This window comes from Burkholderia aenigmatica (genome assembly GCF_902499175.1).
In the GTDB taxonomy this organism is placed as follows: domain Bacteria; phylum Pseudomonadota; class Gammaproteobacteria; order Burkholderiales; family Burkholderiaceae; genus Burkholderia; species Burkholderia aenigmatica.
In genome coordinates this window covers 1-49,857 of the sequence record NZ_CABVQC010000069.1, presented here as the reverse complement: position 1 = coordinate 49,857, position 49,857 = coordinate 1, and the positions used below count along the sequence as shown (strand labels likewise).

The window sequence follows — 49,857 nt, the reverse complement described above, 5'->3', positions numbered from 1 at the left end:
GCTCCAATGCAAACCAAAGTAGACGTTGGAGGCAGGCGATTCATTTACGTTCAATCAAGAATCGAACGCTACACTAGAGAGTGCGAGGTTCAGATGAAAACCGCCTATCCGACCGATGATGCCCGCTGGGGCGCCGTCACCGAGCGCGATCCGCATGCGGACGGCGCGTTCTTCTACGCCGTGAGCACGACCGGCGTGTTCTGCCGCCCGACCTGTGCGTCGCGGCTGCCGCGTCGCGAAAATGTGTCCTTCTTCGCCGATACGGCCGCCGCGCGTGCGGCCGGCTTCCGGCCCTGCAAGCGTTGCCAGCCGGAAGGGCTGCCGCGCGAGCTCGAGATCGTCAACCGCGCATGCGCGGTGCTCGACGCGCATGCGGAACGGCTCACGCTGCAGCAACTGAGCGACGCCGTGCACGTGAGCCCGTTTCACCTTCAACGCCTCTTCAAGCGCGTGGTCGGCGTGTCGCCGCGGCAGTACCAGGCCGCGCAGCGCGGCGCCGCGCTGCGTCAGGCGCTGCAAAGCGGGCAGCCGGTCACGCAGGCGGCCGTCGACGCGGGCTTCAACTCGCCGTCGCGGCTCTATGCGTCGGTACCGCGCGAACTCGGGATGGCGCCGTCGGCATTCCGCCGCCAGGGCGCCGGCCTGCGGATCGACTATGCAACCGCATCGACATCGCTCGGCACGGTGCTCGTCGCCGCGACCGAACAGGGCATTTGCCGGATCGCGTTCGGCGACGAACCGGCAGCGCTCGCCGGCGAGCTGAAAGACGCATTCGCGCGCGCCGAACTGGTCGAAGCGCCGGCCCGGCTCGCGCCGTTCATCGCGCAGATCCGCGCGTACCTGGACGGCACGCGGCACGCCTTCGACCTGCCGCTCGACATCGCGCCGACCGCGTTCCAGCAGCGCGTGTGGGAAGCGCTGACGCATATTCCGTACGGCGAAACGCGGAGCTACTCGGAGATCGCGGAGGCGCTCGGTTCGCCGCGCGCGGTGCGGGCGGTCGCATCCGCGTGCGCGTCGAACCCGGTCGCACTCGCTATCCCGTGCCACCGCGTCGTACAGAAGGGCGGCGCGCTTTCCGGGTATCGTTGGGGCGTGCGCCGCAAGGCGACGTTGCTGGCGTCCGAGGCGCGTCATGTGCACGACGATCAAACCGAATCCGTTGCGGAGGGCAGCGCAGCTTGAGCATCGCAAAAACAACGATCACATCCATCGTGAACGGCGGCCAGGTGCCGCCGTCCGCGCAAATGGAACTGCGCTTCAATGCGCCCTACGACTGGGCGCGCGTGCTGCGTTTCTTCAGCGGGCGCGCGATTCCGGGCGTCGAGCAGGTGGCGGACGGCGTGTATCGCCGTATCGTCGACCTGCACGGCGACGCCGGCCGGCTCACGGTCGCGAAACATCCGCGCAAGCATTGCCTGGTCGCGACGGTCGAAGGCGCGGTCGCGCGTCATGTCGATGACGCGTTCGCCGCGCGCGTCGCGACGATGTTCGACCTCGGTGCCGATCCGGCCGCCATCGGCAGCGGGCTGGCACGCGATCCGTGGTTCGCGCCGCTCGTCGAGGCCGCGCCGGGGCTGCGCGTGCCGGGCGCATGGTCGGGGTTCGAGCTGGCCGTGCGCGCGATCGTGGGCCAGCAGGTGAGCGTGAAGGCTGCGACGACGATCGTCGGGCGGCTCGTCGAGCGTGCCGGGGAGCGTGTGGTGCATGAAGACGACGGCGCGCCCGCGTGGCGCTTCCCGACGCCCGACGCGCTGGCCGCCTGCGATCTCGACAAGATCGGGATGCCCGGCAAGCGGGTGGCGGCACTGACGGGCGTGGCGCGCGCGGTGGCGGCCGGCGACGTGCCGGTCGATCGCGAGCACGCCGATCTCGCGACGCTGCGCAGTGCGTGGCTCGATCTGCCCGGCATTGGCCCGTGGACCGTCGAATACATCGCGATGCGCGCATGGCGCGATCCGGATGCATGGCCGGCCTCCGATCTCGTGCTGATGCAGTCGATCGCCGCGCGCGATCCGGCGCTCGACCGGCTTGCAACCCAGAAGCGCCGCACCGAAGGCTGGCGGCCGTGGCGCGCGTACGCGGCGCTGCATTTGTGGAACGAAGTGGCCGACCGGGCGGGCGGCGCGCGCGGCGGGTGAGGGCGGCCGCGATCGTGGCCGCACGCGGCCGGGTGCGACCTGGCGAGGCTGCGATGCAACCCGTTGCGCAGGTCGTGCCGACATGCGCACGCGACCTGCCGGACACCGGCCGTCACGGCCATACCGCGCCTCCGTCGCCCGCAGGGTGCCGGGCGCGCGAAGCACATTTACCCCGCTTTCCGCGGCCGGTCCGGCCACACGGTTGCACCTGCCGCCACCCGTTCGCACATCACGTTCCTTCGGACGAATTCGCGTGACCGGCGTGCCCGTTGCCGCCGCCTGGAACCGGTGACACATGCGGCGACCGCCGCGACCGGCCCGTCCGGCGGCCCGCTTCGGCCCGCGCACGCTGCCCGGGGCCACCTCAAGCGCGTGTTTCGGCGAGATGTTAAAGTGCCCGCTACCAACGAAGCGACCAACAATCCAGCCGGCCGCGCGCGGCGTTCTGCGCGCGGCCGTCACGCACTTGCGTCTCCATGTCGAACACCATGACTCACCGCCAGTCCGAACTGCTGCTGAATCGCCTCGACGCGCTGAGCTCGGGCCCGACGCGGCAGCATCTGCCCGACGGCCTGCGCGGCATCGAAAAGGAAAGCCTGCGCGTGACGCGCGACGGGATGATCGCGTTCACGCCGCATCCGCGCGCGCTCGGTTCGGCGCTCACGCATCCGTCGCTGACGACCGACTATTCCGAAGCGCTGATCGAGCTGATCACGCCTGCGGAAGGCGACGCCGCGATCACGCTCGAACGTCTCGACGATCTGCATCGCTACGTGTATGCGTCGCTCGGCGACGAGATGCTGTGGAACGACTCGATGCCCGGCCTGCTGCCGGCCGACGACCAGATTCCGATCGCCGACTACGGCACGTCGAACATCGGCCGCCTGAAGACGGTGTACCGGCGCGGCCTCGCGTATCGCTACGGCCGCACGATGCAGTGCATCGCCGGCATCCACTACAACTACTCGCTGCACGAAGAGGTGTGGCGGCGCCTGCATGCGGAAGAAGGCTCGACGGCCACGCTCGTCGATTATCAGTCGGAGCGCTATCTCGCGCAGATCCGCAACTTCCGCCGCCGCAGCTGGCTGCTGATGTACCTGTTCGGCGCGTCGCCCGCGCTCGATACGAAGTTCCTGCGTGGCAAGCCGCACAAGCTCGACACGTTCGATGCCGATACGCTGTACCTGCCGCATGCGACGAGCCTGCGGATGAGCGATCTCGGCTACTCGAACACGACCGCCCAGGCGGCGCTGCATGTCGACTACAACACGCTGCCCGGCTATCTCGACGCGCTGTCGAAGGCCGTGAGCGAGCCGTATCCGGCCTACGAGGCCATCGGCACGCATCGCGACGGCGAGTGGATCCAGATCAACACGAACGTGCTGCAGATCGAGAACGAGTTCTACTCGACGATCCGGCCGAAGCGCGTCACGTATTCGGGCGAGCGGCCGCTGCATGCGCTCGCATCGCGCGGCGTGCAGTACATCGAGGTGCGCTGTCTGGACATCGATCCGTTCGAGCCGACCGGTATCGCACTGGAAACCGCGCGCTTCATCGACGCGTTCCTGCTCGCGTGCGCGCTCGACGAGAGCCCGGCGCTCGACTGCCCCGCGTACCAGGAAGCGAACGCGAACTTCGGCAGCGTGACGATGGAAGGGCGCAAGCCGGGGCTCACGCTGCAGCGCGACGGCGAGTCGGTCACGTTGCAGGCGTGGGCAGACGATCTGATGGCCGATATCGAAACCGTCGGCCGCCGTCTCGACGAAATCCGCGGCGGCGACGAGCATGCGCGCGCGATCGCCGCACAACGCGAGAAGCTCGCCGATCCGGAGCGCACGCCGTCCGCGCACGTGCTGCGCACGATGCGCGAGCGCGGGCAGTCGTTCCTTGGGTTTGCGCTGGCGCAGAGCGAAGCGCATGCCGCGCATTTCCGTGCGAATCCGCCGTCGGCGGACACCCTGCGCACCGGGCAGGCGCTCGCCGCGAAGTCGCTGGCCGAGCAGGCCGAGCTCGAAACGAAGGAGGCCGGATCGTTCGACGCATTCGTCGCGGCCTATCGCGCGTATACGCTGAACCGCTTCAGCGTTTGATGCTTGCGCACGTGCATCGCGTCGATCGGCGCGGTGCGCGAGGCGCCTCTCCATCGCCGGTCGGCGCGCACCGTTCACCGTGGTGCGCTCGATCCGGTTCGATCAGCCGTCAGTGATGCGCGTACGTGCCGCGATCGATCGCAGGCGGCAGCGCCGGCTTGCCCGATTCCACGTTTGCCCCGCCGTCGCTGCCGTAGCCGGCGCTCTCGCCGCGCGCCTGCGCGGCACGGCGCATGATCGCCTGCATGTCGTCCGGAAAGTCGGGACTGCTCGCGAGACTCGTCCGGTAACCGGCGGCCTGCAGCTCCACGAGTTCCTGGCGGACCTGGGCGCGCGTCAGCGTCGATGCGGCCTGTGCGTGGGCGGCAAAGGCCGCGCCGATCAGCACGCATGCGCATGCCGCCTGTTTCATCGTCTTCATCGTTTCACTCCGTGAGGTTCCGGTGCCGTGCCTGCCGTGGCCGGCGCGGGCGGAATCGATGCGACCAGTCTAGGCTTCGGACGCCAAACGAAACATCCCGCCCGCCGTCAGGCACCTTTGCCGCACGTGCAACATTGCGCGGGGGCGGCGTCGCGCTGCGCCGGCGAACCGCTCGCGACGGGCTTCCTGTCGGATGCGACAGCGGGCCGCCTGCTGCCGGTCAGCGGGCGGCGGGTGGTTCGTATCGGGTCGCTACGCATCGGGCTTGTCCCCCTTGTACAAGCGCTGCGCGCCTCCTAACCTCTTTTAAGCGACTGATCGGTTGGCCGCGCGACGTCGTTGCGTGCGCAAGCGCCTGAGCGTTGTCGCGACTGCAGAACGTTGAGGTGAATTGAGTCCGGGAAGGCTGAAGCGCCAACCTGGGTTGCTCGAACGAGGCATCGGACCCGAGTAGGCGCTAAAGCGCCAACTCCGATCGACCGCCGTGGGGGTGAAGTAAGCGCTGAAGCGCTAACTCCAACCAGCCACGCCATGGGATCCGGGTAGGCGCTAAAGCGCCAAGCCGGATCGACAGGAGACACGATGAACCCCACCGACGCCCTACCGCCCGGCATCGTCTTCGCGCAGCCATTGACGCCGGTCGCCAACTCGCTGCTGCTGTCCTTCCTAGTCGCCGCGATCCCGATTGCGGTCGCGCTGATCGCACTCGGCGTGCTGCGCCGCCCTGCGTGGCAGGCCTCGCTCGCCGGGCTCGTCGCCGGTCTCGCGGTCGCGATCGGCGCGTGGGGGATGCCCGCCGGGCTCGCGTTCAACGCGGTCGGCGCCGGCATGGCGCTCGCGGTCGTGCCCGTGATGTGGATCGTCTTCAACGCATTGCTGCTGTACAACATCGCGGTGAAGTCGGGCCGCTTCGACCAGTTCCGGCAATGGATGCTCGACAACCTGCCAGACGATCGCCGTCTCGTGCTGCTCGTCGTCGCGTTCTCGTTCGGCTGTCTGCTCGAAGGGATCTCGGGATTCGGTACGCCGGTCGCAATCACGAGCGCACTGCTGATCGCGCTCGGCTTCCCGGCGCTCGAAGCGCTCACCTATACGCTGTTGTTCAACACGGCACCGGTCGCGTTCGGCGCGCTCGGCGTGCCGATCACCGTGCTCGGCGCGGTGACGTCGCTGCCGCCCGCGACGCTCGCGCAGATGGTCGGCCGCCAGTTGCCGTTCTTCGCGTTGCTGCTGCCGTTCTACGTGGTCGGCGCGTACGGCGGGCTGCGCTCGATCTCGAAGCTGTGGCCCGCGCTGCTCGTGTCGGGCGGCAGCTTCGCGATCGCGCAGTTCGTCACGTCGAACTTCCTCGGCTACCAGCTCACCGACGTGCTGTCGTCGCTCACGTCGCTGATCGTCACGATCGGCTTCCTGCAGGTATGGAAGCCGCAGCCCGATCCGCAATACGCGCTCGCGCGCGGCGTGCCCGCAACGGCCGGCGCCGCGCGCGCGGGCTTCGGCGGCTGGCTGCCGTGGCTCGTCGTGTCGGTGGTCGTGATCGTCTGGGTGCACGCGAACATCGCGGCGATCGGCGACGTGAAGATCAAGTGGCCGGGCCTGCACAACGCGGTGTTCGTGTCGCTGTACCACAAGCCCTATGCGGCGATCTGGGACTTCCAGCCGCTCGGCACCGGCACCGCGATCCTGGTCTCGGCGATCGTCACGGCGGCGCTGACGCGCACCGGCGTCGGCGCGTTCTTCGAATGCGTGGTCAAGACCTGGCGGCAGACGTGGATCGCGATCGTCACGGTGATGATGATCGTCGGGCTTGCGTACCTGCTGAACTACTCGGGGATCAGCTACACGCTCGGCACCGGCGTCGCGTCGACCGGCGCGCTGTTCCCGCTGGTGTCCGCGTCGCTCGGCTGGATCGCGGTGTTCCTGTCGGGCAGCGACACGTCGGGCAACGCGCTGTTCGGCAACCTGCAGGTGGTCGCCGCGCGGCAGCTCGGCCTCGATCCCGTGCTGATGGCCGCGACCAATTCGTCGGGCGGCGTGATGGGCAAGATGATCTCGCCGCAGAACATCGCGACGGGCGTGTCGACCACCGATCTGAAGGGGCAGGAGGGCGTGGTGTTCGCGCGCACCTTCTGGCACAGCGTGATCCTCACGCTGCTGCTCGGCGTGCTGGTGTTCCTGCAGCAGCACGTGCTGACGTGGATGATTCCGGCGCTGCCGAAATGATGTGAGCGCAACGACAGAGGGAAGGCGCGGAAACAGCGCCACGTAAAGTGCGGAACCGGTGAGCGCGCGGCAATTCAGCGCGCGTTCGCCCGCCGCGCCGTTCGTCCCGCTTCATCCGCCCCGGCCGCGTCACTGCCGGCCGGCAGGATGCACGCGAGGAACGCGTCGATCGCGGGGCTCTGGCGGCGCGCCTTCAGGTAGTACACGTATTCGTCGATCGTCGTGTCGACGCCGCGCAGCGCGATCACGCGCAGGTCCGGATGACGTTCGGCCTCGCCGAGCGGAAACAGGCTGCCGCCCACCTCATGCAGGATCGCCTCGCGGATCGCTTCGCGGCTGCCGATCTCGGCAACCGAGACGGCCGCGACACCGGCCGCCTCGAGAATCGTCTCCGTGCAGCGGCGCGTGACCGAGCCTTCCTCGCGAATCAGCAGCCGCACGTCGGCGAGCCGCGCCGGATCGATCGCGTCGAAGCGCGCGAGCGGATGGTTGCGATGCACGACGAGCACGAGCGGGTCGGTCGAGATCACCTTGCGTTCGAGGCCGTCGGCATCGTTGCGCTGCGACGAGACGGCGAGATCGATGCGGAATTCCTGCAGCGCCTGCAGGATCTCCTCGGAGTTGCCGATCCGGCACGTGAGCGCGATCGACGGATGCGCGTTCGAGAAGCGGCCGACCGCCTCCATGATGTAGTAAGGCCCCGTCGCACCGATCCGCAGCTGGCCTTCGAACAGGCCGCCGACGTTGCGCAGCATGATGTCGGCCTGCGCTTCGAGCGCGATCATCTTCTCGACGAGCGGCAACAGCTCGATCCCCGTCTCGGTGACCTCGAGCTTGCGGCCGCTGCGGTAGAACAGCTCGACGCCATACACCTGCTCGACCTGCCGGATCTGCGCGGCGATCGTCGGCTGGCTCACGCCCAGGTGACGCGCGGCGCGCGTGATGCTGCCCTGCCGGACGGTCGCGTGGAACGCCTTCAGCTGATCGAACACGACTCGGCTTCCCCCTCTGTATCGCGCGTCAGCGTAGCGCATGCGTATGTCGGCGGGATGAAAGGCGCGTCGTGTGCCACTTCGAAAAAATTCTTGTGGGTAACCCAAAGAAACCTGCGGTAACCGGTCACGGCCGGGACATGCCGATGCGGGGTAATAGCGGCGACGCAAACCGCCGGCCCCGCTCGACTGGCGCCCCCACTCCTACCGACAACAGGGTTCTCTTCATGTCCTCGAACAATCGACGCGATTTCCTGCGCCTCGCCGCGCAGTCGGCCGGCGCGATGGCCGCCTACGCGGGCTTCCCGCCCGCGATCCGCAATGCGCTGGCGATGCCGGCCGCCTATCGCACGGGCACGATCCGCGACGTCGAACACGTCGTGATCTTCATGCAGGAAAACCGTTCGTTCGACCATTACTTCGGCGGGCTGCGCGGCGTGCGCGGCTTCAACGACCCGCGCCCGCACCTGCTGCCGAGCGGCGCACCGGTGTGGCAGCAGCCGCCGGCGTCGGTGTTCACGAAGAACTACCATTCGCGCGGCCTCGATCCGTCGGCGCCGTACGTGCTGCCGTTCTACCTCGATCCGAAGCAGACGACCGAATTCCAGCCGGGCACCAACCACGGCTGGAGCAGCGGCCACCTGTCCTGGAACAACGGCCAGTGGGACCAGTGGGTGAACCAGAAGCAGGACGTGCTGACGATGGGCTACCTGAAGCGCCAGGATCTCACGTACCACTACGCATTGGCCGACGCGTTTACGATCTGCGATTCGTACTTCTGTTCCGCACACGCCGACACCGCGCCGAACCGCATCTACCTGTGGACCGGCACGGTCGACCCGCGCAACATCTACGGCAACCCGCCGAACGGCCCGGGCATTGGCGAGCGCGACGACGTGAACGGCTACACGTGGACCACCTACGCGGAACGCCTCGAGAACGCAAAGATCAGCTGGAAGGTGTATCAGGGCGGCACGGGCATCCCGGGCGACCCGACCGACAACTACACCGACAATTCGCTGATGTTCTTCAAGCGCTTCCAGGTGAAGGAAGGCGCGAGCGGCCCGCTGGTCGACAAGGGCGCGTCGGACCACACGCTCGCCGAGCTGAAGGCCGACGTGCAGGCGAACCGGCTGCCGCAGGTGTCGTGGATCGTGTCACCGTACAAGTACAGCGAGCACCCGCAGGCATCGCCGACCGACGGCGCGTTCTACATCAACATGGTGCTCGAGGCGCTCACGTCGAACCCGGAGGTGTGGGCGAAGACGGTGTTCATCCTCAACTACGACGAGAACGACGGGCTGTTCGACCACGTCGTGCCGCCGGTGCCGCCGGTGACGAGCGGCGTGGGCGGCCAGGGCATCGTGTCGTCGAACCTGCTGTCGAATCTCGGCGACGAGCTGCTCGACCTGAACAAGTACCCGGGCGAAATGAGCCCGCTCGTGCCGGGCGCCGACCCGGGCGGCATCCAGCCGATCGGCCTCGGGCCGCGCGTGCCGCTGATCATCATCTCGCCGTGGACGAAGGGCGGCTGGGTCTGCTCGGAGACGTTCGACCATACGTCGGTGCTGCGTTTCCTCGAAGCGCGCTTCGGCGTGAAGGAGCCGAACATCAGCGCATGGCGCCGCTCGATCTGCGGCGACCTCACGTCGGCGTTCGACTTCTCCGCACGCCCCGATACGCGCACGGTGAGCTTCACGGTGCCGCAGCACATCGCGACGGCCGGCCAGGCGTACCAGGTGCCCGCGCAGCAGTCGATGCCGGCGCAAGAGCCCGGCACGCGGCCGGCACGCGCGCTGCCGTACGAGCTGTTCGTGCACAGCCGGGTGAGCGCGCACGACGACAGCGTGTCGCTCGACTTCGCGAACACCGGTGACGCAGGCGCGGCGTTCTACGTGTACGACCGCCGCAACCCGACGACGCCGCCGCGTCGCTACGCGGTGTCCGCGCATGACCGCTTCGTCGATACGTGGAACACGTCGGCCGCGCGCGGCGATTACCATCTCGCGGCATACGGCCCGAACGGTTATCTGTGCGAGTTCCAGGGCAACACGCGGCTCGCGGCGGACGGCCGCCACGCGAACCCCGAAGCGCGGATCGGCTACGACGTGCGCAACCGCCACGTGTATCTGCAACTGCGCAACAGCGGGCGCGCGACGTGCCGCGTGACGGTCGACAACGCGTACAGCCATGCGCATGCGCGCACCTACACGCTGGAGCCGGGCGAGCGCGTCGAGGATCACTTCGAGCTGTCGTCGAGCCACGGCTGGTACGATCTGACGATCACCGCGACGACGCTGCGCGGCGGCGACGACAAGGTCGTGCGCCGCTTCGCGGGCCACGTCGAGACGGGCCGGTCGAGCCACAGCGATCCGGGGCCGGTGAAGCACACGACGGCCTGACGGCCGGCACGCGTCGCGCGATACGGGCGAGGTCGGCCCGTCGCGCGACTGCCGCCTGCCGGGTGCGTTTCGGTTGCATCCCGGCAGGCGGGATTGGCTTTTGGAAACTGAAAACTGTTGACAATGTGCCGGGCTGAGGGTATATAAGGATCATTCGCCGATATGGCGCCCTCGATTTCTACCGCAGCCTTGCTGCCTGCCCGACCATGACAGCCCCGAACGCGCTCAGCGCCATCGAACTCCTGCAAAGCCAGTCGCTCGCGATGATCGTCCAGGACATGCTCGAGCGCGCGATCGTCTCCGGCGAATACGCGCCGGGCGAGAAGCTCAACGAAGTCGAGATCGCGACCAAGCTGAACGTGTCGCGCGGCCCCGTGCGCGAAGCGTTCCGCGCGCTCGAACAGGCCGGCCTGCTGCGTAACGAGAAGAACCGCGGCGTGACGGTGCGCGTCGTGCCGCTGCGCGAGGCCGAGGAGATCTACGAAGTGCGCGCGATGCTCGACGAATCGGTCGCGCGCGCGCTCGCCAAGCGCATCTCGCCCGACACGCTGAAGGTGCTGAAGGGCATCATCCAGTCGATGAAGGACGCCGCGAAGACGCACGACGTCACGCGCTATACCGAGCTGAACGTGCAGTTCCACGACGCGATGGTCGTCGGCGTCGGCAATACGCACCTCACCGATACCTACCGCCGGCTCGTGCGCCAGCTCGGCCTGCTGCGCCAGGCCGCGATCGAGGCCGAGGAGGATGCGATCGCCGTGTCCGCCGCCGAGCACGACAAGATCGTCCAGGCGCTCGCGGGCGGCGACGAGCAGCAGGCGGTGGCACTCGTGCGCGAGCACGTCACGCACGGTCTCGCGCGCATGCGCCGCACGCACGAGCAGGGGCTGCCCGCGACGGGCAAGGCGGCGCGGGAGAAGACCGTGCGCGCGTAAGCGCCCGGCGACGCCCGCACGGGTTGCCGCGCAAAAGCAAAGGGACGCTTCGCAGCGTCCCTTTTTCATTGCGTCTTCAGGTCATGCGGGTCCTGCAGGTCGACGCATCGTCACGCCTTGTCGGCTTTCCCCGCCGCGCTCGCGAATTTCGCGAGCCACGTGTCGACAGCCGCCGGCGGCCGGCTCTCGTCCTCCGCGCGCTCCTTGCGGCGGATCGCATTGCGCACGACGTGCGCGCCGACATAGCGGATCGGTTCCGGCGGGAACGCCCCAAGCGGGCCGCGCACGATCGGGCTGCGCGTCCACGCGTTGTCGAGGCCGAGCACGAGCGACGACAGGATCTGCCCGCCCATGTAGGTCGGCCCCACGCCGTTACCCGAGTAGCCGAAGCCGTAGAACACGTTCGGCGCATCGTCGAGGCGGCCGAAGAACGGGAAGCCGGTGACGGATCGATCCGACGGCCCGTTCCAGCTTGCCGTGACTGGCACGCCAGCGAGCGACGGAAAGAATTCGCGCAGGCTTTGCGTGAGTTGCGCCTCGTACGGCGAGCGCCGGTCGAACACGGGTGCGATACGGCTGCGCCACGAGAACGTGTTGCCGCCCTTGCCGAGCATCAGCCGCCCGTCGGCGGTGGTGCGGTAGTAGTAGACGAAGATCCGCGAATCGAGCACCGACACGCCGTCCACGAGCCCGGTCTGCTCCAGCAGCTCGGGGCATTTCTCGGTGATGACCATGTCGCTCGACACGACCGCGATCGTGCGCTCGAACTGCGGGAAGCGGCTCGCCATCCACGCGTTGATCGCGAACACGAGCTTGCCCGCGCTCACGCTGCCGGACGGCGTGCGAACAACGGCCGGTTGCCCGGGCGTGAAGTCGAGCATCGGTGTGCGTTCGTAGATCCGGATGCCCATCGCGAGCGCGACGCGGCGCAGCCCGCGCACGAGCTTGCCGGGATGCACGGTCGCGGCGATCGGCGAGTAGACGCCGTCGAGATTGCGTGCGGAACCCGAGCGGCGCGCGACTTCGGCGGGCGGCAGCGGCTCGTAGCTGTGAATGCCGCACGCGGCGAGCGCGTCGAGCACCGGCGCGAGCGTGCCGACCTGCGCGCGCGACGTCGCGGTGTACAGCGTGCCGTCGAGCCGCAGCTCGGCATCGATGTCGTGCGCGCGGCAGAAATCGGCGATGTGCTGTACGGCCGCTTCGGATGCCTTCACGAGCCGGATCGCCTCGGCTTCGCCGAACAGGCGCCGCAGCGTCAGGAATTTCGCGGACCACGTGAGCAGGCAGCCGCCGTTGCGACCGCTCGCGCCGGCGCCGCACAGGTCGGCCTCGACGATCGCGATGTCGAGCGCGGGGTTCTGCTGCTTGGCCTGGATCGCGGTCCAGAGCCCGGTGAAGCCGCCGCCGACGATGCACACGTCGGCCTGCGTCGCGCCTTGCAGCGCGGGGGCGAGATCGCCGTCGTTGAACAGCGCTTGTTCGATCCAGAAGGGGCGCATCGGAGGGTTCTTCGAAAAGGGGCCGTGCCGCGCACGGCCCGAAACAACTGGCCGCCGCGTGCGAACGTGCACGCGGCGGGGACCATCACGTCACGTCGTCCTGCGTCACGTCAGGCGGCCGCTTCGGCCGACACGCGGCGCACGCCCATCGCGCGCAGCGTGTCGGCGATCGCGGCGACGGCGCCCGGGATGCCGGCTTCGCCGAAGTGGCCGATGCAGCCGACCCGGAACGTCTCGACCTCGGTCAGCTTGCCCGGATACAGGATGTAGCCGCGCTTCTTGACCTCCTGATAGAAGCGCTTGAAGTCGTAGTTCGGATCGTCCGGCGCATGGAACGTGACGATGATCGGTGCCTGGATCGCCGGATCGAGGAACGGCCGGAAGCCGAGCGCGAGCATCCCGTCGATCAGCGCGCGATAGTTGCGCTGGTAGCGGCCGCCGCGCGCGGCGAGCCCGCCTTCGTCAACGTATTGCCCGACGGCTGCGTCGAGCGCCGCGACTACGTGCGTCGGCGGCGTGAAGCGCCACTGCGTTGTGCGCTGCATGTAGACCCACTGGTCGTACAGGTCCATCGCGAGCGAGTGGCTGTTGCCTTCGCAGCGTTCGAGCGCGCTGCGCTTCGCGATCACGAAACCGAGCCCCGGCACGCCTTCGAGGCATTTGCCGGATGCCGCGATCACCGCGTCGAACGGCGTCGTGCGCGCGTCGATGTCGATCGCGCCGAACGAGCTCATCGCATCGACGATCAGTGCGCGGCCGTGCTTCGCGACGACCTGCGCGATGTCGTGCAACGGGTTCAGTACACCGGCGCCCGTTTCGCAGTGCACGAGTGCGACGTGCGTGATGGTCGGATCGGCGACGAGCGCGCGCTCGACGTCGGCCGGATCGACGCGGCGATCCTCGCTGTAGTCGATCGTCGTCAGCTTGCGGCCGAGCACACGGCAGATCCTCGCGATGCGCTGGCAGTACGCGCCGTTGTTCGGCACGAGCACGTGGCCGTCGCGCGGCACGAGCGTGCCGATGGCCGCTTCGACCGAGAACGTGCCACTGCCTTGCAGCGGCACGCATTCGTGCGTGCCTTCGCCGTGCACGATCTGCAGCAGGCGTTCGCGCAGCCGCGCGGTGATCGCGTTGAAGTCGCTGTCCCACGATCCCCAGTCGCGCAGCATCGCGTCGCGCGTGGTGTCGGAGGTCGTCAGGGGGCCTGGGGTGAGCAGGATGGGCTGGGCGGCGAGCGTCATGGTGTCTCCTTGATGAAGTCGGGACGTCACGTGAATGCGGTTAAAAAATCAGTGGCGATGCGGGTTGCGCCAGGCCTGCGTACGGCGCAACAGTCGATGCGAGATGCACGCGAACAGCACGCACGCGAACGACGACGTCGCGAGCACGAGCGTGGCCATCGCGGCGGCCGGGCCCATCTGGCCCGCGTCGTCGAGGTTCAGGATCGCGACCGACGCGGGCTGCGTGTCGGGCGAGTAGAGGAACGCGACGGCCGAGACCGTGGTCATCCCGTTGACGAACAGGTAGCGCGCGATCAGCAGGATCGCGGGCAGGCACACGGGCACGGTCACGCGCAGGAAGGTCTTGTAGAACGGCACCTTCAGCGATGCGGACACGGCCTCGAACTCGCTGTCGATCTGCCGGAGCGCGGTGACGGCGGTCAGGTGGCTCGACGCGTAGTAGTGCACCACCGTGACGATCGCGAGCAGCCACAACGACCCGTACAGCCCGTTCAGCGGATTGCCGGGCGCGTTGAACAGGAAGATGTAGCTGATGCCGAGCACGAGCCCCGGCACGCCCATCGGCAGGATCGCGCACAGGGCGATGAAGCCGCGCAGCCAGCGTGCGCCGCGCGTCTTCTCGATCAGGTATGCGCCGCCGAACACGACGATCGTGCCGCCGAGCGCCACCGTCGCGGCCATCCGCAGGCTGTTCTTGTACGCGTCGAAGATGCCCGCGCCGATCAGCCCCATCTTGTAGTGCTGCAGCCCGAGACTCATCTGGTACGGCCAGAACTTCACGAACGACGCGAACACCGAGATGCCGACCACCGCGATGAAGAACGCGCACACGAGGCCGCAGTACGCGAGCATCGCGGCGTCGAAGCCGCGCGACGGCTTCGGCTGATACGGCGTCGAGCGTGCGCCGAGCTGCGACTGCTGGCGGCGGCGGATGAAGAAGTCGACGCCGAACGCGACGAGGGCGGGGCACAGCAGCATCAGGCTCACGACCGCGCTGCGGTTGAAGTCCTGCAGGCCGATGATCAGCTTGTAGATGTCGGTCGACAGTACGTTGTACGAACCGCCGATCACCACCGGCACGCCGAAGTCGTTGATGCACATCGTGAACGCCACCATCGTCGCGCTGATCAGCCCGTACTTCGCGCCGGGCAGCGTGATCGTGAAGAACTTGCGCGTGCGGCTCGTGCCCATCGCGTCGGCGGCCTCGTAGAGCCGGCCGTCGGCAAGCGACAGCGCGGTGACGAGGATCATCAGCACGTGCGGGAACGACGCGTACACCATGCTCAGCACGATGCCCGGCAACCCGTAGATCGAATGGCCGTGCAGCAGCGGCTTCAGCAGCCCCGCGTTGCCGAACCAGTAGATGAACGACACCGCGGACAACAGCGTCGGCGCGAGCAGCGGCAGCAGCGCGACGGTACGCGCGGCGTTCTTGAACGGCATGCACGAGCGGGTCAGCGCATACGCGAACGTGAACGCCATCGGCACGACGATCGACGTGACGAGCGCGCCGACCGTCAGCGAATGCAGCATCGAGCGCAGCACGCCGCTGTCCTCGAGATACTCGATGAAGTTGTGCGCGCCGACGAATCGCCCGTCCGCATCGACAAAGCATTTCTGCACGACGAGCGCGAGCGGCAGCAGCAGGAACATCGACATCAGCGCGGCCATCGCGACGAGCGCGAGCTGCGCGATGCGGTCGTGCCAGTGCGTGATCTGCCGCACGTCGGCGGGGGCGGAGGCGCCGCGGCGGCGCTCGGTCAGGACGGTGCTCATTGCAGTCGCTCCTTCGCGCTCGGGAACACGCGGACATGGTCGCGATCGAGCGCGAGGTCGATACGCGCGCCGGCCTGCACGCCGGTGCGGTCGACGTCGTGATACGACAGGTCGGCGACGATCTCCTGGCCGTCGAGCCCGTCGATCCGGAAGCTCACGCGGCAGAACGCACCGAGGAATTCGAGCTTCTCGACGCGGCCGGCCAGCACGTTGTCGGCCGTTTGGCCCGGCACGCAGATGCGCAGGTCTTCAGGCCGCACGTACACCGACACCGCCGCGCCCTGCGCGGGGCGGGCCGTGCCATGGCGGCAGTCGAGGCCGACCGCGCCCGCGCGCAGCGTGCCGTCCTGCGCGACTTCGGCGGGAATCGTGTTGACGCGGCCGATGAAGTCCGCGACGAACGGCGACGCGGGCTGCCGGTAGATTTCGAGCGGCGTGCCGATCTGTTCGATCACGCCATGGTTCATCACGACGATGCGATCGGCCATCGACAGCGCTTCTTCCTGGTCGTGCGTGACCATGATCGTCGTCACGCCGAGCCGCTGTTGCAGTGCGCGGATTTCCTGGCGCAGCCGCACGCGCACCCGTGCGTCGAGTGCCGACAGCGGCTCGTCGAGCAGCAGCAGGCCGGGGGAGGTGGCGAGCGCGCGCGCCAATGCGATGCGCTGCTGCTGGCCGCCGGACAGCTGGCCCGGATGCTTGCGATGGCTGTCGGGCAGGCCGACCAGCGCGAGCAGCGTGTGCACGCGCTCGTGGATCGCGTCGCGCTTCATCTTCCGGTTCACGAGCCCGTACGCGACGTTGTCGTACACCGTGAGGTTCGGGAACAGCGCGTACGACTGGAACACGATGCCGTAGTCGCGCAGTTGCGGCGGCAGCCGCGAGATATCGCGGCCGTCCTGCATGATGTGGCCGGCGTTCTGCGTCTCGAGCCCCGCGATGATCCGCAGCAGCGTGGTTTTCCCGCAGCCGGACGGCCCCAGGAAGCAGATCATTTCGCCCTTCATCACGCTCAGGTTGATGTCGGTCAGGACCTGCGTGTCGTTGTACCGCTTCTCGATGCGTTCTACGCTCAGATAAGGTGCCATGCGCGCCTCCATGCTGGGGCGGCCCGGGGGCCGGATTCGACGACGGAAAGGGTGGCGCGGGGCGGCGCGCGGCGCGGCCCCGCTGCCGGTCGCGGCGTTACTGCTGCGTTTTCGAGCCGTAGCGCTTCTGCCACGTGTCGAGAATCGACTGGCGGTTCTTCGCCGACCACACGAAGTCGTTCTTCACGAGCAGCTCCGAGTAGTTGTCGGGGATACCGGTGAGCTTGCGCGCGACACCCGGGTACGCGACGATCGCCCACCAGCGCGCGGTGATCTGGTTCGCATCCTTGCTCGCCATGAAATCGGCCAGCTTCTTCGCGGCATCGGGCTGCTTCGTCGTCTTCATGATCGCCGTGCCTTCCATGTCCCAGCCGAGCCCTTCCTTCGGGAACACGAGATCGATCGGCGCGCCCTGCGACTGCAGTTCGTGGCCGCGGAACTCGAACGAGATGCCGATCGGGAATTCGCCGGTGCCGGCGAGCGTGCACGGCTTCGAGCCCGAGTGCACGTATTGAGCGACGTTCTTGTCGAGCGCGTCCATGAATTTCCAGCCCTTGTCGTCGCCGAAGGTCTGCAGCCACGCGGTCACGTCGAGGTAGCCGGTGCCGGAGGAAACCGGGCTCGGCATCACGATCGCGCCTTTATAGACGGGCTTCGTCAGGTCCTCCCACGACGTCGGCTTCGGGATGCCCTTCGCCTGCGCGGCGACGCGGTTGTAGCAGATCGTCGCGCCCCACACGTCCATGCCGACCCAGTGCGGCGGCGTGTTCGCGTCGCTGTACTTGCGCGTGAGCTGGTCGAAGCCCTTCGGCGCGTACGGCATCAGCATCCCCTGCAGGTCGAGCAGCGTGAGGCTCGACGCGGCGAGGCCGAGCACGACGTCCGCGCGCGGGTTGTTCTTCTCCGCGAGCAGCTTCGCGGTGACCGAGCCGGTCGAGTCGCGCACCCAGCGGATCTCGATATCGGGGTTCGCTTTCTCGAACGCGTCCTTGTAGGGCTTCATTGCCTCGTCTTCCAGCGCGGTATAGACGAGCAGCGACGTCTTCGCGTGCGCCGCCTGCACCGCGCCGAGCGCGACCGCCGCGGCCAGTGCGAAGCGGGCCGCGCCCGCCGCCCATGCGTTCAAACGCTTGTTTACCGGCACTTCGTTCATCTTCAGACCCCTTGACTGTGGCGCCGCGGCACGCGGCGGATGAGTGGAGACCAGCCCTCTTGCTGCTACGTTGTTTTGCTTTCTGTTCTCTGCATGTTGTTGACAATCTACAAATCATCAATTTTAATGTCAAGCATGGAAAACACCTCCCTTCGGCGCGACGCGGGCGCCGACGGCTCTACCCTTCGAACTGAAAGGAATGAACGTCATGAATGAAACGCCTGTATTCGTGGAAGTGAACGGCCGCCGCTACAACTGGATGAGCCGGCCCGTGGTGGTCGTCTGCGTCGATGGCTGCGCATACGAATATCTGGAAGAAGCGGCCGAGGCCGGCGTCGCGCCGTTCCTGCGCACGCTGCTGAAGCCGGGCACGGCGCTCAAGGGCGAGTGCGTGGTGCCGAGCTTCACGAACCCGAACAACCTGTCGATCGTGACAGGCGTGCCGCCGGCGGTGCATGGGATTAGCGGCAACTACTTCTACGATCGCGACACCGGCGCCGAGGTGCTGATGAACGATCCGAAGTACCTGGTCGCACCGACCGTGCTCGCGACGTTCGCGGAGCAAGGCGCGAAGGTCGCGGTCGTCACCGCGAAGGACAAGCTGCGCCGCCTGCTTGGCAAGGGGCTGAAGGGGATCTGCTTCTCGTCGGAGAAGGCCGACGAAGCCAGCCTCTCGGAAAACGGCATCGACAACGTGCTCGAACTGGTCGGCAAGCCGGTGCCGAGCGTGTACAGCGCGGATCTGTCCGAATTCGTGTTCGCGGCCGGCGTGCGCCTGCTCGAGACGCGCCCGATCGACCTGATGTACCTGTCGACGACCGACTACGTGCAGCACAAGTGCGCGCCCGGCACGGAAGGCGCGAACGAGTTCTACGCGATGATGGACAAGTACCTGCAGCGCCTCGACGAACTCGGCGCGATCGTCGCGATCACGGCCGACCACGGGATGAACGCGAAGCACGACGATGAAACCGGCGAGCCGAACGTGATCTACCTGCAGGAACTGTTCGACGAGTGGCTCGGCGAGGAGGCGGCGCGCGTGATCCTGCCGATCACCGACCCGTACGTCGTGCACCACGGCGCGCTTGGTTCGTTCGCGACCGTCTACGTGCCGGCGACGGCCGATGCCGAGGCGCTGCGCGCGCGGCTCGCCGCGGTCGACGGCATCGAGGTCGTGCTGACGGGCGCCGAAGGCTGCGCGCGCTTTGAACTGCCGCCGGCGCGGATGGGCGACCTGATCGTGATCTCGAAGCAGGACGTCGTGCTCGGCACGCGCCGGATCAAGCATGACCTGTCGGGCCTCGACGTGCCGCTGCGCTCGCACGGCGGGATCTCCGAGCAGATCGTGCCGCTGATCTTCAGCAAGCCGGTCGCGGGCGACGTCACGGGCCGCGCGCGGCTGCGCAACTTCGACATCATCGACATCGCGCTCAACCATCTGCAGTGATGCGCACGCATCCGTAAGGGGACACACTCATGAACGCCATTGCAGCATCGACGGACGTCCGCGAGATTCGTCGCGAAGCACTGCGAATCGACGGCGAACGGATTCATCGGGACGCGGTAATCGAAGTGCGCAACCCGTACGACGGCTCGCTGGTCGGCACCGTGCCGAAGGCGACGCTGGACGACGTGCGGCGTGCGTTCGCGACCGCACGTGCGTACCGGCCGACGCTCACGCGCCACGATCGCGCGGCGATCCTGCGCCGCGCGGCCGATATCGTGCGCTCGCGCACGGCCGAGATTGCAGCGCTGATCACGGCCGAGGCAGGGTTGTGCATCAAGGATTCGACGTATGAGGCCGGCCGCGTCGCCGACGTGCTGACGTTCGGCGCCGGTGAAGTGCTGAAGGACGACGGGCAGATCTTCTCGTGCGACCTGACACCGCACGGCAAGAAGCGCCGCGTGTACACGCAGCGTGACCCGCTGCTCGGCGTGATCTCGGCGATCACGCCGTTCAACCACCCGATGAACCAGGTCGCGCACAAGATCGTGCCGTCGGTCGCGACCAACAACCGGATCGTCGTGAAGCCGTCGGAGAAGGTGCCGCTGTCGTGCTACCTGTTCGCGGACATCCTGTACGAAGCCGGCCTGCCGCCGCAGATGCTGCAGGTGCTCACCGGCGACCCGAAGGAGATTGCCGACGAGCTGATCACGAACCCGGCGATCGACCTCATCACGTTCACCGGCGGCGTATCGATCGGCAAGTCGATCGCGTCGCGGATGGGCTACCGGCGCGCGGTGCTCGAGCTTGGCGGCAACGATCCGATCATCGTGATGGAAGACGCCGATCTCGACGAAGCGAGCACGCTCGCGGTGTCGGGTTCGTACAAGAACTCGGGGCAGCGTTGCACCGCGATCAAGCGGATGCTCGTGCACGAGTCGGTGGCCGATCGCTTCACGGAGCTGGTGGTCGAGAAAACGAAGGCGTGGTCGTACGGCAATCCGGCCGATCCGTCGGTCGACATGGGCACGGTGATCGACGAGGCAGCCGCGAAGTTCTGCGAGCAGCAGGTGAACGACGCGATCGCGCGCGGTGCGCGGCTGCTGGTCGGCAACGTCCGCGATGGCGCGCTGTATTCGCCGACGGTGATCGATCGCGTGACGCCCGACATGCCGCTGGTGAAATATGAAACCTTTGGCCCGGTGTCACCGATCATGCGTTTCCGCGACATCGACGAAGCGATCCGGATGTCGAACAGTACCGACTATGCGCTGTCGTCGTCGGTCTGCACGAACCGCTTCGACAACATTACGCGCTTCATCACCGAGCTGGAAGTCGGCAGCGTGAACGTGCGCGAAGTACCGGGCTACCGGCTCGAACTGACGCCGTTCGGCGGCGTGAAGGATTCGGGGCTCGGCTACAAGGAAGGCGTGCAGGAAGCGATGAAGAGCTTCACGAATACGAAGACGTATTCGCTGCCGTGGTAAGCGACGTGTAATGCGGACGCGCCGGCTCGAAGGCCGGCGCGCGGAATGTCCCCCGGCGGGATGCGCCTGCGACAGGCGCCAGGCGACGGTCAATCGTCGTCGTCGCGGTGATGTCGCCAGCCGCGATGCCAGCCGTTGTCGTGCCGGTAGCGGCGATAGCGATATTCGCCGTAGTACGGACCGTAATAGACGGGCGCAGGCTCGTACACGACGGGCGGCGGCGTGTAGTAGACAGGCGGCGGCGCCTCGATCACCGGCCCCGGTACGCCGAAGTACACGCCGATGTCGGCATGCGCGAACGCACTTGCCGACAGGCAGGCGGCCGCGATGCCGAGAGCACTGGACAACAGGATGCGTTTCATTTGCCGTTCACTCCGCTCGTGGGGGCTAGGCCCGCGAGCAACAGGTTCACCTGTCTTCATGGTACGTAGCGCATGCCGAATGGGTGATACCGCGGTGTCGCTTCTGTAACCGCTGGTAACGAATCGTCGGACGATCGTCGTGCTGCATCGCGACGGATTTCATCTGCGGAATGAGCGTGGCTGGCCGGCGCGTTATTCGACGCGCTCATATCGATAGCCGATTTGCGTTTTTGCCGGGCCTCGACGCGTCGGTAGAATTCGCGGACCTCTCGAACGGCATGCATGTGCCTCGGGAATATTCCCTCCAATCATTCGGGGTCCGCACCATGAAATTCCTTCGCTCCATCCTGGTCGTCGCCATGCTGCAGGCCGTTTCGGTCACGAGCGCACTGGCTGCCGACGACCTGTCGCAGATCAAGTCGTCCGGCGTGTTCCGGGTCGGTACCGAAGGCACCTACGCGCCGTTCACGTACCACGACGAAACCGGCAAGCTGACGGGCTTCGACGTCGACATCGCGACTGCGATCGCGCAGCGTCTCGGCGTGAAGCCGCAGTTCGTCGAAGGCAAGTGGGATGGGCTGATCGCGGGTCTCGACGTGAACCGCTACGACGCGGTCGTCAACGAAGTGTCGATCACCGACGCGCGCAAGGCGAAATACGATTTCTCGACGCCGTACATCACGTCGCGCGCGGTGCTGATCGTGCGCGCGGACAACACGACGATCCGCTCGTTCGACGATCTCAAGGGCAAGAAATCCGCGAACACGCTGACCAGCAATTTCGGCAAGCTCGCGGCCGCGCACGGCGCATATGTGGTGCCCGTGCAGGGCTTCAACGAATCGATCGACCTGCTGAGCTCGGGGCGCGTCGACGCGACGATCAACGATTCGCTGTCGTACCTCGATTTCCGCAAGCACAAGCCGGACGCGAAGCTGAAGATCGCGGCGACCGACACGGGTGGCGCCAGCGACGCATCGGGCGTGCTGCTGCGCAAGGGCAGCCCCGCGCTGGTGGCCGCGATCGACAAGGCGCTCGCGGACATCAAGGCAGACGGCACCTACGCGAAGATCTCGCAGAAGTATTTCGGCCGCGACGTGTCGCAGCCGTGACGCGAGGTTGAACGATGCCGGCCTGGCTTCACCTGATGGCGGAATCGCTGCGGCCCCTGCTCGTCGCGGGGCTCGTGTTCACGGTTCCGCTCACGCTCGCGTCGTTCGCGATCGGCCTGCTGCTCGCCTTCGGCGCGGCGCTCGTGCGGCTGTTCGGGCCGCGCTGGGCGCAGGCCGCCGTGCGTTTCTACATCTGGCTGTTTCGCGGTTCGCCGCTGCTCGTGCAGTTGTTCGTGATCTTCTACGGCCTGCCGAGCGTCGGTATCGTGCTCGATCCGCTGACGGCCGCCGTGATCGGTTTCTCGCTGAACGTCGGCGCGTACAACGCCGAGGTGATCCGTGGCGTGATCGAATCGATTCCGAAGGGGCAGTGGGAGGCCGCATACTCGATGGCGATGACGCGCCCGCAGGCGCTGCGCCGCGCGATCCTGCCGCAGGCCGCGCGCGTCGCGCTGCCGGCGCTGTCGAATGCTTTCATTTCGCTCGTGAAGGACACGTCGCTCGCGGCCGTGCTGACCGTGCCGGAGATCTTCCAGGCCGCGCAGCGGATCGCGGCCGTGACCTACGAGCCGATGATTCTCTATACGGAGGCTGCGCTGATCTATCTGCTGCTCAGCTCGGTGCTGTCCACGCTGCAGCGTCGCCTCGAAATCCGCTTCGGCCGTCACGCGCTGTTCCAGGCGGAGTGGCGATGATCCGGCTCGAACGCATCGACAAGTCATTCGGCACGCATCGTGTGCTGCACGGGATCGACCTCGCGTTGCAGCCCGGCAGCGTGACGGCGCTGATCGGGCCGTCCGGCAGCGGCAAGAGCACGCTGCTGCGTTGCGTGAACCTGCTCGAAGTGCCCGAGGCGGGCGCGCTGACGGTCGGCGATGCACGCATCGACTTCTCGCCGGCGCACCGGCCGGCGCGCGACGCCGTATTCGCGGTGCGTCGCCAGACCGGCATGGTGTTCCAGAACTTCCAGCTGTTTCCGCACCTGAGTGTCGTGCAGAACGTGATGGAAGGGCTCGTCACCGTGCAGCGCTGGCCGCGCGAACGGGCCCGCGAACGCGCGCTCGCGCTGCTCGAGAAGGTCGGCATCGCGGACAAGGCCGACGCGTGGCCCGGCACGCTGTCGGGCGGCCAGCAGCAACGCGTCGCGATCGCACGTGCGCTCGCGCCGTCGCCGCAGGTGCTGCTGTGCGACGAGCCGACGTCGGCGCTCGATCCGGAGTTGTCGGTCGAAGTGGTCGAGGTGCTGCGCCAGCTCGCGCGCGAAGGCACGACGATGCTGATGGCGACGCACGACCTGCGCCTGGCCGCATCGATTGCGCACGATGCGGTGTTTCTCGCGGAGGGCCGCGTCGTCGAGGCCGGTGCGTCGCGCGACCTGTTCGGCGGCCCGCGCGATCCGCGCACCGCGAAGTTCATCTCGACGCTCGCGCAGGGCGTGCCGGTGTTCTGACGCGACCCGTGACAAACGGCACCGGCGGCGTCAACCTTGCCCTGATCCGTCGAGCACCGCCGCGACGATCGCCTCCGGCGCATCTTCCTGCACCAGATGGCCTGCGCGCGGCACCCTGATCAGCTGGCCGTTCGCGATGCGATCGGCCAGCGCCTGGCCCTGTTCGAGCGGAATCCACGCATCGTCCTCGCCCCACACGATGCGCACCGGAAAGTCCGGCAGCGCGTAACGTGCCTCGGCTTCCTCGATGTAGCGCTGGCGCATCTGCGCGATCTGGCGATAGAACGCGGCCTGACCGTCGGGTGTGAGCCACGGCGCGCGGTAAATCGACAGCGCGTCGTCGCTCAGCGGCCGGGCGACCGCATTGCCGAGATAGGCCGTCACGAGCGCGTGATGCGCATACGCGGGCAATCCGGTGAAGGCGGCTTCGTGCTGCGCGACGTGGCGCACGAACGGCGAACCCTGCGGCGCGATCGCGACCGGATTCACGAGCGTGAGGTCCGCGTAGGCGACGCCGTCGAGGAAGTGTGCGCGCAGCACGGTTGCGCCGCCGTAGTCGTGCGCGAGCACGCGCGGGCGTGAAATCTTCCACTCATCGAGCATCGCGCCGAACAGCCCGTTCTGGCGGCCGAGCGACACGTCCGCGTCCGGCATGTCGGATTGACCGTAGCCGAGCAGGTCGTAGAAGAACACGCGATGACGCCGCGCGAGCCACGGCGCGATGCGGCGCCACACCTGCGACGAAAACGGCGTGCCGTGCACGAGCACGAGCGGCGGGCCTTCGCCGAGCGTGCCCCAGGCAATCCGGTGGCCTTCGAATGTGAAGCGATTGGCGAGTTCGAGCATCGGCATCTCCGTGCTAACCTGTTTTGGTTGTTAACAGGTTACTCCGGATCGTCCGGGTGTGAAACTGATAGGTGAAATTAAATGGTTACTCGATACGAGCCTGAGCGATCTGCGCACGAATGGGGTGCGGCCGATTTCGTCGGCGGCCATCCGGCGCTCGACTTCCTCAATACGGTGGCCGACACGGGCAAGACGCGCGACGCGGACAAGCTCGTCGACTGGCCGGCCGTGCATGCGTGGGCGGAACGATCGGGGCTGTTGGCGCCGGCCGATCTGGCGCGGCTTCTGCGTCATGCGCGGCAGGACGGTGCGGACGCATTGGCGACGCTGCATCGCTTTCGCGAGGATGCCTACACCGCGATCGCGCACCTGACTGCCGGTGGTGGCGGCACGGCCGGCGCGCGCGCGGCGGACCGGCTCGCCGTCGCGATCCGAGAGGCGATCGGGCGCAGCGCGTTCGATGCGGTCGACGGCCGGTTCGCATGGCGGCCCGACGCGCGCGCCGCATCGCGCTGGGTCGATGCGGCTGCGCTCGGCTTCGAGCAGCTGCTGCGCAGCGACGATTTCGCGCGGGTGCGGCAGTGCGGCCGGTGCACGTGGTTCTTCGTCGATCGCGGCCGCGGCGTCGGGCGCCGCTGGTGCGACATGCGCACGTGCGGGAACCGCGCGAAGGTGGAGGCGTTCAGGGAGCGGTGACGCGCGCGCCGGGCCGGTTGCCGTGCCACGCGGTGCGCGGCCGGCGCGCGAGCGTCATCGAGCGGCTTCGTGCTGCGGGTGTTCCGGCCAGAGCGTCACGGCGATGAACAGCCCGGCCGCGAGGAACGGCGCGCCGATCACGAACAGGATGGCCGTGAGGCCCCAGCGATCCCAGAAGCGGTCGACGATCGCGCGCTCGGGGGTGACGGGGTCGTACAGCACGTTGACCGCTTCGCCTTCGTGCAGGCCCGGATGCGACGACGCCGAGCCCTGGGCGAACGTGATCTGGCGTCCGCTGTCGGTCGTGAACGCGACGATCGCCGAATACAGCGACGTGCGCGAGCGGGTCGAGCGCGCGTTTTTCGCGATCTCGACGACGTGGCCGGTCGAGCGCGCGTAGTGGTGGACGATCTGCCACTGACGCAGGCCGGCCGCGCCGGCACCGGCGACGAAGCCCGTGCCGATCGCGATCGGAATCAGCACAATCGCGATATCCCAGCGGCTCCGCGCGTGCTTGCGGGCAGGGCGGGCCGGCTGCGGGGCGGACGACCGGCGGCGGCGTTCGCCGACGATCAGGAGGCCGCCGATCGCGAACGACGCGATGGCGAGCAGCGCCGGCACGGCGGCTGGAAACCAGCGTTGCGCGAAATCGTCGATCAGTGCGGGGCGGTCGGGGTGGGTCGGGTCGAGCCATACCTCGACGTTCTCGCCGATGTCGTAGGCGGGGACGGTCGATGCGGTATTGCCGGCGACTTCGCGGCGCTGGCCGTCGTTCGCGAGATACGCGACGATCGGCCGATACGCGCGCATCGCGTCGCTGTCCTGCACGATGCGCACGACGGTGCCCGGCGCCCGAACCAGCTGGCCGGTCGCCTGGCCGGCCGTGACGGCTAGCATGCCGGCCAGCACGAGCAGCAGGACGCCGAGCGCGATTGCGACGAGCGCGTCTTTACCCGGCATGACCGGATCCGGTTCGTGCGTCGCACTGCGGATGCCGGTGTGATCGGGGGAGTGGCGTGTCCCGACGGACTCGCCGATATCGGCGCAACCAGGCTCTCTGAATGGTCGCGTCTCGGTTACATGCTTCCATGTGTGACGTCCCATGTTCTCTCAGTGCCGGCGGGCAAACGGCAGTGCCTGCGCCGGTCGTGTGATATTTGTCGGACGATTCTAGCGGAAACGATGCGGAACGGGCGTGCGGTGGCGTACTGCGAAAGGGGGGGGGCGTCGCGAGTGCGGCGGCGGAAAAGGAAAAAGCCCGGTCAGCTTTCGCTAACCGGGCTTCGGAATTCCTGGTGGGGCGTGAGTGACTCGAACACTCGACCTACGGATTAAGAGTCCGCTGCTCTACCAACTGAGCTAACGCCCCCAACAGAAGAAAGATTATGCACGGGTATTTCAGACCTTGCAAGCCCTTTCTGCAAATTTCTCAAAATATTTCGTCACGACTACGGCAGCTGTCGGCCCGATAACGAGCGATCGCAGTTTCCGCGCTCCCGGTATGATGACGCCACCGTGTTGCGCGGCGGTCGCGCAACGCTTTCTGGGCTTTCGAAGATGGACGAAAACGCAGTCCGCGAATTGCTGGATCGCCTGCTGGCCCCCTGGGTCCGCTCGCTCGGTCTGGTCCCTGTGTCGATCGGCGACGACAGCGTCACGCTGCGCCTGCCGTTTTCCGGCGAATTCCGCCATTCCGGCGGTGTGATCTGCGGCCAGGTGTTCACGGCGGCCGCCGACACCGCGATGGTGGTCGCGATCTCGGCCGCGCTCGGCGAGTTCCGGCCGATGACGACCGTATCGTTGAACACGAACTTCATGCGTCCCGTGCGCAAGGGCGACGTGCTCGTCACCGCGCGCGTGCTGCGGATGGGCCGCAATCTCGTATTCGGCGAAGTCGAGCTGTTCGACGAGGACGGCAAGATGGCGGTCCACGCGACGTCGACCTACGCGCTCGTCAGCTGAGCGGCGCGATGTTCGACCAGATCGTCTTCGCGGGCGGGGGCAATCGCTGCTGGTGGCAGGCCGGCTTCTGGGATGTCGCCCAGCCGGCGCTCGGCTTGCGCCCGCGCGTGATCACCGGCATCTCGGCCGGCGCGGCGACCGCGTGCATGCTGTATACGCGCGACGCCGCCTGGGTGATGCGCTATTACGAAGAGGCGCTGCGCCACAACCGGAAGAACGCGTACTGGGGCAACCTGTTCGGGCGCGAGCCCGTGTTTCCGCATTACCGGATTTACCGTCAGGCGCTGCTCGACATCTACGGCGAGCCGTTCGCGCAGCTTGCCGCGGCGCCGGAGATCCGCATCGGCGTGTCGCACGTGCCGCGCTGGCTCGGCGCGCGCAGTGCAGTCGCCGCCGGCCTCGTCGCGTACAACATCGAGAAGTACGTGCGCAAGACGCTGCATCCGACACTCGGGCGCACGCTCGGCTTTCGGCCGGAATTCGTGCGCGCGCAGGCCTGCACGCGAGTCGACGAACTTGCCGACCTGATCCTGCAGTCGTCCTGCACGCCGCCGTTCACGCCGGTGCTGCGACGCGGCGGCCGGCCCGTGCTCGATGGCGGGATGGTCGACAACGTACCGGTCGACGCGCTCGACCCGACGCCGGGCGACGTGCTGGTGCTCGTCACGCGGCTGTATCCGCGCCCGCAGATGTTCACGGTCGCGCATGGCGAGCAGCGGCGGCTGTACGTCCAGCCGTCGAGCAAGGTGCCGATTTCGAGTTGGGATTACACGAGCCCGTCGCAGATGCGGCATGCGTACGACCTCGGGCGGCGCGACGGCGAGCATTTCCTCACGCGCGTCGACGCGATGACGGGCGGCCGCGTGGCCGCCTGATGGCGGGAATCGGAAAAGCGGGCCGCGCGGCGTGCGCAGCCCGTGCGGTCAGCGCTTGCGGATCGGCGTCAGCGCTTCCGGGTTGGCGACGCTCGACATGTCGCCGTCGTCGAATGCGAGGATGTTCCGGAACGCTGCACTGAAATACAACTCGTAGCTTTCGCGCTCGACGTAGCCGATGTGCGGCGTGCAGATCACGTTTTCCATGCGCAGCAGGCTGTAGCCCTGCAGGATCGGCTCGCTCTCGAACACGTCGATCGCGACCATCCCCGGACGGTTGTGCGACAGCGCGTTGACCAGCGCATTTTCCTCGAGCAGTTCGGCGCGGCTCGTGTTGACGAGCAGCGACGTCGGCTTCATCCGCATCAGGTCTTCCTGCTTCACGATCCCGCGCGTGTCGTCATGCATGCGCAGGTGCAGCGACAGCACGTCGCTCTGCTCGAACAGTGCTTCGCGGCTTTCGGCGGCCGTATAGCCGTCGGCGCGCGCGGCCTCGAGCGAATGCTCGCGGCCCCAGATCAGCACGTTCATCCCGAACGCCTTGCCGTAGCCGGCGACGAGCCGGCCGATCTTGCCGTAGCCCCAGATGCCGAGCGTCTGGCCGCGCAGCACCTGGCCGAGGCCGAAGTTCGGCGGCATCGCCGACGTCTTCAGGCCCGACTGCTGCCAGGCGCCCTGCTTCAGGTTCGCGACGTACTGCGGAATGCGGCGCTGGGCGGCCATCACGAGCGCCCAGGTCAGTTCGGCGGGCGCGACCGGCGAGCCCGTGCCTTCGAGCACCGCGATGCCGCGGTCGGTACAGGCCTCGAGATCGATGTGGCTCGACACGCGGCCGGTCTGGCTGATCATGCGCAGGTTCGGCAGCTTGGCGAGCAGTTGCGACGAAATCGGAGTCCGTTCGCGAATCAGCACGAGCGCCTCGACTTCCGCCAGACGGCTGGCGAGCTGTCCCAATCCGCGCACCGTATTGTTGAAGACCTTCACGTCGTGGTCGGCAAGCATCTCGAAGCAGTTCAGCTTGCGGACGGCGTCCTGGTAGTCGTCGAGGATGGCAATTTTCATGGTGAGCGGGTGTCGCGCGTTGAAAGCGGCGGTGGCGGCGGCGCACGTCGCGCACCCGTCCCGCCCGGCCGGGGCCGACATGATGCTACGTCGGCCGCCTCCATGGTGTCTTTTTAACAGGTTGTTACGCTCCGCCGCAATTGGCGGCAGCCTGACCCGGCGCCGCTTGCGAGACGGGTGGAAGGGTGCGCTGTTGTGTCGCATCAAATACGTCCTTCCTGATTCGGCCACTTACTCGACGAGGTTCACCCAATTGTTGCTCCAATCAGAATAATTGGATCAACTATCCGCAGAAGGCGAGGATTTTTGACTATTTTTATCGTCAACCGGGGCCTTGTTGAGCAACTCTGCATCATTTCCGCTGTCGTAGGAGAATTACGCATTTGCTTCATCTTTTTGAAGTTGTAACAGCGGCAGGAGTCGTTTATGGATCATTTGCAGTCGATGCGCGTGTTCGTCAAGGTTGCAGATCTCGGCAGTTTTGCGCGGGCCGCGAGTGCAATGGATATCTCCAACGCGGTCGCGACGCGTCACGTCGCCGATCTGGAAGGCCGGCTCGGCACGCGTTTGCTGAACCGCACCACGCGCAGCCTTTCCCTGACGGAGTCGGGCCAGGTCTATCTGGAGCGTGCCCGGCAGATCCTCGATGAGCTCGAGGACGTCGAACAGATGGTCGTCGCGCGCAATCACGAGCCGGTCGGCACGCTGCGCATCGTCGCGCCGGTCGTGTTCGGCCTGCATAACCTCGCGCCCGTGTTGCAGTCGTACACGGAGAATTTCCCGAAAGTGGTGCCGGATCTCACGCTGGTCGACCGGCAGGTCGATCTCGTCGAGGAAGGCTTCGACGTCGGCATCGTCGTCACGCGCCAGATGCGCAGCGCGAGCATCGTCACGCGGCGCCTGACTACCGGCTGCATGACCGTGTGCGCGACGCCGAGCTATCTGGAGAAGCACGGCGTGCCGACCCATCCGGAGCATCTCGCCGAGCACCCGAGCCTGAGCCTGCCGACCGAATACTGGGGCGACGAGCGCGTGTTCACGGGGCCGGACGGCGAAGTGCGCGTGCGCCCGACCAACGTGATCGTCGCGAACAATACCGCGATGCTGCGCCAGTTCGCGCTGCTCGGGATGGGCGTCGCGATCCTGCCGAGCTACCTGATCGGCAGCGACATCGCGCGTGGCGCGCTCGTGCGGCTGCTGCCGGATTTCCGGCTGCCGCAGGTCGAGATCAACATCGCTTACCCGAGCCGGCGCCATCTGCCCGCGAAGGTGCGCACGTTCATCGACCACCTCGTCGAGCATTTCAGCCACTCGACCGACGCGATGATGGGCGAGCAGTGGGCCGCGCAGAGCTCTGCGCTGGCGCCGATCGGTGTCGAGACGCGTGCCGAGCAGCCGGAAGCGGCCGACCCGAACCTGTCGCCGCGCCTGCCGCGTTCGTCGCGCACGCGCGTCGCGGTGCCGTCGCCGCTGTAACGGCGCGACGGCCGGGCGGCAGTTGCCGCCGGCACAAAGAAAAAACGCGGATCGAGCGATCGATCCGCGTTTTTTTATGGCTGCCAGCCGGAGCCGGATGCGCCGGGGGAAGCCCCGGCGGCCGGATCGTTACGAGCCGGTCTTGCGTGCCGTCGTTTTGCGAGCGGCTGTCTTGGTCGCGGTCTTGGCGGCGGTCTTGCGAGCCGGTGCCGGTTTCTCTTCGGCGCCTTCCGTCACGGTTTCGGCATCCGTCGTCGCCGACTTTGCCGTCTTCTTCGCGGCGGCCTTCGGTTCCTTCTTCTCGAACTCGAAGCCGATCTTGCCGTCCGGCTGCTTCACGAGGAAGGCCTTGAAGTTGCGGCCCGTGCGCGACGACTTGAAGTTCGGCAGCAGATCCGTGCGGCCGTCGGCCAGCAGCTTGCCCATCTGCTCGCGCGTGATTTCCTGCTGCAGGATCACCTTGCCCGAGCGGAAGTCGCAGGTCTTCGGGTTGGCCACCGAGTGCTCGCACACGTAGCTCATCCCGTGCTCGAACACGCGGCCCTTGCACTTCGGGCACGCACCGACCGGCTCCTGCGCGGAGAAATCGGGCGCCTCGCCTTCCTCACCACCCGTGTCCTGGCCGAAATCGAACTCGAGCTTGTAGTTCTTCGTCTCGTCGTCGAAGGACAGCTTGAGGATCGCCGAGAACGGGCGGCCCATCTTGCTGCGGAAGCCGGACAGCGGGCCAATCGTCTTCTCGCGCAGCAGTTCCTCGACTTCCGCGATCTCGAACTGCCGGCTGCCCGGGATCTTCGAGATCGAGAACTCGCACTTCGTGCACGCGAAGCGGCGGTAGTTTTCCTTCACCTGGCCGCCGCAGTTCGGGCACGGCGTCTCGAGCGTCGCGTAATCGCCGGGGATCGTGTCGGAATCGTATTCCTTCGCGCGCTTGACGATCTGCTGCGTCATGCGGGCGATTTCCTGCATGAACGCTTCACGCCCGAGGTTGCCGCGCTCCATCTGCGACAGCTTGTATTCCCATTCGCCGGTGAGCTCGGGCGCGGTGAGTTCCTTCACGCCGAGCCCGCGCAGCAGCGTCATCAGCTGGAATGCCTTCGCGGTCGGGATCAGTTCGCGGCCTTCGCGCACGAGGTATTTCTCGCCGAGCAGGCCTTCGATGATCGCCGCGCGCGTGGCCGGCGTGCCGAGGCCCTTCGCGGCCATCGCCTCGCGCAGCTCGTCGTCCTCGACGAGCTTGCCTGCGCCTTCCATCGCGGACAGCAGCGTCGCTTCCGAGTAGCGTGCGGGCGGCTTCGTGACGAGCGCGACGGCGGCGATTTCGTCCGTCTTCACCTTCTCGTCCTTCTGCACCGGCACCAGGTTCGCATCCGCGCCTTCGGCGTCGCGGCCGTACACCTGCAGCCAGCCCGGCTCGACGAGCACCTTGCCTTCGGTCTTGAAGTGATGGCCGGCGACTTCGGTGATCCGCGTCGTGACGCGGAATTCAGCGGCCGGGAAGAACACGGCGAGGAAGCGCTTCACGACCATGTCGTACAGCTTCTGCTCCGGCTCGGACAGCGACTTCGGCGCCTGCAGCGTCGGGATGATTGCAAAGTGGTCGCTGATCTTCGAGTTGTCGAAGATCCGCTTGTTCGGCTTCACCCAGCCCTTGTCGAGCACCTGCTTCGCATGCGGCAGGTAGTTGTTGCTCTCCTTCAGCATCTCGAGCGTGGACTCGACCGTCGACAGGTAGTCTTCCGGCAGTGCGCGCGCGTCGGTACGCGGGTAGGTCAGCACCTTGTGCTTTTCATACAGCGCCTGCGCAAGGCCGAGCGTGTTCTTCGCGGAGAAGCCGAAGCGGCTGTTCGCTTCGCGCTGCAGGCTCGTCAGGTCGAACAGCAGCGGCGACAGTTGCGTCGACGGCTTCGATTCCTCGGAGACCGTGCCGACGTGGTCGCGACATGCGGCGACGATCGTTTCGGCAGCCGGCAGGCTCCACAGGCGGGAGTCGCGCTTTTCCGGATCGAATTCGTCGCGCTTGAATTTCGGGTCGTACCACTTGCCTTCGTAGAAGCCGCCCGCGCACGCGAACTCGGCCTTCACTTCCCAGTAGTCGCGCGGGATGAAGCGGCGAATTTTCTCTTCGCGTTCGACGACGATCGACAACGTTGGCGTCTGAACGCGGCCAACCGTCGTCAGGAAGAAGCCGCCGCCCTTGCTGTTGAACGCGGTCATCGCGCGGGTGCCGTTGATCCCGACCAGCCAGTCGGCTTCCGAGCGGCAGCGTGCGGCGTCGGCGAGCGGCAGCATGTCCGCGTCGCTGCGCAGGTTCGCGAAGCCGTCGCGGATCGCCTGCGGGGTCATCGACTGCAGCCACAGGCGCTGGACCGGCTGCTTCGCTTTCGCGTGCTGCGCGATCAGGCGGAAAATCAGCTCGCCCTCGCGCCCCGCGTCACATGCGTTGATCAGGCGGTCGACATCCTTGCGCTTCAACAGCTTGGTGAGCACCTTGAGGCGCGACTCGCTTTTTGCGATCGGGTTCAGGTCGAAATGCGGGGGGATGACGGGCAGATGCGCGAAGCTCCATTTCCCGCGCTTGACCTCGTACTCTTCCGGGGCGGCGATTTCCAGCAGGTGGCCGACAGCGGACGAAAGGACGAAATCGTCGCTTTCGTAATACTCGTCATGCTTGGTAAAGCCGCCCAAAGCGCGTGCGATGTCGTTCGCGACAGAAGGCTTTTCCGCAATGATCAGTGCTTTGGACATGACAGGTGTGTGTTGGTAGACCGGGTTCGCCGGTTGTGGGTCCCTTTTACGACCGCTTTATAGCACACGCCGCAGCGATGGCGGCTCAGCGTGCAAAAAGCGGCTCATCATAGAGGGGGGCCGCAACGGCGGCAAGCGCCCGGCGCGGCGGGGCGCGCAAACGCGCGCAAAACCACCGGGCCGGCTCGCGAATTCAGGCTTCGACGGTCAGGACGTTGCGCAATTTCGGTGCGTGCGGCGCACCGGGTACCGCGCTCAGGTCGGACAGCATCCGTTCGACGATCGCCGCATGCGGCAGCACCGTGCCGAAGAAGCGGGCGGTGTGGGTATCTTCGATCAGGATCGTCGGGAAGTTCTCGACGTCGAGATCGTCGAGCTGGTCGGCATGCGTTTCGATGTCGATCCAGGCGAAGCAGGCGTCAGGATGCGCGTCGGCGAGCTGGTCGAAGGCCGTCCGGTAGTCGCGGCACGTGCCGCACCACTCGGCGCACAGGCAGGCGACCAGCAACGTGCCGGGATCGGCGAGGCGCTCGGCGATCCGATCCGCATCGGTGTCGAGATTCAGCGCGGGCATGGGTTTCCTTGGGTATCGTCGGCGGCTTGGCCGCCCCTATGCGGGGGAATGTAGCACGCCGTGCACGGGCGGGGTGCGCGCCGCGTCAAGCCGCGCGAAGCGTCCGCCGGGGAGGCTGGCGACGCGGCCGGCCAGTTCCAGTGCAAGCAGCGCGCGATGCAGCACGTCGTCAGGCAGGCCGCTGTGCTCGGTCAACCATTCGTACGTAACGGGGCCGTATCCCAATGCGGCCAGCACGGCCTGTTCGGACGGGCTGGCGGGCAGCGGTGGCGCCGGTGCTTCGTCCCGGACGGGCGCGATGGCTGGAACGGCGCCGCCAGTTTCGATGACCCCGGTAGCGGCACGCCGAGTGGCGGCTTCGGTATCGCGGAGGTCGCCGGCGTTTGCGCCCGGATGCCCGGAGCACGCGGCACCGCCCGCTACGCCAGCTTTCGGTTCGCCCAGCCCGTATTCCTCGAGCACGTCGAGCGGCGCCGCCGTCAGCTTCGCGCCATCGCGGATCAGTGCGTGGCAGCCCTGCGCGAGCGGCGCGTGGATCGAGCCCGGTAGTGCGAATACATCGCGCCCCAGTTCGTTCGCGAGCCGCGCGGTGATCAGCGAGCCGGAGCGCGGGGCTGCCTCGACGACGAGCGCGCCGATCGCGAGCGCGGCGATCAGCCGATTGCGCTGCGGGAAGTGCGCGGCGCGGGCGGGCGTGCCGAGCGGCCATTCCGACACGATCGCGCCGTGTGCGGCGATCTCGTGGGCGAGCGCGCGGTGCCGTGCCGGATAGACGAGATCGGCGCCCGTCGCGATCACCGCGACCGTACCCGACCGGCCGTCGAGCCCGCCGCGATGCGCGGCGCCGTCGATCCCGAGCGCGAGGCCCGACACGATCGGCAGCCCGGCGTCGGACAGCTCGCGTGCGAAGCGCGTCGCGTCGGCGAGCCCCTGCGGCGTTGCGTGACGGCTGCCGACCACGGCGAGCCCGCGCGCGTGCAGCAGGTCGAGCCGGCCCTTTACATATAGCAACGGCGGCGGATCGTGCAGGTCGCGCAGCCGTGGCGGGTAGGCCGGATCGTTGAGCGTGACGAGCGCATTGCCCGGTGCGTCGAGCCAGGCGAGCACGGCGTCGGTGCGCGCGTCGAGACCGTCGCGCTCGCTCGCGCGCACGGCCAGGGCGGCGGCGGGGCTGGTGACGGTGGCGATGGCCTGGTCGGAGGCGCGCAGCAGCGCGTCCGGCGAGCCGAACGCATCGAGCAGTGCCTGCAGCACGGCGGGGGCGAGGCCGGGCGCATGCGCGAGCTGCAGCCACGCGCGCAGTGCGGAGGTGGTCAGCGCTTGCGGCGACATGAGGCGCCCCTCGAATGCGGTGACCAGCGGACCGCGTGGCGCCATGATAAAATTTTCATCATCCGAAATACTCGACAGGGCCGCGCGCGCAGGCGCCCGGCCGATTGCAGGAGGCATGATCCGCGGCATTGATTCGCCGCGCGTCCGCCTCATCTTCATTGCATCCCGGCAGCAGCGCCAGCCGGCCGGATGGCCGATGCGGCACGCCGCTCCACCGAATACCGAACGCCATGGCTTTACTCAATATTCTTCATTACCCCGACAAGCGGCTGCACAAGGTCGCGAAGCCCGTCGACAAGGTCGACGACCGGATCCGCAAGCTCGTCGCCGACATGGCCGAGACCATGTACGCGGCACCGGGCATCGGCCTTGCGGCCACGCAGGTCGACGTGCACGAGCGCGTGATCGTGATCGACGTCTCCGAGGAGAAGAACGAGCTGCGCGCGTTCATCAACCCCGAGATCGTGTGGTCGAGCGACGAGAAGCAGATCTATGAAGAGGGCTGCCTGTCGGTGCCCGGCATCTACGACGAAGTCGAGCGTCCCGATCACGTGCGCGTGCGTGCGCTCAACGAGCAGGGCGAGGCCTTCGAGCTGGACTGCGAGGGCCTGCTGGCCGTGTGCGTCCAGCACGAGATGGATCACCTGATGGGGCGCGTGTTCGTCGAATACCTGTCGCCGCTCAAGCAGACGCGCATCAAGACGAAGATGAAGAAACTCGAACGCGCGATGTGACGCGCGTTCACCCTGCCCGACCCCGAACGATGTCATGACCCATACGTTGCGCGTAGTTTTTGCCGGCACGCCGGAATTCGCCGCGGCTGCCCTCGCCGCGATCCACGAGGCCGGTTTTCCGGTGCCGCTCGTGCTCACCCAGCCCGATCGTCCTGCCGGGCGCGGGATGAAACTGCAGGCGAGCGCGGTGAAGCGCTACGCCGTCGAGCACGGGATGCCCGTTGCGCAGCCGACGTCGCTGCGCCGCGCGGGCAAGTACCCGGTGGAGGCGGCCGATGCGATCGAGCTGCTGCGCACGACCCCGCATGACGTAATGGTGGTCGCCGCATACGGCCTGCTGCTGCCGCAGGAAGTGCTCGACATTCCGCGCGACGGCTGCATCAACATTCACGCGTCGCTGCTACCGCGCTGGCGCGGCGCCGCGCCGATCCACCGTGCGATCGAGGCCGGCGACGCCGAGACGGGCGTCACGCTGATGCAGATGGATATCGGCCTCGACACCGGCGCGATGATCGAGGAGGCACGCGTTGCGATCGCGCCCGACGAGACGACCGCGACCCTGCACGACCGACTCGCTGCCGAAGGCGCGCGACTGATCGTCGACGCGCTCGTGCAGCTCGAGCGCGACGGCGCGCTGCCCGCGACGCCGCAGCCGGCCGACGGCGTGACCTATGCGGAAAAGATCGGCAAGCACGAAGCGGCGCTCGACTGGCGCAAGCCTGCCGACGTGCTTGCACGCCAGGTGCGTGCGTTCGATCCGTTCCCGGGCGGCGTCGCGACGCTCGACGGCGCGGCGATCAAGCTGTGGGCGGCCGAGCCCGTGGCGGCGCGCGGCGACGCGCTGCCCGGCACGGTCGTCGAAGCCGCGCCGGAAGGTGTGATCGTCGCGTGCGGCAGCGGTGCGCTGCGCGTCACGCAGTTGCAGAAGCCGGGTGGCAAGCGGCTGCCCGCGCGCGAATTCCTGGCCGGCTCGCCGCTCGCCGCGGGCCAGCGTTTTGCGCTGACTGACGTTGCCTGAAGCGGCCTGACTGTCATTCGACACGGCCTGCCGGACGTGCGCAATCGGCCGGAGGGCCGAGTCGCGCGGTGCGGCAGGCGCGCGTAGAATTTCCCTGCGCTTTCCGGTTTTGAGGTTTTCATGTTCGGCATCACCCATTTCGGCTTCTTCGTGCTGGCAGTCTTCCTGCTGAACGTCACGCCCGGCCCCGATACGGCTTATATCGTCGGCCGCAGCGTCGCGCAGGGCCGCGGCGCGGGGCTGATGTCGGCACTCGGCATTTCGGCCGGCTGCTGCGTTCACGCGCTCGCCTGCGCATTCGGCCTGACCGCTCTGCTCGCGGCGTCGGCGGCCGCGTTCACGGTGATCAAGCTGGTCGGCGCCGCCTACCTGATCTACCTCGGCGTGCGGATGATCATCGCGAAGCAGGCGGCCGAGCCGTCGGGCACGGCCGCCACGCAAGCCGCGAAGCCGCTTCGCCAACTGTTCATGCAGGGCTTCTGGACCAACGTGCTGAACCCGAAGGTCGTGCTGTTCTTCGTGTCGTTTTTCCCGCAGTTCGTGACGGCCGACAGCCCGCACAAGGCATGGGCGTTCCTGACCCTCGGTGGCGTGTTCGTCGCCATGAGCACGGGGTGGACCAGCCTGGTCGCCTGGGTCGCGGGCAGTGTCACGGCGCGCTTTTCCGGCAAGCCGGGCGTCAAGAAATGGCTCGACCGCACGGTCGGCAGCGCTTTCGTCGGCCTCGGCCTTCGTCTTGCAGCATCGCAACGCTGAGATTGAATTTTTCCGGCAAGACCTTATCTAACAAATCGCTTACAATTTTCCGCCGTGCCCTTTGATGTGCGGCGGGTCCCCTGACGGATAAGGAGTGGGTATGTTCAATTGGGTCAAAACGGCGATGCTGATGGCCGCGATCACGGCCCTGTTCATCGTGATCGGCGGGATGATCGGCGGCTCGCGCGGCATGACGATTGCGCTGCTGTTCGCGCTCGGCATGAATTTCTTCTCTTACTGGTTCTCGGACAAGATGGTGCTGCGCATGTACAACGCGCAGGAAGTCGACGAGAACACCGCGCCGCAGTTCTACCGGATGGTGCGCGAGCTGGCCACGCGCGCGAACCTGCCGATGCCGCGCGTCTACCTGATCAACGAGGATGCGCCGAACGCGTTCGCGACGGGCCGCAACCCCGAGCATGCGGCGGTTGCCGCGACCACGGGCATCCTGCGCGTGCTGTCGGAGCGCGAGATGCGCGGCGTGATGGCGCACGAGCTCGCGCACGTGAAGCACCGCGACATCCTGATCTCGACGATCACCGCGACGATGGCGGGCGCGATCTCGGCAATCGCGAACTTCGCGATGTTCTTCGGCGGGCGCGACGAGAACGGCCGGCCGGCCAACCCGATCGCGGGTATCGCGGTCGCGCTGCTCGCGCCGATCGCAGGCGCCTTGATCCAGATGGCGATTTCGCGGGCACGCGAGTTCGAGGCCGATCGCGGCGGCGCGCAGATTTCCGGCGATCCGCAATCGCTCGCGACCGCGCTCGACAAGATCCATCGCTATGCGGCGGGCATTCCGTTCCAGGCGGCCGAGCAGCATCCGGCCACCGCACAGATGATGATCATGAACCCGCTGCACGGCGGCGGCCTGCAGAATCTGTTCTCGACGCACCCGGCCACCGAGGAGCGCATCGCGCGCCTGATGGAGATGGCGCGCACCGGCCGCTTCGATTAGGTCACGGCACACCGTGCGGCAGTTGCCGCGCGGGGCCGTCACGCCACCCCGCACGCTTCGCGCTGCGGGGTGTTTCATTTGTGTGTGCCGTAAAGGGGCCAAAGGGCCTGCTGCGTCGCACGCTACAATGCCCGGTTTGGGATCGCAGGGCCACGCGAGCGCCGCGATTCCGCTGTTTGCCGTATTTGTTTGCCGCGCTTGTTTGCCGAATTTGCTCCGATGACACGAACCCGCTCTACCGCTCCGTCTTCTTCCGGCCGCCCGGCGCGCCTGTCCGCGCTGCATCTCGCGCCCGATTCGCTCGGCTTCGCGCTCGACGCGGCTGCGCAGGCGGTCGATGCGGTGCGGCGCGGCACCGCGCTGCCGGCAGCGCTGTCGACGGTATTCGCGCAGATGCCGTCCGGTGCGCAGGCACTTGGGCGCGGGGCGACGCAGGACGTCGCGTATCGGACGATGCGTCGCCTCGGCAGCGCGGACTGGCTGATCGGCCGGTTCATCAGCAAGGCACCGCCCGCGCACGTGCACGCGGTGCTCGCCGGTGCCTTCGCGTTGCTGCTCGACCCGCCGGACGAAGCCGCGTATCCGGCGTTCACGGTGGTCGACCAGGCCGTGACCGTGATTGGCGCACGCCGCGAATATGCGTTCGCGAAGGGCATGGTCAACGCGGTGTTGCGCCGTTTCCTGCGTGAGCGCGACGCGCTCGTCGCGGCGCTGCAGGACGATGTCGTCGCGCGCTGGAACTACCGCGCATGGTGGGTCGATTCGGTGAAGCGCGCATGGCCCGATGCATGGCAGGCGATCCTCGCGGCCGGCGAGCGCCAGGGGCCGTTGACGTTGCGCGTGAATGCGCGCCGCGCGAGCGTCGACGCGTATCTCGATACGCTGCGCGCGAACGGGATCGAAGCGACCGCGATCGGCCGGCATGCGGTGCGGCTCGCGTCGGCGCTGCCGGTCGATCGCATTCCGGGGTTTGCCGACGGCGTCGTGTCGGTGCAGGACGCCGGCGCGCAGCTCGCAGCCGAATGGCTCGGCGCGCGCGACGGCATGCGCGTGCTCGACGCATGCGCGGCGCCCGGCGGCAAGACCGGCCATATTCTCGAACTCGCCGATGCGGAAGTCGTCGCGCTGGAAAGCGACGCGGCGCGTGCGGCACGGATCGGCGAGAACCTCGTGCGGCTGGCGCTCGAAGCGGACGTGCGCGTCGGCGATGCGGGTGCACCTGACGCGTGGTACGACGGGCGTCCGTTCGACCGCATCCTGGCCGATGTGCCGTGCTCGGCGTCGGGCATCGTGCGTCGGCACCCCGACATTCGCTGGCTGCGCCGCGAGGCCGACATTCCGGCGCTGGTCGCGGAACAGCGCCGCATCCTGTCGGCGTTGTGGCCGCTCGTGAAGCCGGGCGGCGAACTGCTTTACGTGACCTGTTCGGTCTTCCCGGAAGAAGGGGAATTGCAGGCCCGCTGGTTTGAAGCGGCCTGTGAAGATGCGGTACGATTGGACGCCCCCGGCCAGCTGCTGCCGGGCAGCGTGCAGGGAGGGGCGGCCGCCGGCGCACTCGACCACAACACCGATCACGACGGATTTTTCTACGCGCGGTTTCAGAAACGGTGACGATCAAACACCTTTTTCCACTTCGGCTCGCGGCCGTCCTGATGGTCGCGTTGACGCTGTGCCTGGCCGTCGTCCGGCCGGCGCATGCCGAGTCGGTCGCCGTGCAGCGCGCGTCGCTCCAGTCCGACGGAAGCGGCTGGAGCCTCGACGCCCGCTTCGATTTCGAGCTGAACCCGAACCTCGAGGATGCCGTCAACAAAGGCATTCCGCTGTATTTCACGACCGACTTCGAGTTGAGTCGTGCGCGCTGGTACTGGTTCGACGAGCAGCCGGTGGCGGTGACGCAGACGATCCGCCTGTCGTTCCAGCCGCTCACGCGCGAGTATCGCGTGTCGACGGGCGGCCTGCAGCTCGGCTTCCCGTCGCTGAAGGACGCGCTCGCGGTCGTCCGGCACATCACGTCGTGGCACGTGATCGATCGCAACCAGGTGCGCTCGGGCGAAACCTACACGGCATCTGTGCGGATGCAGCTCGATACGGCGTTGATGCCGAAGCCATTCCAGGTTGACGCCGTGAACAACCGCGACTGGACGCTCGGGTCGGACTGGAAGCGCTTCAACTTCACGGTGACCGAACGTGCTAAATAAAGTGCGCCGCGCGGCCAGCGGGAAGAGCCTCCTCGTTCGCGTCATCGTTTCGACCGTTGCGCTTACCGCGCTGCTGCTGCTCGTGCTGCTCGCAGCCGCGAGCGCTAACACCGAATTCTTCGACCGCTATTACTCGTGGCTGTACGCGACGAACATCGTCGTCGCGCTCGTGTTCCTGCTCGTGGTGCTCGGGCTGATCGGGATGATCGTCGTGCGCCTGAGGAGGGGCAAGTTCGGCACGCGGCTGCTCGCGAAGCTCGCGGTGTTCTTCGCGCTGGTCGGCGTGGTGCCGGGCGGGATCATCTACATCGTGTCGTACCAGTTCGTGTCGCGCAGCATCGAGTCGTGGTTCGACGTGAACGTCGAGACGGCGCTGACGGCCGGCCTGAACCTCGGCCGCGGGATGCTCGATGCTTCGCTGTCCGATCTGCAGACGAAGGCGCGGCTGATGTCCGACCAGCTCGCGAGCGTCGATGCGAATACGAACGGCACGACGCTCACGCTGCTGCGGTTGCGCGACCAGTTCGGCGTGCAGGACGCGACGATCGTCGAGCCGAGCCGCGGCGGCTCGGGTGCGGCGCCCGACCTGCACATCGTTGCGCAGGCATCGGGCAATTTCGCGGCGCTGATTCCGGACGACCTGCCGACGCCGCTAATGCTGAACCAAGCGCGCGAACATGGCGCATACGCGGCGATCGAGGGCGAAGTCGACGGCGACCCGCGCGCGCACGGCGCGAAGGGGGCGCTGCGGTTGCGCGTCGTGCGGCCGATTCCCGACGCAACGACGTCGCTGCTGCAGCCGGCGGAACGCTTCCTGCAGCTCACGCAGCCGGTGCCGCCCACCCTTGCCCACAACGCGGACGCGGTGCAGCGCGCGTATCGCGAGTATCAGGAAAAGGCGCTCGGCCGCACGGGGCTGCGCAAGATGTACATCGGCACGCTGACGCTCGCGCTGTTCCTCGCGACCTTCATCGCGATGATGCTTGCGCTCGCGCTCGGTCAGCAGCTCGCGCGGCCGCTGTTCCTGCTCGCGCAGGGCACGAAGGAGGTCGCGGAAGGCGACTACACGCCGAAGCGAGAGATCAAGACGCGCGACGAGCTCGGCTTCCTCACGCAGTCATTCAACGCGATGACGCGCCAGTTGTCCGAGGCGCGGCTCGCGGTCGAGAAGAACCGCGTCGCGCTCGAGCATTCGAAGACGTATCTCGAGAGCATCCTCGCGAACCTGACGGCCGGCGTGTTCGTGCTCGACCGCCAGTTCCGGCTGACGACGGCCAATCGCGGCGCCGAGCGGATCTTCCGGCAGCCGTTCAACGCGCTGATCGGCACGACGCTCGACCGGATCGGCATGGCCGCCGGGTTCGGCGCGATGGTGCGCAAGGCGTTCGCCGATCGCGAAGCAGCGTCCGACGGCGGCAGCGGCGATCACGGCCACTGGCAGCAGCAGTTCGCGATCGAGGTGCCGGGCGAAGCCGATCCGCTGACTTTGCTCGTGCGCGGCACGCGCCTCGTGTCGACCGTCGAGGGGCAGGCCGACGATCCGCAGACGTCCGGTTACGTCGTCGTGTTCGACGACATCTCCGACGTGATTTCCGCGCAGCGTTCGGTCGCGTGGGGCGAGGTCGCGCGCCGGCTCGCGCACGAGATCAAGAATCCGCTGACGCCTATTCAGCTGTCGGCGGAGCGGCTGCAGATGAAGCTGTCCGACAAGCTCGACCCGCCCGACGCCGATGTGCTCAAGCGCGGCGCGACGATGATCGTCAACCAGGTGGCCGCGATGAAGCGCATGGTCGACGATTTCCGCGAATACGCGCGCACGCCGCCGGCCGTGCTTTCGAATCTGCAGTTGAACGAACTGGCGAGCGAGGTGCTCGGGCTGTACGGTGTCGGCGAAGGCAAGAGCGCGATCGTCGCCGAACTCGCACCGTCGCTACCGGTGATACGCGGTGACGCGACGCAACTGCGCCAGGTGATTCACAACTTGCTGCAGAATGCGCAGGATTCGGTCGCGGAGTCGGCGCATCCGCGTGTGTTGATCGAAACCAAGACAGTAGAATATGGCGATCCCGACGCCGAGGGCAAAACGCGCGTCGCGGTACGTCTTACCGTGTCCGACAACGGGCCCGGTTTTCCGGCGCGCATCCTGACCCGCGCGTTCGAGCCTTACGTAACGACGAAGGCGAAGGGCACGGGGCTGGGGTTGGCCACGGTCAAGAAAATCGTCGATGAGCACGGTGCGCGGATCGATCTGCGCAATCGCATGCACGGCGAGACCGTCGAGGGTGCGCAGGTGTCGATCCTGTTCCTGCAGATGGCGAGCGATGCGCCAGGCGCCGAATCGGGCGTGCAGGACGGGGCGGCCCCCGCCAAGACAAAAGCAAGTGAGCAGACAAAGGCAGCGTAAATGGCAACCATCCTGGTGGTAGATGATGAAATGGGCATCCGGGAATTGCTCTCGGAGATCCTCAGCGATGAAGGACATGTCGTCGAGGCGGCGGAGAACGCGCAGGCCGCGCGGGAATACCGGTTGAATCAGGCGCCCGATCTCGTGCTGCTCGATATCTGGATGCCGGATACCGACGGCGTGACGTTGCTCAAGGAGTGGGCGGCGCAGGGGCTGCTGACGATGCCCGTGATCATGATGTCCGGGCACGCGACGATCGATACGGCCGTCGAGGCGACGAAGATCGGCGCGCTCGATTTCCTCGAGAAGCCCATCGCGCTGCAGAAGCTGCTGAAGTCCGTCGAGCACGGCCTCGCACGCGGTGCGGCGCCGGTGTCCGCGAACGCGGCGGCGAAGGTCGGCGCGGGGCAGGCGGCAGGGCCCGCGGCGGTTGCCTCCGCGGCCGCGCTGCCGACGCTCGGCGAAGACATGGCTTCGGCACTGGGCCTCGCGGGCCAGACGGCCGCGATCCCGTTCGACATCCCGTTGCGCGAAGCGCGCGATGCGTTCGAGCGTGCGTACTTCGAGTATCATCTCGCACGCGAAAACGGCAGCATGACGCGCGTCGCAGAGAAGACGGGCCTCGAGCGCACGCACCTGTATCGCAAGCTCAAGCAGCTCGGTGTCGAGCTCGGCAAGAAGCCGTCCGAAGGCGCCGTATAAAATATTTTGCGAAAGTACTTGCTCAAGTGAAGAAGGGTCGCTATACTTTCTCTTCTTCGTTGGCCCGGTAGCTCAGTTGGTAGAGCAGCGGATTGAAAATCCGCGTGTCGATGGTTCGATTCCGTCCCAGGCCACCAGAATTAAAACCCCAAGAATCGGAAGGTTCTTGGGGTTTTTCGTTTGTGGTGGGGTTTGCGTGATGAGTGGTGTGGGGCGGCTGCCCGGCAGCATTCGTGTGGGCGTGATAAAATCCGTGCCCGCTCAATAACTTAGCGCATCGCTTCATGCGCACGGCAGGCTGCCAGCGTGGCGCCGTCGTGGCGCGCGGCAACGATGCCGCGCGATGGGCGGTATAAGCGCTCCGCCGCGTTCGCGGCCGATTGCGCTGCCTATACTGGTCGAGCCGGCCCAGGCCGGCACGCGTCGGGCCGCCCGGCGGCAGCCGGCCCCGGGGCGCAGCGCGACGCGAGCCTACACATTCACGGAGTATCACGGTGATTCGGACAGACGCTAAAGACGGCGCGCTCGTGTTGTTTTCCGGCGGGCAGGACTCGGCCACGTGCGTGGCATGGGCCCTCGAACGCTACCAGACGGTCGAGACGCTCGGCTTCGATTACGGCCAGCGCCACCGCGTCGAGCTCGAATGTCGCGAAGGCGTGCGCGAAGCGCTGAAGCGTGATTTTCCCGCCTGGTCGGACCGGCTCGGCGACGATCACATGATCGACCTGTCGGTGCTCGGCGCGATCAGCGATACCGCGATGACGCGCACGATCGAGATCGAGACGGCGGCGAACGGCCTGCCGAACACGTTCGTGCCGGGCCGCAACCTGATGTTCATGACGATCGCCGCGGCGATCGCCTATCGCCGCGGGCTGCGCGTGCTGGTCGGCGGGATGTGCGAGACCGACTTCTCGGGCTATCCCGATTGCCGCGACGACACGATGAAGGCGCTGCAGGTCGCGCTGAACCTCGGGATGGACACGCGCGTCGTGCTCGAGACGCCGCTGATGTGGCTCGACAAGGCGCAAACCTGGCAGCTCGCCGAACAACTCGGCGGCGAAGCGCTCGTCGAACTGATCCGCGTCGAGACGCACACCTGCTACGTGGGCGAGCGCGCGGAACTGCACGAGTGGGGCTTCGGCTGCGGCGAATGCCCGGCCTGCAAGCTGCGCAAGCGCGGCTACGAGGCCTACCTGAAGGGTGAACGCGTGACCGAAGCGCCGCTGTGAAGCGCGCCGCGGCACGGTGAATGAACAACGGATTCCGATCCGGATTTTGATCGATAACGAGCGGCGCGAGCCGGACGAAGCACGATGACTTACGCGGTCAAGGAAATTTTCTACACGTTGCAGGGCGAGGGCGCGAACGCAGGCCGGCCGGCCGTGTTCTGCCGGTTCGCCGGCTGCAATCTGTGGTCGGGCCGCGAAGAGGATCGTGCGGAGGCCGTGTGCCGCTTCTGCGATACCGACTTCGTCGGCACCGACGGCGAGAACGGCGGCAAGTTCAAGGACGCCGAAGCGCTCGTCGCGACGATCGCCGGCCTGTGGCCGGAGGGCGAGGCGCACCGCTTCGTCGTCTGCACGGGCGGCGAGCCGATGCTGCAGCTCGACCAGCCGCTCGTCGACGCGCTGCACGCGGCCGGCTTCGAGATCGCGATCGAGACCAACGGCTCGCTGCCGGTGCTCGAATCGATCGACTGGATCTGCGTGAGCCCGAAGGCCGACGCGCCGCTCGTCGTCACGAAGGGCAACGAACTGAAGGTTGTGATCCCGCAGGACAACCAGCGGCTGGCCGAGTACGCGAAGCTCGACTTCGAGTATTTCCTCGTCCAGCCGATGGACGGCCCGTCGCGCGACCTCAACACGAAGCTCGCGATCGACTGGTGCAAGCGTCATCCGCAGTGGCGGCTGTCGATGCAGACCCACAAATATCTGAACATTCCCTGAGCCACGGCTTTTGACATCGTGCTGATTACCCGAAAACTCGAATTCGACGCGGGCCACCGCATTCCCGATCACCGCAGCCAGTGCCGGAATCTGCATGGTCATCGCTACGTGCTCGAAGTCACGCTGCGCGGCGATCTCGTCGATACCGAGGGGGCGCCCGACCGCGGCATGGTGATGGATTTCGCCGACGTGAAGGCGCTCGCGATGGAGCACCTGGTCGGCAAGTGGGACCATGCGTTCCTGGTCTATGCGCGCGACGACGTCGTGCGCTCGTTCCTCGAGCAGATGGCCGACCACAAGACGGTCGTGATCGACCGGATCCCGACCGTCGAGAACCTCGCGGCGATTGCGTTCGACATCCTCGCAAGCGTGTACGACGCGCACTACGGCGTGAACCTGCGGCTCGAGCGCGTGCGCCTGTACGAAACGCCGAACTGCTGGGCCGACGTCGAGCGCCAGCCCGGCCGCTGATCCCGCCTTCCGGGCAGCCCCGCCAGCCGGCGCGGGCTGCCTGCCGACGCCGCATCCCGCGGCTTCCCCGTCTCGCTCCCCGTCCGTTTCCACATTCCGCGTAACGCCGCGCTATGATCGTTGCGTGGCGCCGAAAAACGCAGCCGTGCGCCATCGCGCGGCCGGCGCTGTCAGATCGGCCGCCCACGGCCGACCAAGGTTCCAGGGCCCGGTCCTGGCGCCGCCGTGCTTCGCTGCGCGGCGTGTCGCGCTCCGCTTTGCCCGTTGCTTGTCCCGTTCGATTGCCGTTCCGTCCAGGAGGCCGTATCGATGAGCACGCTCACCAATTCCCTCAAACAACGCCTGCGCGACGGCGATGAGCCGCTGTACGGCCTGTGGCTGTCGCTCGGCAGCGACTCGGCCGCGGAAGCGCTCGCGCATGCCGGCTACGACTGGCTCTGCATCGACATGGAGCACGCGCCGAACGACAGCCGCGATGTTGCATCGCAGTTGCGCGCGATCGCCGCCGCCCATCTGCCGAGCGAGCCCGTCGTGCGCGTGCCGGCGCGCGAACCGTGGCTCGTGAAGCGCGCGCTCGATGCGGGCGCGCGCACGCTGATGTTTCCCGGTATCGAGACGCCGGACGACGCCGCGCACGCGGTGCGGCTGACGCGCTATCCGTCGCCCGAATCGCCGGACGGGCTGCGCGGTGTCGCGGGCATGGTGCGCGCGGCGGCGTTCGGCATGCGCCGCGATTACGTGCAGACGGCGAACGCGCAGGTCGCGGTGATCGTGCAGATCGAATCGGCGCGCGGCGTCGACGAAGTCGAGCGGATTGCGGCGCTGCCCGGCGTCGACTGCCTGTTCGTCGGCCCGGCCGATCTCGCGGCGAGCCTCGGGCATCTCGGTGACATCCGCCACCCGGACGTCGAAATCGCGATGGCGCGCGTGCTCGCGGCCGGCCGGCAGGCCGGCGTCGCGGTCGGCATCTTCGCGGGCGACACGGCGGCCGCGCGCCAGTATCGCGAGGCCGGCTACCGGATGATTACGCTGTCGGCCGACGTGACCTGGCTGTTGCGTGCCACGCGGCAGGCGCTGCAGGAGGTGCGGTCATGAACGGTGGCGATGGCGCGTGCCGTGGGTGCGCACGGGGCGCGATCGGGGTGCGTGGGCAGGTCGGCGCGATGCTCGGCCTGTGGGCCGTGTGTATCGCGGCCGCCGCGCAGGGCGCGCCGCAAGCGAAGCCCGATCCGTCGCACGAGACGCAATCGGCGGTCGCCGACTATAACGCCGGCGACTATCGTGCGGCGCTGGTGCAGTTCCACGACGCGGCCGAGCGCGGCGACCGTCTCGCGCAATTCAACTACGCGATGATGCTGCTGACGGGCGAAGGCGTGACGGCGAACGTCGACGAAGGGCTGCGCTGGCTCAAGCGCGCGGCCGACGCAAACATGTCGCATGCGCAGTACGTGTATGGCCGGATGCTCGACGACGGCGAGTTTGTCGCGCGCAATCCGGCCGAAGCGCATCGCTGGTTCCTGCGGGCGGCGAAGCAGGGGCATGTGCAGGCCGAGCTGTCGCTCGCGAACCAGTTCCTCGACGGGCGTGGCACGCCGCGCGACAACCGGCAGGCGTTCGCGTGGTACAAGCAGGCCGCCGACGCGGGCGAGCCGACCGCGCAGTACGTGACCGCGTCGTTCTACGAGCGCGGTGGCGACGGCGTCGCGCAGAACCTGAACATCGCGCGGGCGTATTACGCGGCGGCGGCCGCGCAGGGCGACGAGACGGCCGGGCTGAAATTCAAGGAGCTGAGCGCGCGGCTGAAGGCGCAGGGGCCGGCATCGGGGGGCGGCGCGGAGCCGGGCGGCGCGCATGCGCCGCCGCCGTGAGCGGGGGCGCGCGGCGCGACTGCGTTCGACATGCCTGGTCGAAAAAAACGGCGCCGAGGCGCCGTTTTTCTTTCTGCGATGGGTGCCGCGCGGTCAGCTCTTCATCAGCCGCCGCTGCCGCCCGACGCTCATGATCATCCCGATCGCGATGCCGAGCGTCGTGAGCGCGGTGCCGCCATAACTCATGAACGGCAGCGGCACGCCGACGACCGGCAGCACGCCGCTCACCATCCCGATGTTGACGAACGCGTAGACGAAGAACGCGAGCGTGAGCGAGCCCGCGAGCAGGCGGCCGAACAGCGTCGCGCCCTGCGCGGCGATATAAAGCCCGCGTGCGATCAGCGCCATGTAAAGCGTCAGCAGCACGAGCCCGCCGACGAGCCCCCATTCCTCGGAGAACACCGCGAAGATGAAGTCGGTGTGCTTTTCCGGAATGAATTCGAGGTGCGCCTGCGTGCCTTTCAGGTAGCCCTTGCCGAGCACGCCGCCCGAGCCGATCGCGATCACGGCCTGGATCGTGTGGAAGCCCTTGCCGAGCGGGTCGGAGGTCGGATCGAGCAGCGTACACACGCGGTGCTTCTGGTAGTCGTGCATCAGAGGCCACTGCACTTCGGGCTGGCAGATGCGTTCTTCGAACACGGCGATCGAGCCGACCGCGATCACGCCCGCGACGAGCACCGGCACGATCAGCTTGAACGACAGGCCGGCGAGGTAGATCACGAAGAAGCCGGCCGCGAACACGAGCAGGCCCGTGCCGAGGTCGGGCTGCTTCGCGATCAGCCCGACCGGCACCAGCAGGATCCCGAACGCGGCGACGAAGTCGTACCAGCGCACCCCGCCTTCGCGGCGCTGGTAGTACCACGCGAGCATCAGCGGTGTCGCGATCTTGAGGATTTCCGACGGCTGGATCACGACGCCGACGTTCAGCCAGCGCTTTGCGCCTTTCTTGGTCATCCCGAACAGCGCGACCGCGACCAACAGCGCGACCCCGAACGTGTAGAGCGGGACCGCGAAGCGCATCAGCGTGGTGGGCGGGATGTTGGCGATCACCCACATCAGCACGAACGTCAGCAGGATGTTGCGCAACTGGTCCTCGACGCGGCCCGGCATGTCGATCGCCGCGCTGTACAGCGTGACGATGCCGACGCACAGCAGCAGGAACACGATGAGGGCGAGCGGGCGGTCGAAGCCCGCGAACATCTGCTTGATCTTGTCGAGCCAGGCGCGCTTGTCGAATTGCATGCCTTTCTCCGTTAATGAGCGGTGCCGGCGTCCGCCGCCTTCGCGGGGGCCGTCGCACGGTGGTTGTCGTCGCGCGGCGTGGCGACGAGCGGCTGCGCGTCGCTGGCGGGCCGGTGCGGCCGGTGCGGGCGCCGGATCGGCGGCAGGCTCGCGGCCCTCGGCGCCGCGGCGTTGGC

Annotated in this window: 43 protein-coding genes and 2 tRNA genes; 29 read left to right on the top strand and 16 right to left on the bottom strand. The window is 67.3% G+C overall.

Annotated features, from left to right (window positions below; translation table 11 throughout):
- Positions 1-93 precede the first annotated feature (93 nt).
- The 3 genes from ada (at position 94) to gshA (ending at position 4,231) form a co-directional block, all read left to right on the top strand.
- Positions 94-1,185, top strand: a complete 1,092-nt coding sequence (ada, locus tag BDO18943_RS34480; protein ID WP_175025784.1) for a bifunctional DNA-binding transcriptional regulator/O6-methylguanine-DNA methyltransferase Ada — start codon at positions 94-96, stop codon at positions 1,183-1,185.
- Positions 1,182-2,141: a DNA-3-methyladenine glycosylase family protein gene (locus BDO18943_RS34475; RefSeq protein ID WP_043184769.1), complete on the top strand. Its 960-nt coding sequence runs from the start codon at positions 1,182-1,184 to the stop codon at positions 2,139-2,141. The genes ada and BDO18943_RS34475 overlap by 4 nt, the downstream gene beginning before the upstream one ends.
- 476 nt (positions 2,142-2,617) lie before the next feature.
- On the top strand, positions 2,618-4,231 hold the full coding sequence (gshA, locus tag BDO18943_RS34470) for a glutamate--cysteine ligase (protein ID WP_175025783.1): 1,614 nt from the start codon (positions 2,618-2,620) through the stop codon (positions 4,229-4,231).
- 109 nt (positions 4,232-4,340) lie between these two features.
- Here the strand turns inward: gshA and BDO18943_RS34465 are convergent, their stop codons facing one another.
- Positions 4,341-4,652, bottom strand: coding sequence for a DUF4148 domain-containing protein (locus tag BDO18943_RS34465; RefSeq protein ID WP_175025782.1), 312 nt, complete (start codon positions 4,650-4,652; stop codon positions 4,341-4,343).
- Positions 4,653-5,234: 582 nt separating this feature from the next.
- On the opposite strand from BDO18943_RS34465, the gene BDO18943_RS34460 reads away from it, so the two are divergent.
- The gene (locus tag BDO18943_RS34460; RefSeq protein WP_175025781.1) at positions 5,235-6,875 is read left to right on the top strand and encodes an L-lactate permease; all 1,641 of its coding nucleotides are present in this window, start codon (positions 5,235-5,237) and stop codon (positions 6,873-6,875) included.
- A 74-nt stretch (positions 6,876-6,949) separates the two neighbouring features.
- Here the strand turns inward: BDO18943_RS34460 and BDO18943_RS34455 are convergent, their stop codons facing one another.
- Positions 6,950-7,867 (bottom strand): LysR family transcriptional regulator, encoded by a 918-nt coding sequence (locus BDO18943_RS34455; protein WP_175025780.1) that lies wholly within the window; start codon positions 7,865-7,867, stop codon positions 6,950-6,952.
- A gap of 227 nt (positions 7,868-8,094) precedes the next feature.
- Between BDO18943_RS34455 and BDO18943_RS34450 the strand changes: the two genes are divergently transcribed.
- Positions 8,095-10,269 carry a phosphocholine-specific phospholipase C gene (locus tag BDO18943_RS34450; protein WP_175025779.1) on the top strand — a complete coding sequence of 725 codons (2,175 nt, stop codon included), beginning with the start codon at positions 8,095-8,097 and terminating at the stop codon, positions 10,267-10,269.
- A gap of 206 nt (positions 10,270-10,475) precedes the next feature.
- The gene (locus BDO18943_RS34445) at positions 10,476-11,204 is read left to right on the top strand and encodes a phosphonate utilization associated transcriptional regulator (RefSeq protein ID WP_175025778.1); all 729 of its coding nucleotides are present in this window, start codon (positions 10,476-10,478) and stop codon (positions 11,202-11,204) included.
- Positions 11,205-11,314: 110 nt separating this feature from the next.
- Here the strand turns inward: BDO18943_RS34445 and BDO18943_RS34440 are convergent, their stop codons facing one another.
- From BDO18943_RS34440 to BDO18943_RS34420, 5 genes are all read right to left on the bottom strand, one after another.
- The gene (locus BDO18943_RS34440; RefSeq protein ID WP_175025777.1) at positions 11,315-12,703 is read right to left on the bottom strand and encodes an FAD-dependent oxidoreductase; all 1,389 of its coding nucleotides are present in this window, start codon (positions 12,701-12,703) and stop codon (positions 11,315-11,317) included.
- A 110-nt stretch (positions 12,704-12,813) separates the two neighbouring features.
- A complete protein-coding gene (locus BDO18943_RS34435) occupies positions 12,814-13,944 on the bottom strand; it encodes a 2-aminoethylphosphonate--pyruvate transaminase (RefSeq protein ID WP_175025776.1) in 1,131 nt (376 codons plus the stop codon).
- A 48-nt stretch (positions 13,945-13,992) separates the two neighbouring features.
- On the bottom strand, positions 13,993-15,720 hold the full coding sequence (locus tag BDO18943_RS34430) for a putative 2-aminoethylphosphonate ABC transporter permease subunit (protein ID WP_175025775.1): 1,728 nt from the start codon (positions 15,718-15,720) through the stop codon (positions 13,993-13,995).
- Positions 15,717-16,808, bottom strand: a complete 1,092-nt coding sequence (locus tag BDO18943_RS34425) for a putative 2-aminoethylphosphonate ABC transporter ATP-binding protein (RefSeq protein ID WP_175025774.1) — start codon at positions 16,806-16,808, stop codon at positions 15,717-15,719. The genes BDO18943_RS34430 and BDO18943_RS34425 overlap by 4 nt, the downstream gene beginning before the upstream one ends.
- Positions 16,809-16,905: 97 nt before the next feature.
- The gene (locus BDO18943_RS34420; RefSeq protein WP_175025773.1) at positions 16,906-17,961 is read right to left on the bottom strand and encodes a putative 2-aminoethylphosphonate ABC transporter substrate-binding protein; all 1,056 of its coding nucleotides are present in this window, start codon (positions 17,959-17,961) and stop codon (positions 16,906-16,908) included.
- A gap of 208 nt (positions 17,962-18,169) precedes the next feature.
- Between BDO18943_RS34420 and phnA the strand changes: the two genes are divergently transcribed.
- Together phnA and phnY are read left to right on the top strand one after the other, a co-directional pair.
- On the top strand, positions 18,170-19,408 hold the full coding sequence (gene phnA / locus BDO18943_RS34415; protein WP_175025772.1) for a phosphonoacetate hydrolase: 1,239 nt from the start codon (positions 18,170-18,172) through the stop codon (positions 19,406-19,408).
- Between the two features lie 29 nt (positions 19,409-19,437).
- On the top strand, positions 19,438-20,892 hold the full coding sequence (gene phnY, locus BDO18943_RS34410) for a phosphonoacetaldehyde dehydrogenase (RefSeq protein WP_175025771.1): 1,455 nt from the start codon (positions 19,438-19,440) through the stop codon (positions 20,890-20,892).
- Between the two features lie 89 nt (positions 20,893-20,981).
- On the opposite strand, the gene BDO18943_RS34405 is transcribed toward phnY, so the two are convergent.
- On the bottom strand, positions 20,982-21,254 hold the full coding sequence (locus tag BDO18943_RS34405) for a hypothetical protein (protein ID WP_175025770.1): 273 nt from the start codon (positions 21,252-21,254) through the stop codon (positions 20,982-20,984).
- A gap of 326 nt (positions 21,255-21,580) precedes the next feature.
- Between BDO18943_RS34405 and BDO18943_RS34400 the strand changes: the two genes are divergently transcribed.
- From BDO18943_RS34400 to BDO18943_RS34390, 3 genes are read left to right on the top strand one after another with little or no spacing between them, the layout of a single operon-like run.
- The gene (locus BDO18943_RS34400) at positions 21,581-22,363 is read left to right on the top strand and encodes an amino acid ABC transporter substrate-binding protein (protein ID WP_175025769.1); all 783 of its coding nucleotides are present in this window, start codon (positions 21,581-21,583) and stop codon (positions 22,361-22,363) included.
- 14 nt (positions 22,364-22,377) lie between these two features.
- Positions 22,378-23,058 carry an amino acid ABC transporter permease gene (locus tag BDO18943_RS34395; protein ID WP_043184753.1) on the top strand — a complete coding sequence of 227 codons (681 nt, stop codon included), beginning with the start codon at positions 22,378-22,380 and terminating at the stop codon, positions 23,056-23,058.
- Positions 23,055-23,813 (top strand): amino acid ABC transporter ATP-binding protein, encoded by a 759-nt coding sequence (locus BDO18943_RS34390; RefSeq protein WP_175025768.1) that lies wholly within the window; start codon positions 23,055-23,057, stop codon positions 23,811-23,813. The genes BDO18943_RS34395 and BDO18943_RS34390 overlap by 4 nt, the downstream gene beginning before the upstream one ends.
- A gap of 30 nt (positions 23,814-23,843) precedes the next feature.
- Here BDO18943_RS34390 and BDO18943_RS34385 read toward each other — a convergent pair whose 3' ends face one another.
- Positions 23,844-24,659, bottom strand: a complete 816-nt coding sequence (locus BDO18943_RS34385; RefSeq protein ID WP_175025767.1) for an alpha/beta fold hydrolase — start codon at positions 24,657-24,659, stop codon at positions 23,844-23,846.
- Positions 24,660-24,740: 81 nt separating this feature from the next.
- Between BDO18943_RS34385 and BDO18943_RS34380 the strand changes: the two genes are divergently transcribed.
- Positions 24,741-25,355 carry a CGNR zinc finger domain-containing protein gene (locus BDO18943_RS34380; RefSeq protein WP_175025766.1) on the top strand — a complete coding sequence of 205 codons (615 nt, stop codon included), beginning with the start codon at positions 24,741-24,743 and terminating at the stop codon, positions 25,353-25,355.
- A gap of 54 nt (positions 25,356-25,409) precedes the next feature.
- On the opposite strand, the gene BDO18943_RS34375 is transcribed toward BDO18943_RS34380, so the two are convergent.
- A complete protein-coding gene (locus tag BDO18943_RS34375; protein WP_175025765.1) occupies positions 25,410-26,459 on the bottom strand; it encodes a DUF3592 domain-containing protein in 1,050 nt (349 codons plus the stop codon).
- 189 nt (positions 26,460-26,648) lie between these two features.
- A tRNA-Lys gene (locus tag BDO18943_RS34370) sits at positions 26,649-26,724 on the bottom strand.
- Between the two features lie 188 nt (positions 26,725-26,912).
- On the opposite strand from BDO18943_RS34370, the gene BDO18943_RS34365 reads away from it, so the two are divergent.
- Together BDO18943_RS34365 and BDO18943_RS34360 are read left to right on the top strand one after the other, a co-directional pair.
- Positions 26,913-27,317 carry a PaaI family thioesterase gene (locus BDO18943_RS34365; RefSeq protein ID WP_027785770.1) on the top strand — a complete coding sequence of 135 codons (405 nt, stop codon included), beginning with the start codon at positions 26,913-26,915 and terminating at the stop codon, positions 27,315-27,317.
- Between the two features lie 8 nt (positions 27,318-27,325).
- On the top strand, positions 27,326-28,192 hold the full coding sequence (locus BDO18943_RS34360) for a patatin-like phospholipase family protein (protein WP_043184747.1): 867 nt from the start codon (positions 27,326-27,328) through the stop codon (positions 28,190-28,192).
- Positions 28,193-28,240: 48 nt separating this feature from the next.
- On the opposite strand, the gene BDO18943_RS34355 is transcribed toward BDO18943_RS34360, so the two are convergent.
- Positions 28,241-29,254, bottom strand: coding sequence for a D-2-hydroxyacid dehydrogenase family protein (locus tag BDO18943_RS34355; protein WP_043184746.1), 1,014 nt, complete (start codon positions 29,252-29,254; stop codon positions 28,241-28,243).
- A 426-nt stretch (positions 29,255-29,680) separates the two neighbouring features.
- Between BDO18943_RS34355 and BDO18943_RS34350 the strand changes: the two genes are divergently transcribed.
- On the top strand, positions 29,681-30,730 hold the full coding sequence (locus BDO18943_RS34350; RefSeq protein WP_043184745.1) for a LysR family transcriptional regulator: 1,050 nt from the start codon (positions 29,681-29,683) through the stop codon (positions 30,728-30,730).
- Positions 30,731-30,859: 129 nt separating this feature from the next.
- On the opposite strand, the gene BDO18943_RS34345 is transcribed toward BDO18943_RS34350, so the two are convergent.
- The 3 genes from BDO18943_RS34345 to dprA form a co-directional block, all read right to left on the bottom strand.
- On the bottom strand, positions 30,860-33,478 hold the full coding sequence (locus BDO18943_RS34345; protein WP_175025764.1) for a DNA topoisomerase III: 2,619 nt from the start codon (positions 33,476-33,478) through the stop codon (positions 30,860-30,862).
- Between the two features lie 193 nt (positions 33,479-33,671).
- Complete coding sequence (locus BDO18943_RS34340) at positions 33,672-34,052, bottom strand: thioredoxin family protein (protein ID WP_021159864.1); 381 nt, start codon at positions 34,050-34,052, stop codon at positions 33,672-33,674.
- Positions 34,053-34,088: 36 nt separating this feature from the next.
- Complete coding sequence (gene dprA, locus BDO18943_RS34335) at positions 34,089-35,429, bottom strand: DNA-processing protein DprA (protein ID WP_235996266.1); 1,341 nt, start codon at positions 35,427-35,429, stop codon at positions 34,089-34,091.
- Positions 35,430-35,614: 185 nt separating this feature from the next.
- Between dprA and def the strand changes: the two genes are divergently transcribed.
- From def to BDO18943_RS34265, 14 genes are all read left to right on the top strand, one after another.
- Positions 35,615-36,118: a peptide deformylase gene (def, locus tag BDO18943_RS34330; protein ID WP_048244704.1), complete on the top strand. Its 504-nt coding sequence runs from the start codon at positions 35,615-35,617 to the stop codon at positions 36,116-36,118.
- 34 nt (positions 36,119-36,152) lie between these two features.
- Positions 36,153-37,136, top strand: coding sequence for a methionyl-tRNA formyltransferase (gene fmt / locus BDO18943_RS34325; RefSeq protein WP_175025762.1), 984 nt, complete (start codon positions 36,153-36,155; stop codon positions 37,134-37,136).
- A 120-nt stretch (positions 37,137-37,256) separates the two neighbouring features.
- Positions 37,257-37,892 (top strand): LysE family translocator, encoded by a 636-nt coding sequence (locus BDO18943_RS34320; protein WP_175025761.1) that lies wholly within the window; start codon positions 37,257-37,259, stop codon positions 37,890-37,892.
- A gap of 100 nt (positions 37,893-37,992) precedes the next feature.
- The gene (htpX, locus tag BDO18943_RS34315; RefSeq protein ID WP_011353570.1) at positions 37,993-38,850 is read left to right on the top strand and encodes a zinc metalloprotease HtpX; all 858 of its coding nucleotides are present in this window, start codon (positions 37,993-37,995) and stop codon (positions 38,848-38,850) included.
- Positions 38,851-39,069: 219 nt separating this feature from the next.
- Positions 39,070-40,461, top strand: a complete 1,392-nt coding sequence (rsmB, locus tag BDO18943_RS34310; RefSeq protein ID WP_175025760.1) for a 16S rRNA (cytosine(967)-C(5))-methyltransferase RsmB — start codon at positions 39,070-39,072, stop codon at positions 40,459-40,461.
- Positions 40,458-41,048, top strand: a complete 591-nt coding sequence (locus tag BDO18943_RS34305; protein WP_175025759.1) for a DUF4390 domain-containing protein — start codon at positions 40,458-40,460, stop codon at positions 41,046-41,048. The genes rsmB and BDO18943_RS34305 overlap by 4 nt, the downstream gene beginning before the upstream one ends.
- Positions 41,038-43,452, top strand: coding sequence for a sensor histidine kinase EsaS (gene esaS, locus BDO18943_RS34300; RefSeq protein ID WP_175025758.1), 2,415 nt, complete (start codon positions 41,038-41,040; stop codon positions 43,450-43,452). Before BDO18943_RS34305 ends, esaS begins: the two co-directional genes overlap by 11 nt.
- The gene (gene esaR / locus BDO18943_RS34295) at positions 43,453-44,154 is read left to right on the top strand and encodes a response regulator transcription factor EsaR (protein ID WP_043184737.1); all 702 of its coding nucleotides are present in this window, start codon (positions 43,453-43,455) and stop codon (positions 44,152-44,154) included.
- A gap of 61 nt (positions 44,155-44,215) precedes the next feature.
- Positions 44,216-44,291, top strand: a tRNA-Phe gene (locus BDO18943_RS34290).
- Positions 44,292-44,648: 357 nt separating this feature from the next.
- Entirely contained in the window at positions 44,649-45,383 is a 735-nt protein-coding gene (gene queC / locus BDO18943_RS34285) for a 7-cyano-7-deazaguanine synthase QueC (RefSeq protein ID WP_043184736.1), read from the top strand.
- An 84-nt stretch (positions 45,384-45,467) separates the two neighbouring features.
- Positions 45,468-46,100: a 7-carboxy-7-deazaguanine synthase gene (queE, locus tag BDO18943_RS34280; protein ID WP_043184735.1), complete on the top strand. Its 633-nt coding sequence runs from the start codon at positions 45,468-45,470 to the stop codon at positions 46,098-46,100.
- An 18-nt stretch (positions 46,101-46,118) separates the two neighbouring features.
- Positions 46,119-46,571 (top strand): 6-carboxytetrahydropterin synthase QueD, encoded by a 453-nt coding sequence (gene queD, locus BDO18943_RS34275; RefSeq protein WP_089451443.1) that lies wholly within the window; start codon positions 46,119-46,121, stop codon positions 46,569-46,571.
- Positions 46,572-46,880: 309 nt separating this feature from the next.
- Positions 46,881-47,666 (top strand): HpcH/HpaI aldolase family protein, encoded by a 786-nt coding sequence (locus BDO18943_RS34270; protein WP_043184733.1) that lies wholly within the window; start codon positions 46,881-46,883, stop codon positions 47,664-47,666.
- Positions 47,663-48,439 (top strand): tetratricopeptide repeat protein, encoded by a 777-nt coding sequence (locus BDO18943_RS34265; RefSeq protein ID WP_175025757.1) that lies wholly within the window; start codon positions 47,663-47,665, stop codon positions 48,437-48,439. The genes BDO18943_RS34270 and BDO18943_RS34265 overlap by 4 nt, the downstream gene beginning before the upstream one ends.
- 93 nt (positions 48,440-48,532) lie before the next feature.
- Here the strand turns inward: BDO18943_RS34265 and rodA are convergent, their stop codons facing one another.
- Positions 48,533-49,681: a rod shape-determining protein RodA gene (gene rodA, locus BDO18943_RS34260; RefSeq protein ID WP_043184732.1), complete on the bottom strand. Its 1,149-nt coding sequence runs from the start codon at positions 49,679-49,681 to the stop codon at positions 48,533-48,535.
- Between the last annotated feature and the right edge of the window lie 176 nt (positions 49,682-49,857).

Coding starts and splice junctions, on each gene's coding strand:
- ada (WP_175025784.1), top strand. CDS start 94: ATGAAAACCGCCTATCCGACCGATGATGCCCGCTGGGGCGCCGTCACC.
- gshA (WP_175025783.1), top strand. CDS start 2,618: ATGTCGAACACCATGACTCACCGCCAGTCCGAACTGCTGCTGAATCGC.
- BDO18943_RS34465 (WP_175025782.1), bottom strand. CDS start 4,652: ATGAAGACGATGAAACAGGCGGCATGCGCATGCGTGCTGATCGGCGCG.
- BDO18943_RS34460 (WP_175025781.1), top strand. CDS start 5,235: ATGAACCCCACCGACGCCCTACCGCCCGGCATCGTCTTCGCGCAGCCA.
- BDO18943_RS34450 (WP_175025779.1), top strand. CDS start 8,095: ATGTCCTCGAACAATCGACGCGATTTCCTGCGCCTCGCCGCGCAGTCG.
- BDO18943_RS34445 (WP_175025778.1), top strand. CDS start 10,476: ATGACAGCCCCGAACGCGCTCAGCGCCATCGAACTCCTGCAAAGCCAG.
- BDO18943_RS34440 (WP_175025777.1), bottom strand. CDS start 12,703: ATGCGCCCCTTCTGGATCGAACAAGCGCTGTTCAACGACGGCGATCTC.
- BDO18943_RS34435 (WP_175025776.1), bottom strand. CDS start 13,944: ATGACGCTCGCCGCCCAGCCCATCCTGCTCACCCCAGGCCCCCTGACG.
- BDO18943_RS34430 (WP_175025775.1), bottom strand. CDS start 15,720: ATGAGCACCGTCCTGACCGAGCGCCGCCGCGGCGCCTCCGCCCCCGCC.
- BDO18943_RS34425 (WP_175025774.1), bottom strand. CDS start 16,808: ATGGCACCTTATCTGAGCGTAGAACGCATCGAGAAGCGGTACAACGAC.
- BDO18943_RS34420 (WP_175025773.1), bottom strand. CDS start 17,961: ATGAACGAAGTGCCGGTAAACAAGCGTTTGAACGCATGGGCGGCGGGC.
- phnA (WP_175025772.1), top strand. CDS start 18,170: ATGAATGAAACGCCTGTATTCGTGGAAGTGAACGGCCGCCGCTACAAC.
- phnY (WP_175025771.1), top strand. CDS start 19,438: ATGAACGCCATTGCAGCATCGACGGACGTCCGCGAGATTCGTCGCGAA.
- BDO18943_RS34405 (WP_175025770.1), bottom strand. CDS start 21,254: ATGAAACGCATCCTGTTGTCCAGTGCTCTCGGCATCGCGGCCGCCTGC.
- BDO18943_RS34400 (WP_175025769.1), top strand. CDS start 21,581: ATGAAATTCCTTCGCTCCATCCTGGTCGTCGCCATGCTGCAGGCCGTT.
- BDO18943_RS34395 (WP_043184753.1), top strand. CDS start 22,378: ATGCCGGCCTGGCTTCACCTGATGGCGGAATCGCTGCGGCCCCTGCTC.
- BDO18943_RS34390 (WP_175025768.1), top strand. CDS start 23,055: ATGATCCGGCTCGAACGCATCGACAAGTCATTCGGCACGCATCGTGTG.
- BDO18943_RS34385 (WP_175025767.1), bottom strand. CDS start 24,659: ATGCTCGAACTCGCCAATCGCTTCACATTCGAAGGCCACCGGATTGCC.
- BDO18943_RS34380 (WP_175025766.1), top strand. CDS start 24,741: ATGGTTACTCGATACGAGCCTGAGCGATCTGCGCACGAATGGGGTGCG.
- BDO18943_RS34375 (WP_175025765.1), bottom strand. CDS start 26,459: ATGGGACGTCACACATGGAAGCATGTAACCGAGACGCGACCATTCAGA.
- BDO18943_RS34365 (WP_027785770.1), top strand. CDS start 26,913: ATGGACGAAAACGCAGTCCGCGAATTGCTGGATCGCCTGCTGGCCCCC.
- BDO18943_RS34360 (WP_043184747.1), top strand. CDS start 27,326: ATGTTCGACCAGATCGTCTTCGCGGGCGGGGGCAATCGCTGCTGGTGG.
- BDO18943_RS34355 (WP_043184746.1), bottom strand. CDS start 29,254: ATGAAAATTGCCATCCTCGACGACTACCAGGACGCCGTCCGCAAGCTG.
- BDO18943_RS34350 (WP_043184745.1), top strand. CDS start 29,681: ATGGATCATTTGCAGTCGATGCGCGTGTTCGTCAAGGTTGCAGATCTC.
- BDO18943_RS34345 (WP_175025764.1), bottom strand. CDS start 33,478: ATGTCCAAAGCACTGATCATTGCGGAAAAGCCTTCTGTCGCGAACGAC.
- BDO18943_RS34340 (WP_021159864.1), bottom strand. CDS start 34,052: ATGCCCGCGCTGAATCTCGACACCGATGCGGATCGGATCGCCGAGCGC.
- dprA (WP_235996266.1), bottom strand. CDS start 35,429: ATGGCGCCACGCGGTCCGCTGGTCACCGCATTCGAGGGGCGCCTCATG.
- def (WP_048244704.1), top strand. CDS start 35,615: ATGGCTTTACTCAATATTCTTCATTACCCCGACAAGCGGCTGCACAAG.
- fmt (WP_175025762.1), top strand. CDS start 36,153: ATGACCCATACGTTGCGCGTAGTTTTTGCCGGCACGCCGGAATTCGCC.
- BDO18943_RS34320 (WP_175025761.1), top strand. CDS start 37,257: ATGTTCGGCATCACCCATTTCGGCTTCTTCGTGCTGGCAGTCTTCCTG.
- htpX (WP_011353570.1), top strand. CDS start 37,993: ATGTTCAATTGGGTCAAAACGGCGATGCTGATGGCCGCGATCACGGCC.
- rsmB (WP_175025760.1), top strand. CDS start 39,070: ATGACACGAACCCGCTCTACCGCTCCGTCTTCTTCCGGCCGCCCGGCG.
- esaR (WP_043184737.1), top strand. CDS start 43,453: ATGGCAACCATCCTGGTGGTAGATGATGAAATGGGCATCCGGGAATTG.
- queE (WP_043184735.1), top strand. CDS start 45,468: ATGACTTACGCGGTCAAGGAAATTTTCTACACGTTGCAGGGCGAGGGC.
- BDO18943_RS34270 (WP_043184733.1), top strand. CDS start 46,881: ATGAGCACGCTCACCAATTCCCTCAAACAACGCCTGCGCGACGGCGAT.
- BDO18943_RS34265 (WP_175025757.1), top strand. CDS start 47,663: ATGAACGGTGGCGATGGCGCGTGCCGTGGGTGCGCACGGGGCGCGATC.
- rodA (WP_043184732.1), bottom strand. CDS start 49,681: ATGCAATTCGACAAGCGCGCCTGGCTCGACAAGATCAAGCAGATGTTC.